We start from the raw sequence: 55,245 nt of genomic DNA, 5'->3' as shown, positions 1-55,245 counted from the left end.
GCTCCGGTTGCACCGGTTGTCCCTGCTGTACCTGTCGCTCCGGTTGCACCGGTTGTCCCTGCTGTACCTGTCGCTCCGGTTGCACCGGTGACTCCATTGATACTTGGGGTTTCACCCAGCAATTCGGAAGAAACCAAACGATGGGCTAGTTACCAAAGCGCCTGTGCTGCTCTTACCCCATACGGATACTTGCACAGGATCATTAACCGTCGCTGTTGTTGTAAAAGTAAACTCGAAGGCATCAAGATTCGCGTAATAGTTGTTGGTTACTACTTGATTGGGTGCGACGTCAAAAAACTCACTGACATACAGAACCCTCATTCCACCACTCATGTAATACCCTTGAATTTGTATGGTTGAGGTAGTCACATCACTGCGGTTATCAATTTTGACTGTAACTGTCTGAGTCGGCCTTACACCGCTAACAGCATTATTTTCTATTGGCCCTGTTGATAAAAAGCTCATCGCTACATCTCCTTTTTGAGTAGATTTTATCTTTTAGCTGTTATTAACTGTTTGTTCGTGCTCCACCACCCGGTGTGCATCAACCAATTGTCCAGAGGCTTGTTTGCCCCACACTGAAATCTCTACTTCCTCCACGCCTTCCACATCTGTTCCAAAAACAAACTCAAAAGCATCTAAATCTGCAAAATAATTTCTGGTCACTGCTTCATTAGGGGCAATACCGATTACTTCACTCACATACAGCGTTCTTGTTGTGCTTAGCACATAACCCTGAATGGATACTGTTACAGAATCCACATCAGCCCGACTTGCCAATCTAATCGTTACCTGTTGGGTCGGTCTAACCCCGGAAACCGGATTGTTTTCTATCGGCCCAGTTGATAAAATAGACATTTTCCCATCCCACCTTTATGAACCTCTGACTCTAGCAGTATTTGGCATAAGCTCACTCGATATTAATATTCAAACACTCAATCAACGGTGTGGACAAAACACAGGGGGCAATCCACCAATATCAATAAACAACAACCTTCTGCGCTCTTTAGCTATACAAAAACTGGAATATGTACAACAAAGAGAAGAAATTATGCAATGTCAAAGTTGGTCAGCAAGTAAGAGCAGATTTTGTTATATAACCAGGATCGATTCCAGAAAAAAACGAAATGACCGTCCCCCGGTAGATTCCAGGGAAACGGTCACAGCTTAAGACATCTTTTTCTCGTATCTAATTCATGGGGCGGGTAAAGCTGCTTGAAAGTGTAGTTATATAGAATATGAGATCGTATTTTACCATAAAGTCCGATGTTAAACACATGGAATAATTACGATCTTCTTCATCCTCTACTAAAAAATAGAAAAAGATTGTATTATCTTAAAATTGTGATATGATATCGTCAAGATAATAAACATTTAAAAGAAAATATGAAAAATAATTACATTTAAATGTGACCAATCCTCTTTCTTCGCCAAATTTCAGTGTTCTAACACATTTTATTGAAAGCGATTACAAAAAGAAACCTGACAGATTATAGCTTTTCTAATCGTACACACAGATGCAGGCTTACTTCGGGTTATAGCCACTCCCCTTGCTGCCGTGACCACGTACCCGGTGCACAGGTCGTCTGGCTTAAACCATATATGACAACATGAAGACTTAACCTAACAGCCAACCTAACCATTATTTCAAGAAGGGGGTGACATGAGGGAAATCTCTTCGTTTTTTCGGCATTTCATCATCACTGCTATTCTGAATTTCAGCTCACCAACTAATCCAATCTCATGGAGGCGAAACGTATGATTCGTAAACCGCTAGTTTTGTTGTTGTCTTGTCTGCTAATCTTTGTCACCCTGCCCGTTGAATCGAGCCATGCAGCCAATGCAGCCGTTGCCAAACTTCCTGGAAATTCCAATCCCCTCATCGATCATAAACTGGGAGCCGACCCTTATGTGCTCGTCCATAACAATCGGGTCTATGTCTACATGACAGGTGATGCATATCTGTATAACAGTGACGGCTCTGTCAAAGAGAACCAGTACAGCACGATCGGGAAAATTAACGTCATCTCTTCAGCTGACATGGTGAACTGGACAGACCATGGCTCCATCCCGGTAGCAGGTGCGAATAATGCCAATAATGGACAAGGAATTGCCAAATGGGCTACCCAGTCCTGGGCTCCTGCCATGGCGAAGAAAACCATTGCTGGCAAAGAAAAGTTCTTCCTGTATTTTGCCAACTCAGGTGGAGGTATTGGCGTGCTCACGGCGGATTCCCCCATTGGACCGTGGTCCGACCCGCTCGGACGTGCCCTCCTGACACACGGAACACCAGGTATGTCCGGTGTAACCTGGCTCTTTGATCCGGCTGTACTTGTCGATGATGATGGCTCTGCTTACTTGTATGCTGGCGGCGGCATTCCGAACGATACCAACGCTGCTTCCATTGCCAATCCCAAAACAGCTCGAGTCATTCGTCTCGGTGCCGACATGACCAGTGTGGTGGGCAGTGCTGTGACTATTGATTCTCCTTATATGTTCGAAGATTCTGGCATCCACAAGTATAACGGCAAATATTATTACTCCTACTGTATCAACTTCGCGGGAACACATCCCACTGCATATCCAAAAGGTGAGATCGGATACATGGTTAGTGACAGCCCGATGGGGCCTTTCACGTATAAAGGACACTTCCTGAAAAATCCCGGCACGTTCTTCGGCGTAGGCGGCAATAACCACCATGCCGTGTTCCAGTTCAACAACGAATGGTATGTGGCGTACCATGCACAAACGGTAAGCAAGGCATTCCTCGGTGATGGCAAAGGGTACCGTTCCACACATATCAATAAGCTGACCCACAACGCGGATGGCTCCATCCAGGAAGTGCAGGGTAACATGACTGGTGTATCCCAAACGTCCAACCTCAACCCGTATGTCCGGGTGGAAGCGGAAACCATTGGCTGGCAAGCAGGAATTAACACTGAACCAAGTCAAGCGAGCGGTGGCCCTGTAGCCAATCAGAATGTCACTAACATTCATAATGGGGATTGGATCGCGGTCGGTAATGTTGATTTTGGCTCAGCTGGAGCTTCCAAATTCAAGGCCAATGTCGCTTCTACCGGAAATGGCAACATCGAGATTCGACTTGACAGTCCGACAGGTCCTCTGGCTGGAACACTTAACGTAAGCTCAACCGGCGGTTCGCAAACTTGGCGCGAGATGGAGACCAATGTTACCAACGCAACAGGTGTACATCGTTTATATCTGGTGTTTACAGGCTCGGGCAATGGAAACCTGTTCAAACTGGACTACTGGCAATTTACATCCGGTTCGGGCGGTAACCCTAACCCAAATCCTAATCCCAATCCAAACGTTACCCGTTACGAAGCCGAGAATATGACGCTTGGCGGCCAATACGCTGGCGTAATCAGTTCCCCTTTTAATGGAGTCGCTCTTTACGGGAACAATGATTATGCAGCCTATAATCAATATTTTGGATTCCCAACCCATCAGTTCTCTGTCCGCGGCGCTTCCAACAACAATAATACAGCCCGTGTTGATCTGGTCATCGGGGGTGTAACCGCTGGTTCTTTCTACTTCACGGGAACGGAGCCGACCGTTCAAACCCTCACCGGCATCACTCACACTACAGGCAATCAGGAAATCAAGCTGGTCGTAACAACGGATAATGGCACTTGGGATGCTTACATTGATTATCTGGAGTACTCGCTTTAATTCATAGGACATGATCGATTGGGAGGATAGAATATGTGGAAAAAAATCAGTACTCTTCTACTCGCTCTTCCTTTGCTTATAACATCATTCCCGTTGACAAGTCCCGCTGCTTCAGCCGCAACGTTCAGCAATCCGGTTATTTACGCGGATGTTCCTGACAGTGACGTCATTCGGGTGGGCAATGCATTTTATATGACAAGTACAACGATGCATATGAATCCGGGAGTTCCCGTCATGAAGTCTTATGATTTGGTTAACTGGAGCATCGTAAACTATGTATACGATACGCTTGGAAACGGGGATATACAGAATCTGAACAATGGACAAAACGAGTATGGACGTGGTTCCTGGGCGAGCAGCTTGCGGTACAACAACGGTATATATTATGTAGCCTTTGGTTCGCTTTCCACGGGCAAAACGTATATTTACCAAACCAGCAATATTGAAACAGGGCCATGGACACCTTACACATTGAACAGCTATTACCATGACCCCTCCCTTTTGTTTGACGGGAATCGGACCTTTCTTGTTCACGGCAGTGATAACATCAGTATCGTTGAGCTAACACCTGATGCCAAGGCCGTGAAGTCCGGCGGTCTCAATCAGGTCCTGATTCCAAACGCGAGCAGTGTAGCCGGCTCCAACATGATTGTAAAGGCAGAAGGAGCACACATTCAGAAGATCAATGGTATGTACTATGTATTCCTGATTGCCTGGCCTTCTGGTGATGGTCGCATTCAGCTTGCCTATCGTGCAAACACATTGACAGGTCCATACACAGGTAAAGTTGTACTAAGAGACTCGGGAATCGCCCAAGGAGGCATCGTGGATACCGCATCCGGCGCTTGGTACGGCTTGCTGTTTCGTGATAGCGGGGCCATTGGGCGCATCCCCTATCTCGTTCCGGTAACGTGGTCGGATAACTGGCCTGTGTTTGGGGTGAACGGCAAGGTTCCCCTTAACATGAATATGCCTGTTGAAGGTCAGCCCGCTGCCAAAATCTACGGGTCCGATGAGTTCAACGCAACCACATCTGGCACCCCCTCAGTAACGCAACTGTTAGTGAACGGCAGCTTTGAGGAAAGTACCATTCAGCCGTGGACCAGCAACAATACGGCGACCATCACCGTAACAAATGCCGAAGCGTTCAGCGGTACAAAAAGCCTGCTCGTCAGCGGCAGACAGCAGACAGCAGGCGGAGCCAAACAGATGGTTACAGGCAAGCTGGTAACGGGAGGAACGTACTCTTTTTCGGCAAAGATCAAATACACTACTGGTCCTGCAACCAAAACGTTCAATCTTAGCATCCAGAACGGTGCAAGTTATACCGGAATTACTATTATGGGCAGTGCGACGTTAACCCGCGGACAGTGGGGTACCATTCAAGGTACGTATACCGTTCCGTCGAATGCAGACCTGTCCCAAAGCTTTATTTTTGTGGAAACACCGTATAACTCGAATCCGGACCCGACCAATGATCTGATGGCATTTTATGTGGATGACGTCTCCCTGACGAGCAATTCATCTTCTGGTACATCCAGTCTCGCTACTTTCTGGCAGTGGAATCATAACCCCGATGCTGCCAACTGGTCCCTGCTCCAGCGGCCCGGTTTCATGCGGTTAACTGCAGGCAAAATCAGCAAAAACCTGTTAGAATCCCGCAACACGCTGACACAACGAACCTTTGGTCCAAAAAGCACAGGGATGACCGCTTTGGATACAGCAGGTATGAAGGATGGTGATTATGCTGGACTTGCCGCTTTTCAGGCCAAATATGGTTTTGTCGGCGTAAAAATGACGGGCAGCACCAAATCCATCGTTATGGCTAATGCCAGTTCCGGCACCATGACCGAAGTAGCAACTGTGCCTTTAAACCAGAACAGAATATATCTACGCGTCATCTGTGATTTTACGAACCAGACCGACAAAGCCTACTTTGCTTATAGCCTGAATGGCAGCAACTGGACAACCATTGGTAATACACTTCAAATGTCTTACACACTGCCACACTTTATGGGATACCGGTTTGCACTATTCAATTATGCAACGAAGTCTACCGGAGGATATGCAGATTTCGATTATTTCCGCGTAGAATAAATGTGGTTTTATTCGCTTATTGATCAGGACCTGGAACTCCACCATGTGTGGAGCCAGGTCCTTTTCAGTACATTTCTTATGAAGAGATTCACCTTTTAACTTCAAAAATCCCGAATCTTGATAAGGATGAAGTATACCTCATGTAAACTTCATGTTCCATATATCACCTCTATAGTAAGATATAGATTAATGTAAATTTTATTAATTTCTAATTGATAAGGAGGGCTTTATTTGAAAAATATAATTGTCTTTGGTGCAAGCAAGGGATTAGGCGATGCCTTTGTCAGAGGCGTGCCGCAATCCGGTGATAAGGTCTGGGTAGTCTCCCGCAGCAAGCCGGAAAGTCTGTCCGTGGAGGATGGCGTCCAGCGAATATGGATTCAGGCTGATCTTTCCGAGCTTCAGGCCGCGGAGCAAGTTGCCAGCCAACTTCAAGGCGAGACGTTGGATGTGCTTATTTATAACGTGGGGATCTGGGAAAAGGAAGGATTTGAAGAGCACTACACGTTTGATCGGGATGAACCCGCAGATATCAGCCAGCTGATTCATGTGAATGTGACTTCTACAATTGTATGTATACAGGCTTTACTGCCTCAGCTCCGCCAGTCTGAAGCAGGGAAGATCATCCTGATCGGTTCAACAGCCGGCTTGAGCAATGCGGGCAGCAGCCAGGTTTCTTTTGTCGCGTCCAAATTTGCCATACGGGGTATTACGGAAGCTCTAAGAGAGCATACGAGAAATGACCGCATCGCGGTGACATGCATCAACCCGGGAGAACTGGCGGCAGAAATCCCGTATGAAGACGGGATGGAACGTGCACTGGCCGAGTATGATGGGACCCGCATTCCCTTGCAGGATATGGTCGCCATCGTTCGATGTATTATTAGCTTGTCCAAAGCGGCCTGCGTGAAAGAGATCAACATGCCCGCCTTAACGGATACGAACACTTAGATAGCAATGACATTTGCCCACCTCACTCGGTCCGTTCACCGGAGTGCGCTCTGTATACACACGCTGGACAGAAGCCCGTTTACATTATTACATGCGACAAGTGCGCAATACCTATAGAATTCAGGCGTTCATGCTCAGGGATATTTTCATATAACAAATGGGATTTTCCGGCCTTGGCCAGGTGATCACGCATAGCTGCAATCCGTCCTTTGTTAACATCAATAAAACGAAAATCGATTTGGCGCAAGTGCTCCAGCCCGGTCAGTTCAGCAAACGAATCCGCCTTGAGCGCCGTATTAATCTCTTTCAGTTCAATGGACTCCAAAGCACGGGCTGTCCATAGATGTTTGGTATCCCGTAACGATTTCATATAGTCCAGTTCGAGCTGTCTGAGAGAGGTCAGATGGGAAAAGTCGCATAAATGCTCCAGCTTGGGCAAGGACAGATGCAGATATTCCAGCCCGCGCATCTGTTCGAGTCCCTGAATACTCGTCAGTTTGCGAACAGAGCTGAGCTTCAACATCGAGATGGTCGACTGTGTCAATACATCCAGTCCCCCTTTTAACTCACAGTGATCCAGGGACAGATACTGAAGCATAGGCAATTCCGCTAACACATCAACACTTTCGACCGTGCAGTTCAGAATGAGCGTATGCAGTTGGAGACATGCCGCAATGGAAGCAAATCCGTTGAATCTGCCACGCAGTTCAAGAAAGGTCAATCGTTTGTAGTGTTTAATAAAATCGAGCCCGGTCGCCTTTGCAGGTGAATTCAATCTTAGAAACTGTATCTGCTCCATCGCACCCAGAATCGTCAAATCCTGTGCCTGCGAAAGATCAAGCTGCAAGGCAGACACATGTTTTAACTGTGCCAGTCTCCCCAAAAATCCGGATGAATATACCCCTTTAGGGTCCATATGTGATATGTGTAGGATCAGATCCGGCCGGGCAAAGAACACTTTGGCATCGAGCTCGGCAAGGTCCTCGTATGTATCCGCGTCAACGCGAAAATGAACCGTTGCTCTGCGGCGCAACAGATGCACCGCCTGGTGCATCTTTTCGGCATTCCATGGACCCCCCTGTATTGAAGCATGCCATAACTCACTCACAGATAACCCCCCGTTTCCATCCATAGTTCCAATTCATTCCATTATAAAACAACATCGCCTGAATGAACCACCACCGATCCCCGTTTTTTCATTCCTTTTCTCTTTTTTCATCCCTCCCCTTTCATCCTCCTCATACTCATGCCTTTCCTTTCCATTGCTTTCAGGATTATTCGACAAAAATCTACATAAAACTATAGATCATGCCGACATATAACTTAGGCGTTTTGAGCTTTTTATTAATCATCTGGGGAGATGGAATATGTCGAACATGTTGAACAAGTGGGGGAAACCAGGAACACGGACATCCAGTATGGCAAATACGTTGTCCATTGTGCTGCTGATCATTATCGTAGTTGTCTTTGCCGTGCTGGGAACATTTATGTTTGCAAGCACACGAAACATTCTGGTGAAACAGCAGGAATCCATGCTCCAGACCAAGACACAAGCCATTGTTAGTGAATTTGATGCATTATTCAAAGAAAAGGGCGCACTGGTCAAGCAAATGTCCACTAATACATTATTTCAGCAATACATAGAAACAACAGCATCTGCTGCGGATGCGGCAAGTTCTACCTACGCTGCGCAAACACAGGCGACACTGGCCGCTATCGTTAAGGCAGAGCCTTCCTTTGCAGATGCCTGGGTCGCGGGTCTGGATGGAAAAGGCTTTTGGATTCAAAATGATGGTGTCGTATCTGCACCGGACTTTGATATCCAGTCGCGTCCATACTACAAGCCGGTTACTGACGCAGACGGACTTTATTTCTCCGATCCGTACATTGATATTGCAGCAGGCGATGTACTCATGGGTATCTTTTATCCGATCAAAGACAAAAACAACAACACGATCGGCTTTGCCGCAGCGGATATTGCATTCAAGGATATCCCGGCGATTATGGAGAGTTATTCCCTTGGAAGCACGGGCTATTCCATGTTGCTGTCCAAGAGCGGGGAAATTCTGTACCATCCAGATCAAGAAAAGGTATTGAAGGAGAACATCCTGAACAGTACGGGGGACATGGGGGACATCGGCAAGAAAATGCTTGCGGGTGAAAACGGCGTACAACTTATGAACGACAATGGGGAACGTCGATATATCGGCTACGCTACCAGCAAAGATACGGGATGGTCCGTTGGTCTGACCATATCCGAAGAAGAAGTTCTCGCGGAATTAAAAACGTTCACGTGGATTACGCTTGGCGGTTTTGCTGCAGCCACCCTTCTGCTTGTGATTATCTGTTACATTACCCTTCGCCGTCTGTTACGCTCCATACCACAGCTGCTGGCCAAGATTAAACAGATTGAACAAGGTGACCTGACTGTCAAACTGGATATCAAATCTAATAATGAAATTGGACAGATCGCCACAGGTTTGAATTCCATGGTGCAGAAAATTCAGGGCATGCTGCAAATGGTCGGCAGCTCGGCGCAAATCCTGAACCAGTCGTCGAATGATCTGCAAGCCATCTCAACACGAACAGCTGTGACCATGAATGATACATCAACAGCTATTAACGAGATTGCCAATGCAACGAATTATCAGTCCATTGAAACGGAAAATATTTTACGTAAAACAGGCTCGTTATCCAGCCAAATCGATGAAATTGCTACCGATGCGCAGGCTATGGGAACGGTCGTGCAGACATCTGTCGATCAAAGCAGCCAAGGACTCGCGGTTGTGGAACAATTATCGAAATGGTCCGAGGAAAACCATCAATCCACCCAAGCAGTGTCCTCTATTATCCATGAGATTGACCTGAGTCGGAATGAAATATCCAGTTTTGTGGATACGGTCAAACAGATTGCCTCTCAGACGAACCTGCTCGCCCTGAATGCCTCCATTGAGGCTGCACGTGCTGGCGAACATGGACGAGGATTTGCCGTCGTTGCCGAAGAGGTCCGCAAACTTGCAGAACAGACGGCTCAGGCAACAGAGGAAATCAACAAAAAGGTGAATGTTATTGAAGAAAAAACAACCCTATCGGTTGAACATACCATGCGCGGTATGAAGATTGCGGAGGAAAATGCCAAATCTGTAGAAGATACCAAACATGTATTCTTCAGCATTAACAAAGACCTGAAAGATCTGCAGCAGCGTATGATGCAGATTACGAGCAATACCGCCAATGTACACAAACACAAAGATGAGATATTCCAGGCACTGGAGATTATCTCTTCCACCACAGAGGAGAACTCGGCATCGACGGAAGAAGTAAGCGCCAGCACGCAGGAGCAGTTGGATAGTATCGAACAGGTAGCGGATCTGTCGAAACAGTTGAACCAGCTATCTGGCAAACTGCAAGACGAACTAAGCCAGTTTAAAGTAAAGTCATGATCCGCAAGCTTCCCCCTGCTCTTCTCTTTTAGTCGCTGTCCATTTATTATTAATGAATATGTGTACGAAGAGGATTGGAGGCTGAATCATCATCATGAACTTTGCCAAACGAATGGATCATTTCAACGAAGGAATTTTCACCCGGCTGCTGGAGATCAAGCGCCGCAGACTGGAGAACGGGCAGCCCGTTATTGATCTCAGTGTGGGTACGCCGAATATCCCACCTGCGCAGCATATTATAACTGCACTGTGCGAGGCCGCAGCTGATCCGGCTAATTATATATATGCTGTGAATGATCAGAGTGAGTTGCTGCAAGCTACAAGCGATTGGTACAAGCAACGCTATCAGGTCGAGTTAGACCCGGCAACACAAATCTGTTCCTTGCTCGGTTCACAGGAAGGGCTGGCACATATATCCCTCTCCATTGTCGATGAAGGTGATCTGGTGCTGGTCCCTGACCCCTGCTATCCCGTCTTCGCTGATGGACCTTTATTAGCCGGAGCAGAGCTGTATTATATGCCGCAAAAAGAAAAAAACGGGTATGTTATTCAACTTCAGGATATACCGGAAGATATCGCTCATCGAGCAAAATTCATGCTGGTCTCCTATCCTAACAATCCAACAACTGCGATGGCACCGGATCAGTTCTATCTCGACCTGATTGCCTTTGCCAAGAAGTATGATATTATCGTGCTTCACGATAATGCGTACAGCGAGCTCGTGTTTGACGGAAAGTCATGTGGAAGCTTCCTCGCTTTCCCTGGCGCCATGGACGTCGGTGTGGAATTCAATTCCCTGTCAAAAACGTACGGACTGGCAGGAGCTCGAATCGGCTTCTGTGTGGGCAATACAACCATGGTCTCCATGCTGAAAAAGCTAAAATCCAATATGGATTACGGGATGTTCCTACCGATCCAAAAAGCAGCAATTGCCGCCATTACCGGTGATCAATCTGAGGTTGAACGGGTCAGAGCTATTTATGAACAGCGCAGAGACATCCTCTGTGAAGGCTTCAGCAGTCTGGGTTGGCCGATTGCCAAACCTGAAGCAACGATGTTCGTCTGGAGCCGGATTCCGGCGCACTACGACAGCTCGGAGCAATTTGCCATGGATCTGGTTACACATGCAGGAGTCATCGCAACCCCAGGCAGTGCCTTTGGTCCTTCAGGTGAAGGGTATGTGCGCTTCGCCCTCGTTCAGGATAATGAAATATTGCAACAAGCGGTACAATCCGTCGATGACAGCGGGATTCTGAAATCCAGCTAACGGGAGTACGATTCGAATGTGCTCAAGCCAAAATCCCCTCAAGGTCCACAGGGAGTAAGAGTTTCACGTTTGATATCGTGAACTCTACTTCTTGTAGACGTGAGGGGATTTTGTCATTTCGTGCGGGAGTAGACATTCATCGGGTGAGGTTATCTGTGGGTACCACACGTCAGGTCCAATGATCCAATATCTATGCAACCGGGTTAAACAGGAACATAAGATCATGGCTGGAGGGCATACCGTGACAGCAAAAAGCCTGCTCGGGGAGCAGGCTTCAGGTTTGAACTTTTTATACAGACTTGCGCCAGTTGGAACGATACATCAGATACAGGAAGTACGGTGTTCCGATGATCGCAATGAGTATGCCTGATGGAATCTCTGTCGGTGCCATGACGGTTCTGCCGATTGTATCGGCGAGTACCAGCATGACTGCACCCGCTAATGCGGATAGGAACATGGATCTTCTTAACTTATTCCCCGTCAATAGCCGTACCATATGGGGTACAATCAGACCGATAAAACCGACGGTTCCTACACAAGCAACCGCACCTGCTGCAAGTAATACACCCACTGTCATGGCCAATAATCGTGTACGACGTACTCCGAGACCAAGCCCGGATGCACTATTGTCGTCGAATACCAGCAGTTCGAATCTGCGTGCCAGCCACCAAGCCACCGGTACCAGAATAACTAAAAATAATCCGATAACCCTCACCTGTTCCCAGGTACGAGCATAGGTGCTTCCTGTCAGCCAGATATATCCGCTGCTACCGTATACCGCACCACGGACAATCAGAATCTGAATACCTGCTCCAGCAATAGCAGACATCGCGATCCCCAGCAACACAACCGCAGATGGATTCAGCCCTTTCTTCCAAGAGAGGGAGAACACAACCACTGCGGCAATGGCGGCACCAACGATTGCTGCGATCGGCAGCAAGTATATCGGAAGACCCGGCCATAAAATAATGACCATCATCGCTCCGAGCCCTGCACCAGAGGACACACCAACAATAGAAGCATCCGCCAACGGGTTACGTACCGCCATCTGAATGAGCACACCACTGATTGCCAGTGCTGCCCCCGCACCTGCGGCAACAAGGGTACGCGGAATCCGAAGCTGAACCAACGCGGAGAACAGTCCATCGGATTGGAACAGACTTGGTAACCAATCGGCCAGCGGAATTCGCATACCGCCAAACATCGTACTGAGCAAGATAAGCACAACCGTTATGACTGAGAATAATACAGCCATCGGGCCAAATGCAAAGCGACGCGCAGCTCCTCCTGTGCTCATTGAAGTGGACATGCCTGATCCGTTTGCAGCCTTCATGCGTGTAAGAACAAGCCAGATGAGCCACGGTGCACCAATGATTGCCATAACAGCACCCGTTGGCAGTTCCATGCTGGAGTTATGCACCATCTTGGCGAGGACATCTGCTCCAACCAGGAGCGCTGCGCCCCATATGAACACACCGGGTAAAAGTAATCGGTTAGAACGTACACCACTCAATCGAACCAGATGTGGTGCGACCAGTCCCACGAAGCCAATCGGCCCAATTACACTTACAATCACGGCAGCCAGCAATACAGCGAGAATTAACCCTCCTGCACGAGCCAATGCAACCTTTTGTCCCAAGGAAGAAGCCGTTGATTCATCCAACTCCAGCATATCCCATTGTCTGGACAAGATTAACGCGAGAATAGTAATGCCAATCACCCAAGGCCAAGCATAGGACACACCACTCCAGTCATTCTGGACAAGTGTTCCGGAGCCCCAAAGGAACAACCCTTGTGTCTCCATGGAGAAAAAAATATGTAATGCGCTTGTGAATGAACCAAGCACCATTGATACAATCATACCGGACAACGCAAGCCGAACCGGGCTTGATGTTCGTCCGCCGCCCATGAAATAAGCCGCAAATGCTGCCAGCAGACCACCAAGAGCTGCGAAGAGAAAAGGCGACTGACTTAACAGGCCTGGAAAAGCAATAACTCCCAGCACCACCACAAAGTACGCTCCTGCATTAATGCCCAGCGTATCTGAAGCAGCCAGTGGATTACGAGTAATCGTTTGCAGCAAAGCGCCCGCAACAGCCAGTGCGCCACCCGCAAGAATACCGATCACTGTACGCGGCATGCGCAAATCCCAGACCATATTGTGCTCTAATGTATCCTGTCTGCCTGTAAGTGCGTCCCAAACGACACGCAAAGGAATGGATGCCTCTCCATAACACAGACTTACAAAAAAAAGCACGATGAGAGCGGTTAGACCGCCCCCATATATGCTTATTGTGCGCCAATTCATCGTTGGCTTAGATCCTTGAACGGAACTCATTTGGTAATCGCCTCTACTACGCCATCAACCAATACTTTGGAGGAGATCGGTCCACCAAATGTCCATGTTGTGCTATCCAGTTGATAGGTGCGTTTGTCCTTCACGAAGTTCAGTCCATTCCATACCGAGTTATCCTTCATAGCTGTGCCAAAGACATCATCGTCTGGTTGTGTAATATAAATGAAGTTACTGTCCTTTACAGCGGTCAACGACTCAATTCCTACTGTCGAGAAGCCGTAGTTTTCCAATTTATCCGGCTGCCAATCGTTCACCAGTCCGATTTTGTCCAATGTACCAATCACAACCGAGTTATCGGTAAACATGCGCAGGCTGACTGCATTCTGATATGTGAACGCTTGTGTCAGTGCAAAGTTGAAGTTTTCTTTACCCGCAGCAGCCAGTTTTTCTTTGGCCTCTACATAGTGCTGATCGAGATCACTAAGAACTTGTTTTGCTTTGTCTTCTTTGCCCAGAGCTGTTGCAATCGAGTTGAAAATTTCTGTCATTTTATCATAGTTATAACCGTCTCCATCGTACGGATCGAATTCGATTGTTGGTGCAATTGCATTCAGTTGATCATAGACCGCCGTATTATTATCTGCATTAGCAATGATGAGATCTGGCTTCAATGCAGCAATAGCTTCCAGATTCGGTTCACTGCGTGTTCCGATATCCGTTACACTGTCATCCAGTGCTGCTTCGGATGTTACCCACACTTTATAGTTAGCGTTATCTGCGTTACCTACTGGTTGAACACCCAAGGCAACTACATCTTCCGTATATGTCCATTCAAGTGTAACAACACGTTCTGCCGGCTTGTCCAGCTTAAGCTCTCCACGTTTATGCTTCACAGTAACAGGACCTGCGGTCTCCTCAGCCGGAGCACTACCCGAATCAGTACCTTGACTTGGTTCTGTTGTAGTCGTGGTTTTACCACAACCCGCCAAAACCAGCACAAAGGCCAGCATGATCAACAATCCGTTTAACCCTTTTTTCATATCTTTATCTCCCCTGTTTATATGTATTTATATGATAACAATTATCATTATCACTATTGGATTATGCCGTAGGAATGGATTTTTGTCAATGCAAAGTACCTTATTCCTATTCTTTTATAAAATAAAAAAGGAAAGGGATAGCTCAAAGCCCCCCCTCCCCTTGCTTGCCTGTTTGCATTAACTCAACTGCATCGTAGTGATGCATGTATTATCATTTTCGTATGTAGACAATTGCGTTTCTGCAACCTTCCCATCTCGAACAATACGAATCAGATAGGTTCTGTCTCTTGGCACCCAAAAATCCATAAATCCGTTCGCACCAGACTTAATCACTTCATCTTTCATAAAAGTGTTGCCTTGAGAATCGTGAATAGTAACACTGAATTCCTTATTGCTCATTTCCCCCTGACAACCGGTCAAGCTATGAATTGCACAGGGATGGGTCTGGTCCACATAGGGTGCAATGGAAAGGAAAAATTCATTCTCAGGCAAATCATATGTAGTCGTATGTTTATCTTGATCTGTGACGATTAACTGTTTGGCATTAATGGAGGCAGATTCAGGTGTCTCTTTACCTGTGCTGATATCTTCCACCAATTTTCTGATGTTGGGCGCATTGGCTGTACCCGCCTCTTCCTTGCCCATATTGCTTGCAAACAGGTAGGTTCCGATCACAATTACAATTGCAACACTTGCAATGATCCACATTTGTTTTTTCATCTGGAGTCCATCTCCTCGTCCGTTTTCATTAAGTATAATGGAGAACAAACCATCATGGACTCATACAGCAAGAAATTCACCAGATATTCACATATATGGTTGGCTCAATTCAGGATATGCATATATGGAATATCTAGTTGATAAGTCTTACTGCTCATTGCGTGAGCGACAATTAATATGCCATAATCCGGTCTGCCATTTCCTCGGCTTGCAGCACCGCAGACAACGGGTCGGAGAGGAAATATCTATTCCAGTCAAGGCTAATAACACGGCAGTGATCCGTCTCGATGGACTTCTGCCATGGTTTGCCTGAAGATTGGTCAAGTCCATGTACTGGACCATTATCCAACACCAACAGGTAGTCCTCCAGGTACCCACCTACCGCACTCCGCGCAATATCCAGGTATTCCAGGCCCGGCTCCAGCAGTTCCTGGCGAACCTTGCCTGCTGGCTTCAAGTTCAGTAACCCGTAGGCTGCCTTACCTCCACGAGTTCCCGTATTTCCCACAAGGGTAATATGTTCTCCCCAATTCGGATCAATGATGGTAAATGTCTTCTCTGAGGAAACCTTGCCCGTGATGGTTTGCTGTATAGTATGTACTCTCCGCCCGTATTCCTTAATCCATGTTTCGGCTTCTGTCTGGCGATTCAGAATACGTCCCATCTCTCGAATCTCCTCCGCGACAGAGCCGTACCCACTCCCTCCATAGACCACCGTAGGCGCAATCCGGGCATAGGAAGCGTAGGCAGCAGGATTCCAGGTGATAATTAGATCCGGTTCCAGTTCAAGCACTTTTTCAAGTGAGATAAAATTATGATTGCCGATATCCTGTACTTGGTCATAGATATAAGGCTCCAGCATTTGGTTGCTTTCAATGAGTGAATGCGGCGTTCCAAGAGGATTCATCCCCAATGCCAGTACTTCTCCCAAATTCCAGTCCACGACAACACGGCTAGGTTTGTCCGGTATTGTAATCTCTCCCATGCTTGTGGCAAGTATCCGAGTTCTGGCTCTTGGCACCGCGGGCGCTGGGGGTTTCCTCACTTGGACTCCTTGTAGATCTATAATCTTCTGTTTTGGCTGGTTTTTGTCAGCTTCAACTATAGGTACCGTTCGTTCGCTCCATCCCGAATAATGACTTTCCAGAACGGCATGTGGTGGGGATGTTTGCAGGGCTACATCTGGAGCACTGCACTCTCGACGCTTTCTGTAAAACTCAGGAGATACACCATAATGTTTCTTGAAATAACGACTTAGCGTGTAGCCGTTCTCATAGCCTACTCTCTCCGCGATTTCCTGTAAGGTCCCATTCGTGCTCACCATTAGTTTTAATGCCTGTTCCATCCGAATCTGTGACAGCACACGACTGGGACTCATATTTAATTGAAGCTGAAACAATTGGTTCAGATACCTTGGACTACAATTCAGCATTTCAGCTACCTGTTCCATCTTGAGTGGTTCCCCGTAGTGACATTTCATATAATGCACCGCCTGATCTACCCGATCCAGCTTAGCATCGTTAAACTTCTGCTCCTGCATTTGTTTCAGCATCTCGGCGAGCCATTGGTAGAAAAACGCCTTGGTTTGAATCCGGCCTGCTGACTGTAGTTCATTCCATTGTCTGTATATCAACTGCATGATTTCAATTAATGGCAATGGACACGCTGGTTCAAAACCAAAACTTACTTGCAAAGACTCCACCCCAGTATATGTTTGGGATCTTTCAGTATTTGGCTTCTCTGACTCTGGTGACGAATAAGACAACATATGTATTTCCATCGGCTTCTTAGCCAGACAATCCAGGCGCGTTCCTTTGGAGGCGTGCAGAATATATGTCCCTTTGATGTGATGCATTGCCTGACCGAGCCAAATCTTTCCCTTGCCATTCGTAATTAATAAAAAAGCATTCGAGGGAAGCGTCCACGTATTAGGATCTTCAGTGATGTTAACGGTAATGATTCGAATATCCAGTAATCGGATCGTTATATGCTCCCATAATGCCCCGTATTCTTCTATGTTCATCGTCATGGACCTTTCTTTATTTCTCGTTACCACATCCAAAGCTTCGCCTCATCATATATGATAATCATTCTCAGTTCAACCTGTCGATTGAGTTCTGAAATGGTTATGCTTCCGCTTCCGAATCGGTTATTGTGCAATCGCAAGATTGCCTCTAGAGTTATATTAAATGAAAATCATTATCAATTAGAAAGAGGGTTTGTCATGTTGTTTAAGAAAGCTTGGTATCGTATAGCCCTGCCTGTTTTGCTGATCATGGCCATATTCATTAGTGGTTGCACCCAGAAAGAGACGGTGGAACCCGTCACAACAGAAACAGGAAACACCGCACCGCAAACAAGAACACTCTCCACGATGATGGGAGACGTTACAGTCCCCCTCAACCCGGAGCGGGTAGTTGTTGATTGGAATATAGGACATGTTCTGGCTGTCGGCGTAGCACCTGTTGGTGTGCCGAGCAGCCTGCTGGATTATGGAATGTTCCTGCGTGACAAACTTGTGGATAGCGCGGATTTGGGTAACCATAGTGAGGTTTCACTTGAGAAAATGGTAGAGTTGGAACCGGATCTGATTATCACATGGGACCAGGAGAAATTCCAGACCTATTCCAAAATCGCTCCGACTGTCGTATTCGTACCCGATCAGTATGATTCCATGGAAGCCGAGGTGACCGCCATGGGCGATATTCTGAATCGCCAAGCAGAAGCCATAGCGTGGAACAAATCGTTTAAACAGCGGATCGCAGCTGCTCAGGCCAAAATCAAAGATGTGATTCCAGACAGTGCCACCTTTACCGTTGCCGATTTTAACTTTTTGAAGAATCCAGCCATTATAGGTAACAGTGCCAATCGTGGTGGAAGAGCTGCCTATGAATTGCTAGGGCTGACTCCGGCACCCAAGGTGAAGTCAGATCTTCTGGACCCAGGCAAAGAAAACCTGGAAGCTAGCGCGGAAGTATTCGGAGAGTACGTGGGTGATTACCTGCTGATGATGGTTACAGAAGGCTCGAAAGATCACACTCTGTTGCCTAACGTCTGGGGCAATCTGCCTGCGGTGCAGAACAATCATATCTTCAAACTGGATATCCATAAATATTTCACCGCTGATCCCTATACCTCCATTCTACAGGCCGAAGAGATCGCAGATCGACTCGCAAGTGGACAGACTGAGCTGAATTAGAGCAAGTCTTCAAATTTAAGAAAAGTTAGCGAACCTGAACGTGTCCGGAACAGGCAAGCGCACTGAATCCTGAATGTATGAGAACGTGCCCTTCAAGTGCGAGCAAGCGATCAAGACGTCGTAAAAGCAGATTTCTCCCTTATAATGAAAAGCTTCGCTTCGGGCGGGATTCAGGGTCGTCCTCTAGGCTCGCTGCCGGTTAGATCATAGCATGGAGCGAGCGCTAACGAATCTGAGGCGTCTTATTCAACGATTTGAAGCACCTGCAGAAATCTAAGGAACCTGAGACACTCTATATCCGATTAAAAAGCCGTTTTCAGTGTTTTTATTAGGGAATTTTGGTAGATAACGTGTCTGATGTTCCTTAGAATTTAAAAAGAGGACCTGAAGGCCAATTAAGATGTCCTGAGTTCCTTAGAAAATCCTCTTTCCATTCGCCAAGATCGGCAGTCTGGGATTCAAGACTTTTTATCCAGCTCAAAAAAGATTACACAAACAGCGCCCACCAGAACGATTTAGGTGGCGCTGTTTTATTTGGTTTGAATATGTCGCTATTATCAATAAGCATACGCCGAAGCCCGACACAATTTTGAGGAAATCTCAAACTTGTGTCGGGCTTCTTCACCATGCTAACCTGCTACGTGTTGGAAATGGCCTTGTTTTTCTCAAAAAAACGGGCATTGTGAGAGGATACACCCGCCATATCGGAAGCAGCAGGTTCCAGATACGTCTTGGCACTGTTGACTGCGAGCACCGCATCGTTAAAAGCACCTGCGATCAGCCTGACTTTGCTTCCATAAGTGATGAAATCACCTGCTCCGAATATGCCTGGAATGTTGGTACGCATGCGCTGATCAACGGACACGCCGTAATCTTCCTTCTCTAGTCCCCATTGCACAAGGTTACCGAAATCACGATCATACCCATGGCTTACGACAACTTCATCCACTTCAACATGTGTGATCTCACCAGTTTCTACATGGGCTAGCTCGACACGATCGATTTTGTCTCCTGTACCGTATAAGCGTGAGATGCTAAATGGCGTCATGACGTTGGCTTGAGCTTTCATCTGAGCAACTGGCGACTCGTGTCCGGTAAATTCATGACGTCTGTGTGCCACCGTAACTTCACTTGCGATCTTGCCCATTTCATTCGCCCAGTCGACTGCGGAATCGCCGCCACCCGAGATCAGAACACGCTTCCCGGCAAATCGGGACAGGTCGGTTATCGTATAGTGCAGATTTGTCAGCTCATACCGATTGGCACCCTCGACATCCAGCTTTTGCACCTGAGTCATGCCTCTACCCGCACATAACAGAATAGTACGTGTGTAATGACGCTCGCCTGTTTTGGAAATGAGTACAAATACACCATCCTCACGTCGTTCAAGCTCGGCTATTTCCTGCCCAAACACAATCGTTGGATCGAACGTTCTCGCTTGTCTCTCCAGCGATTCAATCAGCTTCTCACAGCGAATTGGATCAATCCCGCCCACATCCCAGATCAACTTCTCCGGGTACGTACGCATGAATCCACCCAGTTCCTGCTTGGCTTCGATGATCTTGGTACGCATGGCTCTCATACCACTATAAAATGAAGCATACATGCCAGCAGGCCCACCACCAATAATCGAAATATCGTAGATATCCAATTGTGTCTCCGTTGTCATTTAAGGCACCAACTTTTCAACAACATAGTCCATCAATTTTACAGATCCAATCGGACCCACACCCGATACGAATTGGCTTGTCTTCAACGGGAAGACATGATCATTCTTCACAGCCTCCAGATTCGACCACACTTGGCTTGCTTTTAGATCTTCCATAGATTTCTTCGTGTCATAACCTACGAGGGTTCTGTCTTCCAGGAAAATATAATCCGGATTCATCTCAGGCAAGAATTCCAGGGAGAACTGGCTAAACCAATCTGTAGAGTCTTTAATAGCTTCAGGACTATTCAGGCCCAGGATATCATAGAAGAAAACACTGCTGCTTCCTCCTTTGGGACCCATGAAACGGTAACGATTGTGCTCAACCCGGAGAACCAATACGGTCTTTTCTCCCAAGGCTGCCGCGATTTTCTCTTTCGCTTGTGAGGCTTTCTCATCGAATTCAGCCAGTACTTTGGCAGATTCTTCGGTCTTATCGAATATGGCAGCCAGCTTTGGCATAGCACGCTTCATTTCACTGTTGGCATCCAGTGCCACCGTAGGAGCGATTTTGGACAATTCATCATATACGCCCTGTTCCATACCTTCGCCAGCGGTAAGAATCATATCCGGTGACAACGCAAGCAACTGCTCATAATTATATTGATATTGCTCGACTTCAATGATCTGGACCCCGTGTTCTTTCAAATAATCAGGACGGTATTCCGCTTCAACTTCTGGAGTTAACAAAACGATTTGGGGTGTAACACCCATCTCAATCAGGTACTCGGCATAGATCGAATCAAACACAACCAGATTTTGAGGATGAGTTGGAATCGTTACTTCTCCAAACTGATCCTTCACCACCTTAGTCCCACTTTCAGTCGCTGTTTCTTCTGCAGTACTCGCTGCTCCTTCAGTTGAAGCCCCTGCTGTTCCAGCTGTAGCATTCTCTTCCTTGGTTCCACCGGAACATGCCGCCAACATCATACTGATCACCAACAGCATGATGCCCAACCCTTTAAATCTTCGTGACATGATATACTTCGCCCCTTATGTATATTATATTGATAATGATAATTATTATCAAATAGTATCAAATAAGAAGTGTTGCTTCCATAGCATATCGTGCGTATTCAGTTGGATTATTGTGCTCTTTCATGAAGAGGTTCCGTAAAATGGCGAATGATCTGATTAAGAATCAGAGTGTGTCCCGTTATTCCGTGACCGTCTACCCACAGGTGAGTATCTACGTAAAATACCCGATTATTTTTCACAGCCTTCAGCTCGTTCCATTGCGGACTCTCCCATAGTTTCCTCATATTCTCTTCAGCACTGAAGTGCTGCATGATCCGCTTCTCCACAAACAGATAATCGGGATTGGCTTGTGTGAGTAGTTCAAGCGAACAAGGGTTAAACCATGCTGTACCTGAATTCAGTGCTTGCGGCAGTGTTAATCCAAGCTGTTCATATAACAAGTGTGATACCCCGTGTGAATGCCCACCCAGATATCGATAACCAAACGCTTCTACCCTTAGCAACATGACTGTGGCCTCGGATTGGATGATGGGTTGCAACTGTCGCTTAGCTAAACTGACTTCGTGTTTCATCTGCTGATGCAGTCTATAAGCCTCATCTTCTTTAAGAAACCAGGCTGCCAATTGATCGAGCATTGGTTCTACATCTTGATGAAGTCCAGTCAGAATCGGTGCGATTGTGCGCAGCTCCCTTTTGAGCTCTTCCGTTAATACGTTTCCAATCAACATCTCCGGTTGAACTTGTCGAACAAGTTCTATCTCCACCTCATACTGTGTTACCTCCAGCATCTGCACTCCATGCGCTATAAATTGTTCATGGTGATGTGGGGACAGCAGGATTGGGGTGACCACTACGGCATGGGGGATGACACCCAGATGAATCATAATTTCTGCACAGATTGGAGAAAGTGACACCATCTTGCGCTGCGTCATCGTCTGCCTATATATCTTAGGTGATACGCCAGTCAACTGTTTGAATCGTCGGCTAAAATAATGAGCATCTTCAAATCCAGTCTTTTTGGCAATATCCTGTGAGGTTGCAGCGGTTAATATCAGTTCTTCCTGCGCGCGATAGATCCGGTAGTGGGCCAGATAATCCAGAGGTGGCTTACCATATCGCTCGCTAAATTTGCGGGAGTAATGCCATGGACTAATACCGGCAATCTGAGCTAACTGTGTACGTGTAATGACCTGATCATAATGCTGCTGCATGTAGTCAATGGAGCGAAGTATACCGTGTTCTGGCTTCAACTCGTTATCCGGCTGTTTCCGATATAGATTACTTAACAACTCATATAACAAATGCTGATTGCCAACCCTTTCTGCACTCTGATCCGGTGTATGCACTTCACTCCAATGCTGAATGATACTTGCCAGACTTCCACCGGACAGTTGCACTTTCTGATAAGCCTCTCCGGACGGTAACCGCCATTCGAACTTCTCAGCTTCCCGTCTATCATGCAGCACCGAATATGTATCGAACTGAACATGACAGCCTGCCAGATCCAGGTTGCCACCTTCAATGACCTCCATTACGGAGTTCTCTTCAAGCGCAATTAATTCTCCATAGGAGACGTGAACTCGATGTCCATTTATATTCCAGATCGCTTTTCCATCAATGATAAATATCAAGGTGTGACTGGGAAAGTGATGCAGCTCGCCTTTCGTTATCCATGCGTTGCTTAGTGCATTCGTTGACTTCCATTGAGCAATCCATTCCATGTTGTCAGACATAGGTTATCCTTTCAAAGGGATTAATAATCCAGATTTATAGGTTTCACTATATCAAAATACATGACAACTCCATAACCAACAAGCTATGGTTTGAATAAAATGGTGGACAACTACTGAGCATTTCATACTTGTATTTTTCAGATACAAAAACAACAAAAGGCCCGTACCATCAGGTACAGGCTCTTTCTTACAACTTTAATACTACTTCTCAATTAGTACGTTTTACGATTTACGTTTTACTCAATGCTGAGTTTCGGTGACCCCTGTCCCCGTTTCTGTCCTTTTCCTGCCATCCAATACGTTAGTCCACCTGAGACACCGAAAGCAATAACCACACCAATGCATGTGTGTAACAGATTCAGGCCACCCTCTTCGATGAAGAGCGGGAGACTGACCAAGCTCGGATTCCCCACCATAGCAAATGCCTTGACAGATAACAATCCAAAATACAGTCCACCCGCTGCTCCACCCAGCAATGCCGCATAGAAAGAGGATCTTTTTCTCATGTTGACCGCATACAATGCAGGCTCTACCACTCCAAGGAAGGCTGTTCCAGTAGCCCAGAAAGCCAGTCTTCTGGATGTTGGCTCTTTCGAGCGGATTCCGTTTGCAAGCGCGGCCCCCGCTTGTCCAACAATCGCCACTAACATGGCAGCAATCACCATAGAACCACCATTCATAACCATTTCATTAATGATGATGGCAATCAGCCAGTAGTGTAATCCTATAATTAACATCAGTGAGAAGACAGCTCCCAGTAACATCACCGACAACACTGGAGCATTAGCTACTAGTGAATTCAATGCCTCCGGCAGATATTCATCAATCCAGGTGCCGACTGGACCAAGTATCATCAATACTAGTGGAACAAGAATCAGTAACGTCAGGAATGGAGCACCCATCCCTTTGGAGAATTTTGGACTCCATCGTTCAATGACTCTTTCCAGGTAGGCCGCTGCACAGATCGTGAGAATGACCCAGATGGGCGTAGAGTAAAAAGCAGGCTGAGACACAAGTGGCAAACCCAGGAAATGCACCTCTTTTTCCCCTGACATCAGCATGGTCATCTCCGGATAAAACATGAGTCCGCCAATAGATGCTGCAACATAGATATTACTCTTCAACCGATACGCTGTGCTGATTGCTACCAATATAGGCAGTACATAAAATACACTGTCTTCAATGATCCTGAAGATCGTAAAGGTCTGGCTGTCCATCAATGCTGAAGAGTCCGCAGAACTGTACGTATCCATTAACGCAATAATGGCGACTATAATTTTAATAACAGCGGCTCCGAGAATTGCAGGCATCAAGGGCCTGAATACATCGGATACAAAATGTAAGATCGAGAATCCGTTTTTCTTCGCGTGTCCCGCTTCCTGCAACGCTGTCCCTGTCGAATCCCAAGCGTCCATACCCAGTAACATATTGTAGATAAGTAAAGATTCATCTCTTATTACCAGATGACACTGCTCACCTGTTACCCGAATATTTGCTACAACATCTGCGGAGGTAAGAGCCGACATGTTCAATTGTGTACTTTCCTTCAGTACCAGCGTTGTTGTGCCCTTATCGTGTTCTACGAGCTTGATGTTCTCCTTGCCACCTGCGAGTTTCAACCAATCTTCAATCTGTGTGTCATGCATTATGTACGATCTCCTCATATTACGGTAAACCCGTGTTTTGTGATGTGCTAAGTTCTAATCTGCTCTATCTATATACACATTTCCACGAAAAAACTTCAATAGGATAAAAAAACTAATTTCCCTGACATTTCATGTTCATTTATACAAGGTATATGGACCTATGAAAGTCGAAAAGGCCTACTTTTATGTAGGCTCTTATCCATCTGTACTTATGAGTCATACTCTTCATACTCACAACCGACATTCGCAGTCATCAGATGATGTTGCACGTAAATATACATCCTCATCCTATGACAGTGCCAACATCGCGTTCATATCTTCTTCTGCCGTTGTAATTAACTTTAGACCAAACATATCTACGAGTACATCCAAGACACCTTCCGATATAAACTTAGGCGGTTTTGGTCCAATACGAATGTCCTGAATGCCGAGGCTGAACAGGCCAAGCAGGATCGCAACTGCTTTTTGCTCAAACCAGGACAGCACAATGCTGACAGGTAACTCGTTCACGGTACAGCCAAAAGCATCCGCCAAAGCCATTGCAATTTTCACCGTAGAACCGGAATTGTTGCATTGACCCAGATCGATATAACGCGGTATACCCGTGTCTCCTACCGTACCATATTCCACATCATTGAAGCGGAACTTACCACAGGATGTCGTCAGAATTACGGTATCATTCGGTAAGGAGGTCGCGAGTTCACGATAGTAGTTGCCACCTTTGCCTGGCGCATCACAACCTGCAATAACGAAGAATCGACGGATATGACCGTCTTTCACCGCTTGAATAATCTCGGGCGCAAGCCCAATCACGGTCTCATGATGATATCCTGTCGTTAAGACTTGCTCCGACTGTACATTAGCCGCAGGCAGAGACAATGCACGTTCAATCAGCGGTGAGAAGTCATCATCCATAATCTTGGCCACACCCTCCAGCCCCGCCACTTCGTAGGAGAAAAAGCGGTCTGCATATGTGCCTTTGATCGGCATGACACAGTTGGTTGTTGCAAGAATAGCACCCGGGAATTGTTCGAACAGTCTGCGCTGATCGTACCATGCTTTGCCGATATTACCCTTGAGATGGGCGTATTTCTTCAACGCCGGATAACCATGCGCAGGCAACATTTCCGAGTGGGTATAGATGTTGATTCCTTTACCTTCAGTTTGACGAAGCAGCTCCTCCAATGCATACAGATTATGTCCCGTCACCACGATGCACTGTCCTTCAATCTGGTTCTGGCTAACCGTAATCGGTTGAGGTATACCAAAGCGGTCCGTGTGCGCACGATCCAGCACGTCCATAATGCGGATTGCTGCATTGCCGACTTTCATCGCCATCTCCAGGTGTTCCTGTACATTAAAATTCGAGTTCGTTAATGTCATATATAATGCCTCATGTGTAATCCGATCCACCTCAGGATCATGATATCCCAACTGGCGTGCATGTGTCGCATAAGCAGCGATTCCTTTTAACGCAAAAATCATCGTATCCTGCAAACTTGCGATTGTTTCGTTTTTACCACATACCCCTACCACGGTGCACCCGCCACTCGGCGTCTGTTCGCACTGATAACAAAACATATGCTTTCCCCTCCAAACTTAGATTAAACGCGGTTCGTTATGTAATAGCGTAACAGACCCTGATATGAGCTAGTGTGATGGTGCACACAGTTTCTGATCCAACATCTATATATTTTTCTCCAGACTTTCATCCAAACTGGAAATAATAACATTCAAAAAAAGGCATATCTCGGATCATTATGAAAAATACTGTGTACAGCTAAAAACGTATAAATCCATAATCTTAAAAAAATACGAAAATGAAACGATTCTAGATTTTGCTCGTAAGGGTAATACACAGAGAAATCTAATATTCAAGGAGCTGGTCAATTGCAACATTACAGACACAGTGCGGAGGAAACCCTTCAGGATGTACAGAGTTCCTCCAAGGGACTCACGACCTCCGAAGCTGCCAAGAGAATTGAAACGGAAGGATATAACGAGTTAAAAGGTAAAGATGCAACACCCGTCTGGAAACTGTTCCTCGAAAATTTCAAAGATCCGATGGTCATCGTGCTGCTGATTGCAGCCGCTGTACAGGTTGTACTTGGACATCTGATTGAATCGTTGATCATATTCCTGGTTATTCTGCTCAATGCGGTGATTAGTGTTGTGCAGACCAAAAAAGCCGAGAGCTCGCTCGACGCGTTGAAACAAATGTCTGCACCCGAAGCCAAGGTCATTCGTGACGGCCAGAAACAGACCATTCCAGCGAGGGAACTCGTTCCCGGTGATATTGTTATGCTGGATGCAGGTGATTATGTCCCGGCAGACGGGCGTATTCTGGAATCAAGCAGTCTGAAAATCAACGAAGGCATGCTGACCGGAGAATCGGAAGCAGCGGAGAAACACGCCGATACCATCCCGGATGAAGCTCCAATCGGAGATCGTCGCAATATGGCCTTCAGTGGCTCACTGGTCGTATATGGACGGGGCATGCTTGTCATTACAGGTACGGCTCTCAAAACCGAAATCGGCAAAATTGCTGAACTGATTGAAAATGCCGAAGCCAAAAACACGCCATTACAGCGCAAGTTGGAATCATTCAGCAAAAAACTGGGCTTTTTCATCCTTGGCTTGTCGATTCTCATCTTTGGCATTGAAGCCGGTCGTGTATGGTTGACCGAAGGTACGGAGAATATCGGGCCGTCCATCGTAAATGCACTGATGTTTGCTGTAGCTGTTGCGGTTGCTGCCATTCCTGAGGCGCTATCCTCCATTGTGACTATCGTATTGTCACTCGGAACAAATAAGATGGCCAAACAACATGCGATCATTCGCAGACTACCTGCCGTAGAAGCACTCGGTTCTGCAAGCATCATCTGTACCGATAAAACAGGAACACTAACTCAGAACAAGATGACTGTCGTTGATTATTACATTCCCCATGGCACCAAGGACGAATTCCCCGATGATCCCGATCAGTGGTCGGAAGAGGAACGACGTCTGTTACATATTGCAGTGCTCTGCAATGATTCGAATATCAACCAGGAAGGCAAGGAACTGGGTGATCCCACCGAAGTGGCCCTCATTGCCTTCAGCAACCGGGTGAACAAGGATTACAATGAAATCCGTGACCAGTTCCCGCGTGAAGCCGAGCTTCCTTTTGACTCGGATCGAAAGCTCATGAGTACGGTGCATACGTTTGAGGGACAGACGGCTTTGCTGACCAAAGGTGGACCGGATGTGCTGTTCAGCCGCTGTAGTCATGTGTTTATCAACGGTGAAGTTCAGCCCCTCACACCCGAGATTCGCACACAGTTTGAAGAGAAAAATGAGGCCTTCTCGAAACGTGCCTTCCGTGTGCTGGCCTATGCGTACAAAAAATTCGATGATAAAAACCAGGTCACCATTGATGACGAGCATGATCTGACACTTGTTGGTCTGACAGCGATGATTGACCCACCGCGTGAAGCGGTATACGGTTCTATTGAAGAGTCCAAAAAAGCGGGCATTCGCACCATCATGATCACCGGAGATCACAAAACGACGGCTCAGGCGATCGGTGTGGATATCGGCCTTGCCGAACCGGATGATCTCGCCATTACCGGTGCTGAACTGGACAAAATGTCTGATGAAGAGCTGGATCAACAACTCGAACACATCTCGGTATACGCCAGAGTATCACCTGAGAACAAAATCCGGATTGTGCGTGCATGGCAGCGTAAAGGCAAAGTGGCAGCCATGACCGGAGATGGAGTTAATGACGCACCTGCGCTGAAACAAGCCGACATCGGTGTAGCGATGGGTAGCGGAACCGATGTCGCCAAGGATGCGGCTGCCATGATTCTGACGGATGATAACTTTGTCTCCATCGTGAATGCGGTCAGTGTTGGACGGATGGTATTTGATAACATCAAAAAAGCCATCGCATACCTGTTCGCCGGTAACCTCGGCGCCATTATCGCCATTTTGTTTGCCCTGATCGTCGGCTGGGTTAATCCATTTACGGCCCTTCAGCTGCTGTTCATCAATCTGGTAAACGACTCCCTGCCTGCCATTGCTTTGGGTACAGAGAAACCCGAGCCGGATGTCATGCGACGCAAACCGCGCGATATTAACGAAGGTATCTTCGCAGGTGGAACCCTGCAAGCTGTAATTACGCGTGGTGTCCTGATTGGTGCGGCTGTTATCGTGTCCCAATATATCGGACTTGGCATCTCGGAGGAAATCAGTGTGGCTATGGCCTTCACAACCCTGATTCTGGCACGCAGTCTGCAAACTTTTGCAGCACGTTCCAACACACAGACCATCTTCCAGGTGGGCTTTATGACCAATAAATTCGTGCTTGGCTCCATCCTCGTGTGTCTCTGTCTCTATGCAATCACACTGATTCCAGGTGTTCGCGGCGTCTTCGCCATCCCGGATACATTCGGCTGGAATGAGTTCCTGATTGCAGGCGGACTTGCTCTTGTCGCCGTCATTCTGATGGATGTCATCAAGTGGATTCGCAATCGCGGCAAACAAGTTACTGCGGCGTAAGATCTGCAGTTATAACATGCACAAACAGGCGCCCGTTATCGGAGCGCCTGTTTCTGTATCTAATTATCCCTGTTTGATGCCAAAAGCGATCCAGCGTCCATCGATATCCTCGATTACAAACTCCTTGTTATTGTAGTCTGTATGATTTAGGACACGTACGATTTTCACATCTGAGTTGATCAATTCCTGTTGAAGCTCTTCCTGGTTCTTGGTAATAAAATATGCATCATATCCATAGCCATATAATTCTCTGTTGGGTATAACTTTCTGTCCATTGCTTTGGGTCAAAATAATCTCGGTCAGATCACGATACAGGCAGATGTGAGGTTCCATGGCATCAAGATATTCAACTACCCGAAAGCCCATCTTTTCTTCATAAAACTGCGCGGTTCGATTCATATCAAGTGTCGGAAATACGCTATGGGACATTAATAATAAGTGAGTCATGGGTATAATCTCCTTCATTTTCAACATGCTAATTACTTACATATCTAGTTACCTAACCGCTGATCCATCTGCTTATGTATGTTCAATGATCATTTTAGTTAAATTCAGGAAATCCGTCTATTGTTTATTATTAATATCTTTCTATGCTCATCACATCCGAATGAATTAGTATGACATTATTGCCATATGATGAAATGGGGTGTAAAATGATATATTGGTTTTCATCAAATATCTATTAAAGATTCTATCCGAATTCATATTCATACCCAAGACAGGAATGGTACCGTGAAAGATAAAATTGTCATGCCACTCTGGACGTGCTGCTTGTTCATCGTTGTGATGAACACCACCATGTTCAATGTTTCTTTGCCAGTCATTATTCAAGATCTACAGATCACCTCAGACTTGGGGTCTTGGGTCATCTCAAGTTATTCGATTGGTTACGCCCTGTCGACAGTGATCTACAGTCGATTGTCAGACCGTATCCCGGTACGCAAACTGTTAACAGTAGGGCTTCTGATCCTGGGGTTATCTTCATTGCTGGGGTTGTTCGCACATAACTTCGCGATCCTGTTGCTCACACGCATACTGCAATCTGCAGGTGCAGGAGTTATGGCCGGTCTGGGCCTCGTCATTGCAAGTCGTTACATCCCGGTGGAACGACGCGGAGCTGCCATCGCGCTGATCTCATCAGGTAGCGCCATGGCTTTTGGACTTGGCCCCATTGTCGGCGGACTCATTAGCGAGTACTGGGGCTGGAACGGACTTTTTGCCATAACCGTGCTTGTCCTGCTCGCCCTGCCTGTATTGCTCTATTTTCTCCCCCGTGAATCCGTAAAAACAGACCAGCCGTTCGATGTTATTGGCGCCATACTAACCGTCATTAACGCCACTACACTTCTGGTCGCGATCACCCAGCAGTCCTGGTTGTGGTTTGCCATTGGCGTTATTTCACTTGTTGTACACCTCCTGTATATTCGGAAAGCGAGTCTTCCGTTTGTGAATCCACAAGTATTCCGAACGCCAGGATACACCCGGTTAATCCTTATCGGATTCTGCGTGCTGGTGGTGAATCTGGGCAATCTGTTTTTGATGCCGCTTGTGCTGGCTGATTTATATGGACGCTCTTCGCTCGCCATTGGTTTGCTGATTGCTCCTGGGGCAATCGTTGCAGCATTCTGCACCCGTTTTGTTGGACGCTGGATCGACCGTTATGGCAATATGCGATTTATGATCATTGGACACATCCTGCTCGCAGCGGTACTTGCCTTATTTATGCTCGGACTTAATCAGTCCACCTTGATCATTACCAGTGGTTATCTCTTTTTCTCACCGGCACTGTCAGCCTCCATGGCTTCACTGAATAATGAAGCGTCACGTGTGCTGCCCAAAGCGCAAATCGGTTCAGGTATGGGCATGTTACAACTGATTCAATTCTTCGGTGGTTCGGTGTCTGTAGCCGTGTGTGGGCTGCTGCTGCACAGCATTCCGGGAGTCTCGGTCGAGCAAGCTTATCATGTGGTGTATGCTTGTCTGTTGCTCGTCTGCGTTGTTTCACTTGGGCTGACCATCTGGCATAGCAGAGCTTCACGCTCTGGCATTAAACCTGTTACATTGGACAATTGATAATTGATGTTTAAAGTGTAGAACAAACAGGCCCGCGCCAAGCGCGAGCCTGTTTTAGTTTGGAACAGAAATACCGTTTTTTTAAAAGTAGATCACTCAATGAACTTGAACTTACCGGTTACTTTCCTGATTTCATCCTACAGCAGCATGCCAACTATTTACCGTCCAGTGCGAACTTCCAGGCCTCCATTATGCTAATTGGGGCTTTACTGCTGCTCTCGCCGTCACCTTCCTGCGTCCAAAGTGGTGGGTAATACGCGAATACTTGACCTGTCTGGAGCTGAGACATATCCTCCTGCCAGCCTTTCCAACGAAAGGTCTGATAGAACTGCTCCAGATCACCATTCGCCAGCCAGTTGATGAAACCTGAATATGCCAGTTCTGTCGATTCCCATTCAAGTGTATCCGGTGCAAAATAATATATGTGTCCCGTGCGGCCATACTTGCCTGTATCCAGTCCGAAGAAACCGCCTGCCGCATCATATGCGACAACCATCATACCTTCCAGTACATCTACCCAAGGTTGCTCACTTACACCATTCCAACTGGTGAGACTCCCCGATGTACTATCACCACCCGCACCAAGCAGCGTGATCCAGCCATGGTCCAGTACAATACCTTCTGTCTCATAAGCAACAGCCCCCAAATAGGATTTGGTGCTTATTTGCAGACGATAGAGGGTATCCTCTCCAGCCTCTTGTTTTGCTGGAACATACACATATGTATTTTGCCCGCTGTCCAGGAGTTCCTTGAGTTCTTCCCATGCGTGATTCTCCCGATCTACTAATTCAGCTATCGTTAATGTATTCATGAGCAGTCTCCTCGCTGATTTTATAAGAGCATATCATGGGTTATTAACCCGTTCAAATCTGCTATAATCTATCTTCAAAGCTAAATTCAAGGGGGAAACGATTTGATTCGCGTAGTTATACTTATGATTCCGATTCTGATGGTGCTCGTATCCGGTTGTCAGAATCATACATCTTCCATGAAGGAACCCATTTCTGTTCAAAAGTCTGATGCCCAGGTCATCCATTACATATCACCCCAAGGAAACGACTCGAATAAAGGAACCATTCAATCTCCTTGGAAAACGTTGCAGCACGCAGCCGACCATGCTTCGCCAGGAAGCACGATCTATTTGCGTGAAGGTGTGTATCATCAGAAAGTCAAAATCACCAGGAGCGGTAATTCTTCCGCTAATCCAACCCTATTTTCAAGTTATCCTCAGGAGCAGGTTATCATTGATGGTAAAGGTTTATCTGTTCGGGGCATTGAAGGGTTAATTGAAATTGAAAATGCCAGTTATATCACGATTCAGAATCTCGAAATTCGTAACTTTACAACCACACTTGGGGGCCAAGTTCCAACCGGGATCTATGTCCACGGAGCAGGTGAGCATATTCAGCTGTTAGGCAACACCATACATGCGATTGCTAGTTATGCACCTCCTGAAGGTCCCGATTTGCGGGGCAGGGATGCCCATGGTATTGCCATTTATGGCACAGAACACCCTCAAGCATTACGCGATATCATCATCAAGGATAATGAATTGTATGATCTTACACTTGGTTCAAGCGAGTCACTCGCAGTCAACGGTAATGTCGATACCTTTGCCATACAGGACAATATCATCCATGATTCCGATAATATTGGTATTGATCTGATCGGGTACGAGGGTACGTCTGAGGATGATACATACGATCAAGCTCGGAACGGCATTGTACGAGGCAACGAAGTATACGATATTACGTCCAATAATAATCCCTCCTACGGTACAGACCTGCCCAATGATACCAACTCGGCCGGTGGCATCTATGTAGATGGCGGGAAAGATCATATCATCGACCAGAACCGGGTATATCGGAGCGATATCGGAATTGAGATTGCCTCAGAGCATGCCGGACGTTCAACCAGCAACATTACCGTGCGTGATAACCTGATTTATTCCAACAGATTGACGGGGATTGCCATGGGAGGTTATGACGAGGAACGAGGAGCTACCGAGGATAGCAAGATTATGTACAATACGCTTGTGGGGAATGATACCCTGAATGCAGGCAATGGACAGTTATTCATGCAGTCACGGACACAGAACAATACATTCATGCGTAACATTCTCGTATCGGGCAGCTCGGAAGTACTGATATACAACGAATATACTAGCAATACCGGCAATGTGTTTGACCATAATGTCTATTACTCACCAGGTGAGCAGGAAGATGCCCTGTGGGTTTGGAAAAATAAAGCCTACTCCGGCATCGCTGCCTACATCAAAGGATCTGGCAATGATGCACACTCCATATATGTAAACCCGGCATTTATGGATGAACCCAACGAAGATTTTCGTCCTCAGGCGAACTCTCCGGCTAAGGCGTATGGTTACCTTGCTCCGCGGTAAATCAACTTTGAGGACACCACGTGTCACCCGGTTTCTTCCAAAACAATATCAGCTTTCAACTATTTGAAGATGGAGAAAAATAATCCATTAATTATTCCTGTTAGTAAACTGGTGGAGACCACATCCTCAACCAGTTTGTTATAGTATAATGCTTATAGCCAAGAATCAAACGAATCGGCCTGTTATTATATCAATGTTATTAGGAGGACTCAGACATCATGCAACAACTGGATGCGGCCTTGAGCCGTTTGGTGGAACAGCAGGATTTATATAATGAAGCTTATGGACTTTTCAAAAATCATGATCTGCGTTCACGCGAACAACAGTACCAGCTGGAAGTGGATACACGAATACCTATTTCACCGGAACTTCAGTACCTGTACAGTCATTATGAAATGATGGATTCCGAAGCTGAAGGTACACTCAAAATGAAAAATGCCGGCGTTGAAATCGGTGATGCCGCACTGATCTCCTTTGTCGCACCTGAACATCTACTTCGTCAGCAACTGGGGTTCCGCTGGATTGGCATGAATGAACCTTATGAGGAGTCCTCCACTTGGCCAAAAAATCACGTCGTCATCGCAAACTTTAACGATGATCCGTTAATTGTAGATGTGGAAGCACCAAACTCTCCCGTATATGCCGCTTTTACAGGTGGAGAACCAAACCGTGTTGCTGATTCGCTGTCAGACTTTTTCAGTGCACTAGCCATCCTGATTGAAGCGGCGCGCACCTATGCCGGAGAAGTAAAAGATGAAGAAACCTATGAAACCAAGCCCGAGTATCTGGAGCATGTGGAACCTTTATTCCAAGATCTGTTGGGAGATGAGTATACTGCTCATCTTTTCGAATATCTGTCCTTTTGTTAAAAACGGTGAATTGAAGGAATTGGAGGGGCGCCCATATGATCTATGTGGCTTTGCTACGAGGCATTAATGTAGGCGGGAACAATAAAATCAATATGAAGCAGCTGAAAGAAACGTTTGAACAAGCAGGCATGCTCGATGTCGTTACCTATATCAACTCTGGCAATATTATTTTTGCCGATCATCAGGAACGTGCCAATGCGAATGTGGAGATATCCCATGTGTTAGAACAGGCCATCGCCGCCGATTTTGGCTTACAGATCAGGGTAATGGTGCGGAATATGGATGAAATCCAAAGCGTTATTCAGGCGCTGCCAGAAGAATGGGTTAATGATGACACAGCCAAAAGTGATGTGATGTTCCTTTGGGATGAGATCAATGAGCCCTCCGTGCTGGACCAACTGCCCATCAAACCGGGAATCGGCACACTAATCTATGTTCCCGGAGCGATTTTATATTCGGTCAGCAGAGAAGATGCGTCCAAAAGTGGCATGAACAAGCTTGTGGGTTCCAAAGTCTATGCTTATATGACCGTAAGAAATGTGAATACCACACGTAAGATATATGCCCTGATGCAAGCAGCAGCAGAGAAATAATACAGACAGGTGGAGATGATGCCACGCAGCTTGTGGCAATTGGAGGTAGTCTAATGAACAGAGCATGGACATTAAACGTCAGCGTCCGATCCGTAGAGCGGGAACCATTCTGGTATGCACCCCAGACTCCCTGGCAGATACAGGGACAAGGTTTTCGAGTGAAATTCCATACCAATAGGGCAATCGACTTGCTTGCTCAAGATCAACTGCTTGTTACCGTTGGTGAGGAAGGTACCGCGAACTGGGCTGCTTTTATCGGAACAGTCGTGGAATGCGAACCAGACTCTCTCCTGCTCTATACAAGTCCTCAGTACGAGGCACAGTTAATGGATATCCGGAGGTTGGAACGCGAATTTTCTCCCTTGGCTTCCATTCTCGGAGCGCAACATGTAATCGAAACTCTGGGCTATTTCCCTCCCTTCCATTATGACGAAATTACGGATGTGCAGCTGGAAACAGTCCAAAATATACAATCCCTCTCTCTTGTACTAACGCATAATGCTGATCAGGAATGGGAACAGCAGGTGCACTTCCATTTTGAACATATTCAGCAAGAGATGTTCTCCCCTGTGGAGGCATCTAACGTTTGTTTACAGCTAAGTTTCACTTATGCAGCCGATCAGATTCGTGTTAACTTGGATGCCGTATCCGGCTTCGCCGCTACATTCCTATGCAGCACAATTCATATTCACTTCCATTAACCCGGTTATGTAAAAAATCCCTTCATGGGAGAACATGGAAGAACATCTTTACAGATGTTCTTCCATGCCTATTACCATAAAGGGATAGCTCAATTTCTTCAGCTACATATTTTGCATCTGGTTTAGTCAATTTGAATGCGTCTGCGAGATTGATCATCACCAGGACGTTTCGGAATCTCGAGCTTCAGCACACCTTCTTCCAATTTGGCCTTAATGTGCTACCGAATATTTGTCTTCTTCCTCACGAATGTCGGTCCGAAATGGCTGGGAGCCAGTTCCAAAAGGGGAGAGGAATGAGTTCTCAACCATGTCATTGAAGGATTTCAGCATGTGTCCGAACGGGTCTTCATTTCGTTTACGAAACGGAATCAGATCAAACATGAAAATCAGCTCCTTTTGTGTGGTTGGTGAAAAAAAACGATTTTCTTTCATCATGGTTCACTATTTTAAAATAGATCCTTTTTTTCTTTCATTTTGACCTTATTTGATTTTCTGACTTTGTCTGACTATAACGAATGAATGGGGTCCGTTACAGTATTGGATTCATTCTTCCTCATTCCCAGCATCATGATTGCCAGCAAGACAACCAGAACAGCTACGAGCATAAATGGAACATGTTTGTCCACCTGATAGAGTGTCGTTGTAAGTAAAGGCGTAATGACGGCGGATATCCCCTGAATCGCTGCTACCAATCCCGCTGCACCTCCCTGCTGTTCTTTGCTAACTGCCAGCGAAGCACCTGCCATGAACCCCGGCATCATCAGACCCGAACCCATGCCAAACAGGAAAAACGAGAAATAATACATGGATAACACATTGAAGACTAAAAACAGGATCATGCTTGCGATCAGGAAAAGGGACCCGAGCAAAATCATTGGGCGTGGCTGCCATTTCAACCATTTCATCTGAATGACCTGCATGATCAACATCGCTGCTCCAGAGAACATGAGTCCAAACGAAACCATTCGAGCCGTCGCCGCTGAGGATAGGGCCAGTTGATCCTGAAAATAAAATCCCCCGACAACCTGTAGTGTCATGATACCCATCATCGTGACCAAGCCGGCAGCAAGGTACATTCGTAAACCGCGTTGGAACGGGTTGACTTTAGGCGGTTTTACCTGAATGACCGGTTTGGCTGCCGGGATTAACAGCAAGGCAATAATAAACGCAGCTATCGCTATAAAAATGCCAAAATAAAGCGGCCAGAGCAGACCGATAAGGGTAAATGCTCCTGCAATCGCAGGTCCAAATACTAGGCCAAGTCCATTCGCAGCACTGATTATCGCCATCCCGCTTCCCCGCTCTTCCCCTTCTGTCACATCCCCCATATAGGCTTGGGCAGAAGACAGCACCGCCGGAATGAACATGCCAATCAGACTGCGTGTCACAATCAGAAGAGTTAGCAACACGCCCCCTCCGATCCATGCATTTAATCCCCCATACAAGGCCATAGCAAATAATGCACAGCTAACAGACATGCCTATGAATCCAATCAATATGATCGGTTTTCTGCCCTTCAGATCACTGAATCTGCCCCATACCGGAGCCATGACAGCCATCATAATGGACCCCAGCGAGATAATAAGACCGGAATGGCTTTCTTTCATGCCCAACTCGCGAATAAGCGGCGGCATAATGGGTGCAATTAGCATCAGACCCAACATGGCTGCAAATACGCTAAAAAAAATACTTCCTCTGATTCGGTTCATGCTTATACACTCCTCTATATTTCAGTACAGTATCCACTGTACCTGGAGTATACAAGGCGGAATGAATCCCCACTGCCTCTATACGGAACAATTCACGGCAAGACGGATTATTAATAAATCTTTTTCATCTCGGAGGGCTTAACGCCGAATTTACGATAAAATTGCTGTGAAAAGGCACTGACATTGCTGTAACCGACCGCAATCGCGGCCTCGGTGACGTTATTATCCTGATTGCGTAGCAATTTCATGGCGTTGTCGAGACGAACCTGACGCAAATATTCGAAGACCGTGCTTCCGAAAAGTGCCTTGAATCCTTTTTTTAATTTAAAATCGTTAAGACCTACTTGTCTGGACAATGCTAGCAAAGATGGAGGATCTACCATACAGGCCTCCATAATCTCCCGTGCCGTATGTAACTTCCGGATGTCCTCTCTGGAGAATCCCGCGGGGATTGGCGCCAGATCAAACAATTGGATCATAAATCGATTCAAGATCTCCAAGGCTGTCGCTTCCATCATTAAGGATGATCGATAACTGTTGTTTAATTCTACAATCAAATTGTCGATCATCGTTCGTATCCGGTTATCCAATTGAAATACAATTGGCTTGAACACTTTTCGCCCTAACACCTGATTAAACGCAATCGACTTGAAACCGCCCAGTTGTGCCGCAGCATAATTGAACAGAGAAACCGGAATCCCCAGCGAAAAGGACGTATACAGCTCCCTTGCCGGAGGATGAAACCACGCTTCGAAATCATGCATAAAAATAAGGGCCCCTTGTCCTATCGATAATGAATAATCCTGACCGGATATATCCACATATCGCTCTCCTGACAAGGCAAATTGCAATTCCACAATCGACGTCTCGGACGCAAAATACGTAGGATAAGGCTGATGATATTCAACCTGGGAATACAAAATCTCAATGCCACTGTATGTTGTCACTCTTTTGACCTTACCGCTACCCGCCTTGGGAGAGAGCAGATATGTGTGTTCATCTTGCTGACTATAAGGTTCCTGGGTCAGGTAATGCTGATATACTACGCCTAATGCATCATCCGTGCGCATGGGTGTTCACCTCGCCTATATCTTGATCAGATTATCCTGTAAAGAAAGTCTGAATTAATTGATAATGATTCTCAATTATAATTCTAGCGTATTTTCTCCCGTTCGACCAGTCCTATATATATGAAGGTTCACGTCTGCTTTTTCTTCATGTGGCAACATCATTTTATACACTAACTTACATATCCATTTTGGAAAAATATCTCTTATCTAACCTTTTACACAAATCGCAGACTTCTCTTAACTTTCCTTAACATAAGCTCCCTATACTAAAACAATTGTACAACTCATTACACACGAAACGATAAAGGGGATCTGGAACATTGAAAAAGAGAAATCAATGGCTTGCCGTTCTGTCGATGACTGCCATTCTTACCGCAGGAGCATCCAGCTACACATCAATGATTCATGCCGCTGACGCAACTAAACCCGCCAACGATCATGTCGTACTGCGCACAGCCATCCAAAATATGCAGGGTACGGTCACATGGAACGGAAGCAGTCGCAGTGTTGATATCCAGATCGCAGATACTAAAGTACAACTTCCTGTAGGAACGTCATCAGCCACCATCAACGGTGTGAAAACTCCTTTGGACAGTAAAAGCTACATCACCAAAGGTACAACGTATGTATCTCCACAAACGCTAAAATTAATTACGGATCAACTGATCCTGAAACAAAATAAAACCGGTTTTGAACAGACCGCATCGTTTCAGATGCCTGGTGGCAAAGCAGAAATATCAGCCTCTACGCCAGATGGACAGCGCCTGCTCGTAACCGAAGCGGACAATGGTAGCATTGCCATACTGGATATTGCTGACCTGAAAAACATCAACGTACTGAAGACGGTCAGCTTCCATGACCTCTCCGCCAAAGCTGAAGTTACAAGCGTAACCGTGTCCAAAGATGGCAAATACGGTCTTGCTGTTATTCGTACAGGGGATACAGACAGCGAAGCAAACAACGGGTTGCTTGCCATTGTGGATCTGACAACCTACAAAACCGTCAAAACGTATGAACTGGGCATTGGTCCTGACTCGATTGCACTGTCACCTGACGGTCTGCATGCGGTGATCGCGATAGAGGATGAAGAACTGAATAAAGCTGCGGATGAAATTGACTATGCCAACACCAAACGTCCGGGTAGCATTATGGTTGTATCTTTTGCTGGCGGGAACGTATTGGAGGGTGCAATCACCAACTTGTCGGTCTCTCTGGACAATGTAGAAGGCGCCATCTATCCGCATGATCCACAACCGGAGTATGTTGCCATTAGTCCAGATAGTAAAACAGCAGCCATCACGTTACAGGAAAACAATGTCGTTGCTATCGTAGATCTGGAGACCAAAAAGATCAGCTCGATCTTCGCGCTTGGTACTACTTCACATCAAGCCGATCTGAAAGATGAAGGTATCGTTCAGTTTAAAGAGACATTGACAGCTCGTTATGAACCGGATGGGATTGCTTTCTCGGCAGATGGTAAATACCTGCTGACAGCCAATGAAGGGGACTTGGGCAAGAATGAATTTGAGGATGGTGTAAAAGCAGGCGGACGTAATATTGCTGTCTGGGATCTGCAAGGCCAGCGGATGTATGATAGCCAGAACCTCATTGACGAGGCAACTGCCATGGTTGGCTTGTATCCCGATGATCGCAGTCCCAACAAGGGCAGCGAAGTCGAGAACCTGACCGTTGCTACTGTAGACGGCACTACGTATGCAGCCGTAGCTTCTGAACGGGCAGATGCCATTTTGTTCTTCGATCTTGCTGATCCGGTCAATCCGGACTACCTGGGTCTTATTCCTACAGCCGGAGAATCACCAGAGGGAATTCATCGTGTTAACGGACGCAGCCTGTTTGTGAGTGCAGATGAAAGCACCGGAACGCTTAGTTTTTTTGCCAAGAAATAGATCGAGTATCCTTGGTATGCAAAGGATGAACTGAACGGTGTCACGTTGTATTGAGTAGGTAGGGGCGAAAAGCCCCTATCCTCTCATACTATTGTACGCGCTATTCCGCGTACCCACATATAATGCTGCAAAGGTTATCGACGCTTCATATTTTCCAATTCCCGCCTGTTCCGCTCTACTTCCTCTTGTAATACTCGCACTTCCATCCTTAATGCGGATACTTCCTCTTTGACGCCAGACCTCTTCATCACGAGATAGAAAACCAGATATAATACAAGACCAATCATAATAAAGAAAATTAATAGCGTTATAATACCTGCAATACCAAAATTACTAACTCCATCCATAATGTACGTTTTCCCCTTTCCCATATCTTATTAATTTATATTTACAACAATACCATATTTAAGTATAACGAACAGTACAAAAAAGCCAAGAGAACATGCTCCCTTGGCTTTCAATTTATCTATATATGCCTTCCTATCCGGCAATCCTTATTCCCAGAAGAAACGACCTGCGAACACTTTTTCCGTCAACAGTTTATACGTTTCTTCAGGCAATTCTTTTTTCATCTTTGCCATAACGGCTTCTTTGCCTTGATTATATTGTGTGGACATGCCAATCTCTGCCGTTGTATTGCTTGCATCCAGACGCATGATTGGGGCTTGAGCATCTTTCGTCCAAGGTGTCCATGCCGCTAGATCAGATGACCCACCCGTACCTGGATTGCCTGTATACAGGAACTGCTTCAGGTATGCTGCCATCGCGGCGGATAACTGATCACGTCCTGGTTTGTTCGTATCGCTAAAGTACCCCTCAGGAAAATAGGCAGCAATTCCGTCTGCGTGTCCTGTATAGAAGTCCATATCCGCACCATGCGGTGCGCCAAGTAACGTAAGCAAACGCTCAGAGATGACCCCAGGTTGTGTACCCCATGCAAAACGATACGCATATACCGGCGGTTGACCTGCTTCACTTGTCAATTGTTCCGCTACACGCTCTGCATTAAAGCCTGCATAAGCTTCGCTACCGTATTTCAACGCAGCAGCATATTGTTCCGCCTTGGTTTTATCGGTGAACAGGGTTCCATCCGTAATCGATGGAGAGAAGTTTGGATCACCGAAGGCAAAACCGGAGAACTCCGTTTCCAAGCTGCCCAGTAATACAGGTACTTTCTTATAATTGCCGTTATTGATGGCGTCAAATCCTTCTTTTGGAATCACTGTGCCATCACGGAACAGATGCGGGAATGGGTCCATACGGATTGCGGTTGCACCAAACGCTGTGACCAACTTGTCCGCAGGCAGTGCACGCAGGTAGCTCTCCAGCTGTGTCTGAGATTGCTTGCCAATCCATGCTTTTGCTTCTTCTGCATTAGCCGCTTTCCCCTCTTGCACGAGTAGCTTCACAAGTACATCCTCGGATTTTTGCTCACCTTCTTCCGGTGATGCTGTCGTCAATCCTCCGCTGAAAGCAACTGCTTTTTGATACAATCCTTTGCTAAGTGGAGAGATCAGAGTTGCCAGCACATCCCGTGCACCAGCAGATTGCCCGGCTAATGTAACATTGCCTGTATCTCCGCCAAAACCTTCGATATTATCCTGTACCCACTCCAATGCACGGAATGCGTCAAGCAGACCATAGTTACCGGAGTCATCCAGGGCATTGCCTGTTTTCAGTGCTGCATTCTCGAAGAATCCGAGGGCTCCCAAGCGGTAGTTCACGGAAATAATGATGCTGTTGGTGCTCCGTGCAAGCTGTTCACCTTGAAAATCTTTACCTGATCCGGTCATATTCCCGCCGCCGTGCAGGAACACCATAACCGGAAGTTTCGAACTGGTTGTGTCGGGACGCCAGATATTGAGATACAACGAATCCTCGCTGCCTACTGTATTCTTGCCGGAGATCTGCAAGCTGTTCGCTGCAAATTCCTTAGCCGATCTGGTTCCAGTCCATGATTCCGGTTCTTGCGGAGCTTTCCATCGCAGTTCACCTACCGGAGGTGCCGCGTAAGGAACACCGAGCCAGCCGAGCGTGCCATATTGCTCATAGGTTTTGCCATCAATTGCGCCATACTTGGTCTGTTGCACCGTTTGAGGTTTGAATGCTCCAGCTTCTTTATGTTTCAACCAGCTCTGCTCCAAAGTTCCGCTGCCATTCTTGAGCTGTGTCTGCAAAGCCTGTGCGGTCGCCTCTGCCATCAGGCGATTGGTAAGTTGACTCGCTCCCTTCCCTTGAAGCGCCTTGATTCCTTTCCCAGCCGCATAGGTGGAAGCTGCTCCTTGCTCATAATCCGTACCCGCTTCATATCCAAGCACCTTCAGCAGCATTTCGGCGTAACCTTCCGCTGTAAGCGGTGCATTAGGTTCAAACTTCTCCGTTCCTGTTACGATCTCAGCCACATACGGATGCTGCTTCAAATAGCCAACGACTGGTTGCAATACTTTGCCTGCCTGAGCCGCATCGTCATACGTTTCCGTTCCCTGATAGGCGAGTGCTTCTTTCTCCAATCCGGACAAACGCAAGTAAAGTACTGCGGCCTGAATGCGTGTAGCCTTTTTGTTCAGATACGCCGCATTAACACCTTGACCGCTGCCGCGAATAAGCTCCGATTGGATCAGCTTGTCCATCGCTGCTGAAGAAGTAGGTCCTGTGTTGCCTGCTGAATAAGCCGGTAAACTGGATACACATAACCCCAAAATTGTTGCTACGGCAATCGAACGTTTAATGGTTTTCATGTCATAAATCTCCTCGCTGTCGAATAGTGTGTGATGGGATAAGTTCATTGGAATGTCCATTTGAGATGCGTATCTAAGAATCAGTATTCCAATGTCTGGATGAGTCTATATCTCTATTTAGGAAAAATTAAATCTGCTGCGCTCCTTTCTGCTCGAAATATCTGCTACGGCGCTTGCGGTCATGCCATCAGGCATTTTTTTATATAAAAAAACCTGAACCGAAGGCAAACAGACATCGCTTTAGCGTGGTCTACTGCCCTCAATTCAGGTTTTGCCTGCAATCAGTAACAACCCTGAGGAATGAGGCTCATTCCATATGAAAATGTAAACGCAATCAATCGTTTGATGAACAAAGAACCAACGAATGAACTGACACAGGTATTGCCCTAAAACACGGTTACAATCCTGTTGTTATGATGATGTTAGCACATAATGAAAGCGTTCGCAATATCTTTTTTTACACAATTCAATATATAACATCATATCACTCCGAATGTTCCATGGGTTTTAAGCTTTAATTATATACAGAACTGAAGATATAACAAAACAGACCATAGGTGATTTCACCTATGACCTGCTCTGATATGACGTGATTCGCGTCAAACTTCTAGAATAAAATGTTCTTTATTCCTGTAGCTTGCTCACTTGCTCAATCAGGCTATCCAGCCCCTTGTCGACCAGATACGGTCCATAATTCCAATAGTTGCGAGAAACATTAATGATCCGATGATTTTTGATCGCAGGAATACTCTGATACACCGGTTCATTGAATAGTTCCATCATCTGCTCCATCTCTTCATCTTCCATCTGGGTGAAGAAGTAGTCTGCAGGTTTATCCGCCAGCTTCTCCAATGAGAGCACGGTTCCACCATCTGCATAGGCTTTGTACTGTTCAGGCATATCAAATCCGAAATCCTGGTATATCAGCTTGCCCAATGTGCCGCCTTCTCCCCCAAGTAATACCTCCTTGTTGTAGATGACAAAGGACATGGCCGTGGTTCCCGGTTCAATATTGATGTTCAGTTCATCCCGAATCCCCTTCAATTTATCTTCAAAGGTAGCAATCCATCGCTCTGCTTCCTCTTTCCGATCCATAATCTCACCCATCGTTCTCAGGGTGTTGATCACATCCGGGTCACCGCCCCAGGCTACCGTAATCGTGGGCGCAATTTTCTCATAGTTGCCGATCACTTCCGTGCTTGTATAATCCGGTACGATGATCAGATCTGGCTCCAGATCCGAGACCACTTCTACGTTCCCCGTTCCTGATCCGATATCCGGCACATTAGCCATCTCTTCCGGGTACAGATCCAGTGTTTCCTTGTTGGCACCCGCAGGCTTCATTCCGAGTGGCAGCAAATACCCACCATATGTGATCACAACCGGTTTGGCAGATTGGGCTGGAATCTCAACCGTTCTCCCCGATGCGTCGGTATACATTTTGGTTGCAGGCAGTGGAGCATCTTCCTTTGCTGTTGACTGTGGATCAGCTCCTCCCCCGCAAGCTGCTAATAGCAGGGATAAACTAAATAATAAACTGACCGCCAAAGTAGGCTTAAAACGAACATTCAAGTCATTCACGCTCCAAGTGTTGTATTGATAATGATTATCGTTATTATCAATATAGCGTTGTGTGAGTTCTCCAGCAATGAACGATTCCGACTTCTTATTGGTACGATTTGAACCTTTAAGCAGATGACTGTGCATTGTATATTGAGCGGGAGTTTCTCCCATCATTCGTTTGAAGATTCGGCTAAAGTAGTACAAATCTTTATATCCGACGCTCTCAGCCACATCACGAATCGGAGTATCTGTCTCTGTTAGCAATACTTTGGCTCGGTTCAACCGGGTTTGGATGACGTAATCCATCGGACTACATCCGAATTTGCGCTTGAATACCCGTGCCAGATAATGACTGCTGTAATGAAATTGGGCCGCCATCTCCTCCATGGACACGGGATGTGCGTAGTGCTCCTGAATGTATGCTGCAATCTGCTCGGCTAATTCTGGAGGATCAGCTACCTGATCACTCGCCTGCTTCCATTGACGAAACTGTTCGTATACAAACTGATACAACAGTCCTGTAACCTGCAACCTGTCCAATTCTTCGCCGCTTGCCCAGCATTCATGCATTCTCTCCATTATGGGAATTAGCGACAGCGGATATGTTGCTGCAAAATAATACTGATGCGGGGAAAATTCATACTCCTGTTGTACGTTTTCCACTCTCGACGGGTCGGTACCAGTGGAGCTTGGCCGGGGTTTATATAGAATCAGATAATATTCCAAGGGGACATCCAGACAATGGATATGTATAGTTGTGCCTTTGACACCATGCAGAACCTGCGTCTGGGTGGACCTGAGCTTTTCTTTGCCCATATTAACAATGGCTTCTCCTCTGACCATCAGCAAAAAAGCATGGGCTGGCAGGACATACGGCTTAAGTACCTGTCCCGGCTTCAAGACCAGATGACGAATGTCCATGAGCTTCACCTGATTTTTATTCCACCACTGAATGGCTTCTAACCATCCTTTCATTACAAACCACCTCAAAGCCGTTCATTAGACGAGGGTCATTCCCTGGTCCGATTTTCTCCTTAACATACAAGAGTGGTCCTCAGTTTGTCCAGTTTACCTGAATTCCAGGATCCATCACTAATCGTAAATTTTACATATAGTTAACCCATTTCATACGTTAGTTTAGCAATTGTTGTATACACTTGGTTTGGGATACCAAACTATACATATATTCTAGGAGGATGCATTCATGTTAAACCGGTTTAATGTCCGTGCAGCCAAAATGATGCTCGCGGTGACAACAATTGTTACGGCTACACTCGGAGGAAGCAGTGCAGCGTGGGCTGTGGAAGACACCACCTCAACGACATCTGCATCACCGATTAAAAATGTGATTATTCTGATTCCTGACGGTATGGCTAATGATGCTACCGCTCTGGCTCGTTGGTATAAGGGCTCGTCCCTGACACTGGACTCTATGGCAAGCGGCATGGTTCGGACTCACTCCGCCGATGCGCCGATTGCCGACTCAGCTCCTGCCGGAACCGCTTTTGCTACAGGTTATAAATCTCATACCGGATTTGTTGGTGTACTGCCGGACAAGGCTACCATGCCTGGGCAAAAGGCTATTGCGCCTGGAGACAAAAGAAAACCTGTTGCTTCTGTACTGAAAGCTTCCAAACTGGCGGGTAAAGCAACTGGCATTATCGCTACATCCGAGATTATGCACGCCACACCAGCGGACTTCTCCTCTCACTATCCGGACCGTAAAAACTACGATGCACTCAGCAAACAACAAGTCTACAATGGCATGGATGTTGTGTTGGGTGGAGGTAGCAAATATCTTGAGTCAGCCGGACGTAAAGACGGCGAGAATCTGATTTCGTCCATCAAGGCACTGGGTTACGATTACGTCACTACACCAGCTGCAATGAAAGCATCCGATTCGAACAAACTGTGGGGTATGTTTGCACCCGCAGGCATGGCTTATAATATGGACCATGATCCTGCGAAGCAGCCGAGCCGGGCAGTCTTAACTATGCAATCGGTCCAATGATCAGCAAACGTGCAGGGATCGGCTGGACAACTGGTGGTCATACAGGTGGAGATGTCGTGCTGTACACGTATGCCCCGAACAATGACCGTCCATTCGGTGTGATTGACAACACGGATGTCGCTAAATATATGGCTCGTGTACTGGATCTGGATCTCGACAGCGTGAGCAAACAATTGTTTGTACCTGCCAAACAGGCATTTACAGCCAAAGGCGCGACGTACAAACTGGACCTGACGGACGCCAAAAATCCGAAGATCCTCGTTACAAAAGGCAACACCAAGCTGGAACTGCAAGTCTACAAAAATATTGCACTGGTGAACGGCAAAAAGACAACTTTGGAGGGTGTCATTGTCTATAACGGTGTAGAGGCATTTGTACCACAGATGGCCGTTGATCTGATTCAATAATTCGTTAGAGCTACCGGAGATTACACCATTTGGCTGCCGAATATTTCGGCAGCTATTTTATTGTTTACTGATAAGGAGTAGGTTCCTGCTAACACCTATCGTATAATGAACGTAACCAAAATACATATCATGCAAGAAAAAGGAGAGATTCACCCATGTTGATTAAATTAAACTGGATCACGCTGAGGGTCAGTAATTTGGCAGCTTCGCTTGGTTTCTACCACGACATGCTTGGACTTCCAATTCAGCGCAGATTCGAAAGTCGTGGACGGCAAATTGCCATGCTGGGCATGGAGAATGAAGCCAAGCTGGAACTGATTGAGGGCAGTGAATCCACGCTTAAACCAGAGGCCGGCGTGTCGATCGGCTATGAGGTGAACTCGCTGGATGAAGCCATGGAACGACTGGCAGAGCTGAATATCCCCATTGTGCGCGGACCTATCCAGCCCAATCCGCATCTGCGGTTTATTTACATTACAGATCCAGATGGCTTCGAGGTGCAACTCGCAGAGCATGTCTAATTAGGCGACTGCGCACAAATGTGCTTATCACGATAACCAGTTGTGTGTGCATGTTTGCAGTCAAACCAGATGTAAGCTCACACCTGCATCGGGCAGCGCAAAAACGTTATTATGTTTGTTTACAGCTTCATACGGCGCATCAGCGGCACACCTATGCGATTCAGCAACCGATCAAGCAGCAGCCAGCACCAGCGTCTGCCCCATGGAAGGTGGCGCTCATACACGGCCGAATACTCAAAATCCGCCACAGCACCGCGATTGCGTTTGAACTGCGCAGCCCCGGCGCTCTCATGTAACAGATGGCCGTTCTCGCGAGCCTGTGCGATCAGACAAGCTGATAACATGCGGTATAGTCCGACGGATTGGGGCACCGCTGTGTCGTAACCAAACAGCGGTGTTGTCATGACTCCATTTCGGCAGAAATAACCCATCACCGCGTCCAGGCGCCCCTCCTTTTGCAATCCATAGAGTCTGAGTGTTCCTGATGCCATCGCAGTAGCAATGAACCGCTCGGTAAATTGCGGATTGTGATAGGAGTATTTTTCAAGGTATAACAGCTTGTACAGCTCAACGATTCGCGGAATATCTGCATCCGTCATATCTGATTCGGAAACGAATTCGTATCCATGCTTGCCCAATAATTCGTAATCCCGCTTCAACAGCCAGCGTGACTTCGAGTTGCCAAAATTCGGATCATGCGCTTGGTACAGATAGATTTGTCGGCTGGGAATTAGTCGACATCCCACTTCCGTTAGCCTGGCCGTCAGATCGGGATGAAGTCCAGGGCACAAGGAGCGAAACACAATGACATGCTCAGGGTATCGCTCTTGTACCGATGCAAGCAAACATTCCGCCTGTTCACCTGACATGGCTGGGTACAGATTGGTGGAGAACAGCCAGTTGTTCACATGCACAACTTTGTTGATCTGGGATTGCTTCATTCCCCAACCTATTAGACTGAGAAGCACAGAAAGACCTTTTTCCAACAAAGGTTTCTGCAACATGGTCAATTCCTGCTTGGCGTAACTCACATAATGCGTATATGGCGAACAAACGTAAGCATTATCATACTCTGTATCATTCACCGTCAGCGGAATAACGAGATCATCAATCCGGGCGAGCAGCAATGTCGTTTCCACGTTGGACATAAAGCTTTGGGTCCCGTCCAGCATCATAGGTTCCAGATAAGCCCTGGCATATCTGCCGTCCTCTGTATCGGGCCAGTCCATGTCTTTGAACGAATGCTGATCATAAAGACGCACGCGTTCAGCGCAATTATCATTCCTAACCTCATATGTACGGTCATCACAGTCCAATCTATCTTTCATTCCTTTATTCTTCAAGCTTTTACTCCCCCATGAGGTAACATCTTCTTTTAACTACCATTTACATTTTTAGTTCTACGCTCTTCATACTCTAAACAACACTGTATAGGAAAAAAATGCCGGTATCAAGCTGTACTCTAGACGAAAAAAAGCCCGTCCAGCACGATAAATACGCACCGACAGGCTCCCAACTATTAATTATTAATTTTTGTTCTCAACGGAAGAAGCCTGATGATCCGAGACTAGCTCATTCAGATCCACAATCAGTTGCTCCAGTTCTCTGAAGCTCTCCACCATCTTCTGTGTCAGGTTGCGCTGTTCTTCCATGCTCGCCAGAATCTCTTCTGTCGCTGCACTGGATTGCTCCGTTACACTCGAAATCTCGGAAACTTCATTCACAACTCTGGTGGAAGATTCCTTCATGGTAGCCGAACTCATCTCGATATCGGTCGCTTGATTCAATACATGCTGAGAGTTACTGTTAATCGTACGGAATACTTCCTCTGCCGTATGCACGCTATCTCTTCCTTGTTGTAACGAAAGACGAATGCGTTCGAATCGATCTGTCAGTGCCTGCGTCTGTCCTTTTAATCGAGACAGGATGGTTCCAATATCACTTGCGGACTGACCCGAGCTCTCTGCCAACTTGCGAACTTCCTCTGATACAACAGCAAACCCGCGTCCATGCTCACCCGCACGAGCGGCTTCAATGGCTGCATTGAGTGCGAGCAGGTTGGTCTGAGTTGCAATATCCGCTATGCTGTTCAGCATAAGCGTCATGGATTCACTTTCCTCGTTGAACTTTCGCATGTCATTTGCAGTTGTATTGATTGTCTCATATAGATCTTGCATTTGGATGTTCAGCTGGTCCATCTGTGTGCTTCCAGTTTGCGTGCTCGTTGCCATACTTGCGGACAAGTCTTTCATCTGCTGGGAATACGACGCAACGTCCTTGATATGCTGATCCGACACAGATAAGGATTCCGAAATCTCGGCTACACTGGTCGCCTGGAACTCAACACCTTTTGCAACCTCACTGAACCCAAGCGTCACCTCATTGGTAATGGAGCCAGTCGCATTCACTTTTTGCTTCAATTGATCCGTATAACGTGATAAACCTTCGACCGATTCCTTCACACGCTCCAGCATGGTTTCCACTCTTTGCTTGGAATGCTCCACCTCATTCTGGCGTACTTCACTTTCATGGAAGAGCCTTTGATTCAGTTGTGAGACCAGCATCAGAATGGCCCCCGTGAGAGCGAATAGTCCCACATTAACGATATTACCTATTAGCTCGACGGAGTCAACGGTATTCATAACAAATAACTGAAGAACACTATTGACTAGTAATATCGAAAATCCAACGACAAAAAATTTCTTGTTAGGAAATAACAGTAGAACTGCGGTTATGACCAAACTTAACGCAAAATTGACCGTTCCCCAACCGACATAGACTCCACATATTGTCAGTAATACGGTAATCAGCCATGGAATGAGATAAATATGTTTCTTTTTCGCATTAGCGTATGTAATCCAAACTACAAAGATCAGAGCTACTCCATTGGACACAAGTAACTTCGGCATCGTAAAGGCCAGCCCCATACCAACGGCGATAATAATCCACAAAATGATACCGATCAATTTGTTCCTTTTCCAAATAATTTCGTCCATACGATCCATGCATACCCCGTCCTTTTATGTAGGTTAAATGTAAGTTGTAGGGCCTTTCTGTACTACATCTAGTAGTCTTTGGTCCTGCTTATGTGCAAATCGCAAATACGCAGCGCCTTAGCATAGTACATATTAACTTCATAAGTATGAAACCAGCGCTACTTTATGTATATCGGTATTCAACATTTAAAATGAATATGAAATGTAAAATGATATGTAAGCATATCATTTTACAAACAAAAAAAGGCCTGTCTTATGCGTTATGGCGCACAAGACAGACCTTTTGGATCGTGAAAGGATGTGCAGCAACTCTTACTTTCCGAATACAAGTGTCGTATTGGAGGAGCCTGCATACTTGGTGACGAACTCACGCGCGTAGCTGGCACTCTCTACCTGATAACTGTAATTGGAGCTTGGTCTCCAGTTCGTTTTAGGAGAAGTCGGACTATTAAGCGCTGGTGTACTGCCCGTATCCGTAAACTCACCTTTTCCTTTGTCATCCAGGATGCCACCCTTTTCAGCGCCAGCACCAAAGTAGTTGTTTTCGGAATAAATCCGTGCTTTTTCACCAATTGTGATGGCCTGATTAAAGTTGTTTGCATAGTTGTTTTTGAGATGGAAGTAACCATATCTTAAAAGTCCAGGACCACGTACATATAAATTTTCGAAGTAATTATTGGACATCGTCACATGAGGTACTCCATTGTAACTGCTGTTACCATCATTCGGATGACCGAGGATGACGCCATACTTATGGTTCGCAAATTTGGAATTGCTAATCGTAATATAGTCGGCGCGATCTCCAATATACAGAAGTTTGTCCAGATCACTACCGCCAGAGCTGTAGCTGTGACCAGCAAACGTCACATGATCAATCCAGTAATTGGAGCCTGAAGTGATATACATCTGGATATCATCATTGGCATTAATATTGGAAGCGTGTTCAAAAGTCAGATTCTGAAAAATCACATTGCTTGAACTGCTTGTGGATCTGAAATGAATATTCGTTAATGTATGTTTGCCAAAAGAACCTACAAGTGTCTTGTTCGCTCCGAATTCAACCTTTTGCAGCGTGGAGGAAGAAATATTCTGTTCAACAACGACAATCTTGGCTGTAGAGCCTGCCATTTGTGTTCTCAAGTCATTGAGATTACTAACGTAAACCACCTGACCGTTCTTGCCCCCTGTCGTAGCTGACTTGGATACACCATTTTCATTCTTGGCACTGCCTGCAAAACCAGTCAACCCGTTCGTACCTGTGTTTGGATAACTGGCCGCACCATATGTAGACGGGGCTGTGGAGACAGTTAACAACAATAGAGTTACAGCGAGTAAAAGCATCGAAAATTTCTTCAAAATTTCACCATCCTTTATAATATTATCCTCAAAGACAACTCGATTATATCGTGTAACTTTGGCTGTGACAATACAAAAATTGCAAAAAGACAATAATTATCATTTTTATGCAACAGCAGATCAGATATAGTGAAAAAACGTAAAACTAGGCCATTCTTTCACACAAAATAGAGTCGCTAATTAGCGGCTCTATTAACGAGTACTATGTGATCCAACTAGGAACTGATCCGCCCTCGGATCAGTTCCTAAAGCCTCTGACGAAAAACCATCGCCAGTGGATAATAATATGTCACGACTTCTGATAGCTGCGGCGGAAGGCGCCAGGTGTGATTCGTTCCAGCTTCTTGAAGATGGCTCCATAATAGCTGGTCGATTCGAAGCCGACTTGACGAGCAATATCCTCCATCCCGCGCTGCACATTGTCGAGCAGCAGTTCCTTGCTCTTGTTGACTCTTACCTGATTAACATAGCTAATGGGACGAATACCTGTCGTTTTCTTAAACAAATGACAGAAATATTCTGGTGTGACACAGATCAATCCAGCGAGCGTTGGCAAAGTAATCTCTTCAGCATAATGTTGTTCAATATAGTCCAGAACCGGTTTTAATCGCTCATACTGCTGCCCGACCGTATCGCTGCCCTCAACAGATACGCGTTGAATAATCTCTGTCAATAAGGTATAGAGAATGGCGGAGCAGGCGTAATTGCTTAATGTCTGCTCTTGTGGTGTTAAGGGAGCTTGCAGCAGCTCCCGCATTCGGGATAGAAGGTATTCAGGTTGTGCAAGCGTGTATACGCATGTGTCGACAATGCCCACGGTTTCAAACAAGTTTGCTGACCCGTTGCCATCGAAAATGATCCAGTCGACTTCCCAACTGTCGGATAGTGCATAGTATTCGTGCTTCTGTCCAGGGAATAACAGCATACCCATACCTGGCTTGACGATATGTTCCGTTTCACTTAGCTTGAGCTTACCCACACCGCTGCGGCATTGTATCCACTGATAATCCTCAATGCCTTGGTCTCGGCGGATATGCTCCTGTTCATGATGCAGGCCGATGCCAAGTAAATAAAAAGGGAGCAACTTGTCTCGGGCAGATAACACCGGAAAATTACGATTGGGATGAGGCATACGACTAACTCTCCTGATCTTAATATTGTTATATCATATTAATTATTTAAGATATTCACTCGAATTAATATAACATATAATCGCAATATATTGATAAATAAAGGAGATCACAGGATGACAATTAAGATCGGAATTGATTATTATCCAGAGCAATGGACCCCGGAGTTATGGGAGAAAGATGCCATACTTATGCAACAGACGGGGGTTGCAGTTGTGCGAATGGCGGAGTTCGCCTGGAGCCGAATGGAACCGACTGAGGGTAATTATCAGTTTGAATGGCTGGATGCGGCTATAGAAGTATTCGCTTCGTGCGGTATGGAAATTGTGTTATGCACCCCCACCAATACCCCGCCAAACTGGATGACAACCCGTTATCCGGATGTGCTGCCCATGGATGAACAACGCCACATCATTCGGCCAGGTGTGCGTGGACATCGTTGCAACAACAGTCCTTCTTTGAGAATGCTGGGCTCCAAATTTGTGGAAGCGATATCACAGCGCTATGGTAAGCATCCCGCCGTTATTGGCTGGCAAATCGATAACGAGATGCACTACCAGGAATGCCATTGTGATACATGTAATCGTGCATTTGTCGCTTGGCTGCAAAAGCGTTATTCCAATCTGGAGGAGTTGAACCGGGAGTGGGGTACGGTCGTCTGGAGTGGTGAATACAGCAGCTGGGCTGAGGTAACAACACCGCTCGGTCCCAGCAAACCGATGAATCCTTCCTATCTTCTGGAGTACAAGCGATTTTGCTCTGACAGCGTAGGCTATCTGCTGGGATGGCAGCTTGAGATCTTACGCCGTAACTGTCCAGGCCAATTCGTGACGCATAACATGTGGCAATATCCAAATAGCCTGGACTATTATGATATGCACAACGAATTGGACTTCGTCTCTGTTGATTATTATCCGAATGAGCTGTATCGCGATTATGGAGATCGGTTTCCGAGGAATGGAGCGCTTACGCTGGACTTGGTTCGCGGCATCAAACGCCGGAATTTCTGGGTAATGGAACAGCTCAGCGGAGCACAGGGTGCCTGGATGCCGATTCAGCGCACCCCGTATCCTGGACTGATCCGAGCTCGCTCCTGGCAGACAATCGCCCGCGGTGCGGATATGGTCGTCCATTTCCGCTGGCGGAGTGCTACCGTCGGAGCCGAACAATTCTGGCATGGGCTGATCGACCACAGCAATGTTCCTGGACGCAGGTTCAGGGAGTTTGCCGAGCTTACTCGCGAGGTGAACCAGTTAGGAGAACTCTTGGCCGACTCAACCATTGTTACCCAGGTTGCTATTCTGCATTCGCATGATCAGCACACAGCGCTTTCCCTTCAGCCGCAGGCGGAAGGGGGAATGCACTATATAGACAACTTGTCCTCTATGCATAATGCATTTCTGAAAATGGGCGTCGGTACAGACGTTATCAACTGGACTGAGGAACTCGATGGGTACAAGCTGGTCATTGTCCCTTCCCTCTTCCTGTTAAGTGAAGAAGTAGCACAGCGGCTGGAGCGATTCGCAGCCAAGGGTGGTACGGTTGTCCTTACCAATCGGACTGGCGTGAAGAACATGAGGAATGTATGTGAGATGCTGCCTCTGCCGGGGCTACTGGGTGAAGCGGCGGGTGTTGTCGTAAGTGAATATGATGCCATCGGCAACAGTGAGCATCGGATACGGAACGCGGAGGGCAAGACATTCGCTGCGAAGCAATGGTGTGATCTACTGGAACTACGAGGGGCAGAGCCGATCGCCTGGTATGACAACGACTTTTACGAGGGTGTACCGGCGGTTACTGTCAATAAGTTTGGTGAAGGTGAAGTGTATTATGTTGGCACTTGGCCGGAGCCATCGTATTTCTATCAGTTGTTTGAAGGCATATTGA

40 protein-coding genes and 1 pseudogene (1 of these 41 running past the window's edge) are annotated in these 55,245 nt (G+C 46.5%); 16 read left to right on the top strand and 25 right to left on the bottom strand.

Annotated elements, in window-relative coordinates; all coding sequences use genetic code 11:
• Positions 1-111: 111 nt before the first annotated feature.
• A complete protein-coding gene (locus D829_RS30235; RefSeq protein ID WP_193748439.1) occupies positions 112-465 on the bottom strand; it encodes a hypothetical protein in 354 nt (117 codons plus the stop codon).
• Positions 466-498: 33 nt separating this feature from the next.
• Positions 499-858, bottom strand: coding sequence for a hypothetical protein (locus D829_RS0101705; RefSeq protein ID WP_017687105.1), 360 nt, complete (start codon positions 856-858; stop codon positions 499-501).
• Between the two features lie 900 nt (positions 859-1,758).
• Here D829_RS0101705 and D829_RS0101700 point away from each other — a divergent pair.
• From D829_RS0101700 to D829_RS0101690, 3 genes are all read left to right on the top strand, one after another.
• Positions 1,759-3,693: a carbohydrate-binding protein gene (locus D829_RS0101700; protein ID WP_017687104.1), complete on the top strand. Its 1,935-nt coding sequence runs from the start codon at positions 1,759-1,761 to the stop codon at positions 3,691-3,693.
• 33 nt (positions 3,694-3,726) lie between these two features.
• The gene (locus tag D829_RS0101695) at positions 3,727-5,790 is read left to right on the top strand and encodes a family 43 glycosylhydrolase (RefSeq protein ID WP_017687103.1); all 2,064 of its coding nucleotides are present in this window, start codon (positions 3,727-3,729) and stop codon (positions 5,788-5,790) included.
• 231 nt (positions 5,791-6,021) lie between these two features.
• Positions 6,022-6,741, top strand: a complete 720-nt coding sequence (locus D829_RS0101690) for an SDR family NAD(P)-dependent oxidoreductase (RefSeq protein ID WP_017687102.1) — start codon at positions 6,022-6,024, stop codon at positions 6,739-6,741.
• 79 nt (positions 6,742-6,820) lie between these two features.
• On the opposite strand, the gene D829_RS0101685 is transcribed toward D829_RS0101690, so the two are convergent.
• A complete protein-coding gene (locus D829_RS0101685) occupies positions 6,821-7,849 on the bottom strand; it encodes a hypothetical protein (RefSeq protein WP_017687101.1) in 1,029 nt (342 codons plus the stop codon).
• A gap of 259 nt (positions 7,850-8,108) precedes the next feature.
• Between D829_RS0101685 and D829_RS0101680 the strand changes: the two genes are divergently transcribed.
• Together D829_RS0101680 and D829_RS0101675 are read left to right on the top strand one after the other, a co-directional pair.
• The gene (locus D829_RS0101680; RefSeq protein ID WP_017687100.1) at positions 8,109-10,184 is read left to right on the top strand and encodes a methyl-accepting chemotaxis protein; all 2,076 of its coding nucleotides are present in this window, start codon (positions 8,109-8,111) and stop codon (positions 10,182-10,184) included.
• Between the two features lie 94 nt (positions 10,185-10,278).
• Positions 10,279-11,451 carry an aminotransferase class I/II-fold pyridoxal phosphate-dependent enzyme gene (locus D829_RS0101675; protein ID WP_017687099.1) on the top strand — a complete coding sequence of 391 codons (1,173 nt, stop codon included), beginning with the start codon at positions 10,279-10,281 and terminating at the stop codon, positions 11,449-11,451.
• A 289-nt stretch (positions 11,452-11,740) separates the two neighbouring features.
• Here the strand turns inward: D829_RS0101675 and D829_RS0101670 are convergent, their stop codons facing one another.
• The 4 genes from D829_RS0101670 to D829_RS0101655 all read right to left on the bottom strand — a co-directional run bounded on the left by D829_RS0101670 (position 11,741) and on the right by D829_RS0101655 (position 17,530).
• Entirely contained in the window at positions 11,741-13,789 is a 2,049-nt protein-coding gene (locus tag D829_RS0101670; protein ID WP_017687098.1) for an iron ABC transporter permease, read from the bottom strand.
• Complete coding sequence (locus tag D829_RS0101665; protein WP_017687097.1) at positions 13,786-14,787, bottom strand: iron-siderophore ABC transporter substrate-binding protein; 1,002 nt, start codon at positions 14,785-14,787, stop codon at positions 13,786-13,788. Before D829_RS0101665 ends, D829_RS0101670 begins: the two co-directional genes overlap by 4 nt.
• 177 nt (positions 14,788-14,964) lie before the next feature.
• Positions 14,965-15,507, bottom strand: a complete 543-nt coding sequence (locus D829_RS0101660) for a CueP family metal-binding protein (RefSeq protein WP_017687096.1) — start codon at positions 15,505-15,507, stop codon at positions 14,965-14,967.
• Between the two features lie 172 nt (positions 15,508-15,679).
• Positions 15,680-17,530, bottom strand: coding sequence for an AraC family transcriptional regulator (locus D829_RS0101655; RefSeq protein WP_193748438.1), 1,851 nt, complete (start codon positions 17,528-17,530; stop codon positions 15,680-15,682).
• 201 nt (positions 17,531-17,731) lie between these two features.
• Between D829_RS0101655 and D829_RS30230 the strand changes: the two genes are divergently transcribed.
• Positions 17,732-18,706: an ABC transporter substrate-binding protein gene (locus D829_RS30230; protein WP_017687094.1), complete on the top strand. Its 975-nt coding sequence runs from the start codon at positions 17,732-17,734 to the stop codon at positions 18,704-18,706.
• Positions 18,707-19,343: 637 nt separating this feature from the next.
• On the opposite strand, the gene D829_RS0101645 is transcribed toward D829_RS30230, so the two are convergent.
• The 5 genes from D829_RS0101645 to hcp form a co-directional block, all read right to left on the bottom strand.
• Complete coding sequence (locus D829_RS0101645) at positions 19,344-20,375, bottom strand: NAD(P)/FAD-dependent oxidoreductase (RefSeq protein ID WP_017687093.1); 1,032 nt, start codon at positions 20,373-20,375, stop codon at positions 19,344-19,346.
• Entirely contained in the window at positions 20,376-21,392 is a 1,017-nt protein-coding gene (locus tag D829_RS0101640; protein ID WP_017687092.1) for an ABC transporter substrate-binding protein, read from the bottom strand.
• Between the two features lie 107 nt (positions 21,393-21,499).
• Complete coding sequence (locus tag D829_RS0101635) at positions 21,500-23,125, bottom strand: helix-turn-helix domain-containing protein (protein ID WP_017687091.1); 1,626 nt, start codon at positions 23,123-23,125, stop codon at positions 21,500-21,502.
• Positions 23,126-23,361: 236 nt separating this feature from the next.
• Complete coding sequence (locus D829_RS0101630; RefSeq protein ID WP_017687090.1) at positions 23,362-24,771, bottom strand: PTS transporter subunit EIIC; 1,410 nt, start codon at positions 24,769-24,771, stop codon at positions 23,362-23,364.
• Between the two features lie 288 nt (positions 24,772-25,059).
• The gene (gene hcp, locus D829_RS0101625) at positions 25,060-26,352 is read right to left on the bottom strand and encodes a hydroxylamine reductase (protein WP_017687089.1); all 1,293 of its coding nucleotides are present in this window, start codon (positions 26,350-26,352) and stop codon (positions 25,060-25,062) included.
• Positions 26,353-26,661: 309 nt separating this feature from the next.
• Here hcp and D829_RS0101620 point away from each other — a divergent pair, with 309 nt between their 5' ends.
• Positions 26,662-29,313 carry a cation-translocating P-type ATPase gene (locus D829_RS0101620; protein WP_017687088.1) on the top strand — a complete coding sequence of 884 codons (2,652 nt, stop codon included), beginning with the start codon at positions 26,662-26,664 and terminating at the stop codon, positions 29,311-29,313.
• Positions 29,314-29,376: 63 nt separating this feature from the next.
• On the opposite strand, the gene D829_RS0101615 is transcribed toward D829_RS0101620, so the two are convergent.
• The gene (locus D829_RS0101615) at positions 29,377-29,760 is read right to left on the bottom strand and encodes a VOC family protein (RefSeq protein ID WP_017687087.1); all 384 of its coding nucleotides are present in this window, start codon (positions 29,758-29,760) and stop codon (positions 29,377-29,379) included.
• A gap of 285 nt (positions 29,761-30,045) precedes the next feature.
• On the opposite strand from D829_RS0101615, the gene D829_RS0101610 reads away from it, so the two are divergent.
• On the top strand, positions 30,046-31,386 hold the full coding sequence (locus tag D829_RS0101610; protein WP_017687086.1) for an MFS transporter: 1,341 nt from the start codon (positions 30,046-30,048) through the stop codon (positions 31,384-31,386).
• A 154-nt stretch (positions 31,387-31,540) separates the two neighbouring features.
• Here D829_RS0101610 and D829_RS0101605 read toward each other — a convergent pair whose 3' ends face one another.
• Entirely contained in the window at positions 31,541-32,197 is a 657-nt protein-coding gene (locus D829_RS0101605) for a DUF2625 domain-containing protein (protein WP_017687085.1), read from the bottom strand.
• Positions 32,198-32,299: 102 nt separating this feature from the next.
• Here D829_RS0101605 and D829_RS0101600 point away from each other — a divergent pair, with 102 nt between their 5' ends.
• The 4 genes from D829_RS0101600 to D829_RS0101585 all read left to right on the top strand — a co-directional run bounded on the left by D829_RS0101600 (position 32,300) and on the right by D829_RS0101585 (position 35,950).
• Entirely contained in the window at positions 32,300-33,787 is a 1,488-nt protein-coding gene (locus D829_RS0101600) for a DUF1565 domain-containing protein (RefSeq protein ID WP_017687084.1), read from the top strand.
• A 218-nt stretch (positions 33,788-34,005) separates the two neighbouring features.
• A complete protein-coding gene (locus D829_RS0101595; RefSeq protein ID WP_017687083.1) occupies positions 34,006-34,656 on the top strand; it encodes a hypothetical protein in 651 nt (216 codons plus the stop codon).
• Between the two features lie 35 nt (positions 34,657-34,691).
• Positions 34,692-35,249, top strand: a complete 558-nt coding sequence (locus D829_RS0101590) for a DUF1697 domain-containing protein (protein WP_017687082.1) — start codon at positions 34,692-34,694, stop codon at positions 35,247-35,249.
• Between the two features lie 53 nt (positions 35,250-35,302).
• Entirely contained in the window at positions 35,303-35,950 is a 648-nt protein-coding gene (locus D829_RS0101585) for an Imm50 family immunity protein (RefSeq protein WP_017687081.1), read from the top strand.
• Between the two features lie 122 nt (positions 35,951-36,072).
• Here the strand turns inward: D829_RS0101585 and D829_RS34355 are convergent, their stop codons facing one another.
• The 4 genes from D829_RS34355 to D829_RS0101565 all read right to left on the bottom strand — a co-directional run bounded on the left by D829_RS34355 (position 36,073) and on the right by D829_RS0101565 (position 38,729).
• Positions 36,073-36,141, bottom strand: coding sequence for a hypothetical protein (locus D829_RS34355; RefSeq protein ID WP_342357460.1), 69 nt, complete (start codon positions 36,139-36,141; stop codon positions 36,073-36,075).
• 19 nt (positions 36,142-36,160) lie between these two features.
• Positions 36,161-36,331, bottom strand: coding sequence for a hypothetical protein (locus D829_RS32750; protein WP_017687080.1), 171 nt, complete (start codon positions 36,329-36,331; stop codon positions 36,161-36,163).
• A gap of 125 nt (positions 36,332-36,456) precedes the next feature.
• Positions 36,457-37,659, bottom strand: coding sequence for an MFS transporter (locus D829_RS0101570; protein ID WP_017687079.1), 1,203 nt, complete (start codon positions 37,657-37,659; stop codon positions 36,457-36,459).
• Positions 37,660-37,769: 110 nt separating this feature from the next.
• Positions 37,770-38,729 (bottom strand): AraC family transcriptional regulator, encoded by a 960-nt coding sequence (locus tag D829_RS0101565; protein WP_017687078.1) that lies wholly within the window; start codon positions 38,727-38,729, stop codon positions 37,770-37,772.
• A gap of 320 nt (positions 38,730-39,049) precedes the next feature.
• Here D829_RS0101565 and D829_RS0101560 point away from each other — a divergent pair, with 320 nt between their 5' ends.
• A complete protein-coding gene (locus D829_RS0101560; RefSeq protein ID WP_017687077.1) occupies positions 39,050-40,636 on the top strand; it encodes a stalk domain-containing protein in 1,587 nt (528 codons plus the stop codon).
• A gap of 134 nt (positions 40,637-40,770) precedes the next feature.
• Here the strand turns inward: D829_RS0101560 and D829_RS0101555 are convergent, their stop codons facing one another.
• The 3 genes from D829_RS0101555 to D829_RS0101545 form a co-directional block, all read right to left on the bottom strand.
• On the bottom strand, positions 40,771-40,983 hold the full coding sequence (locus D829_RS0101555) for a hypothetical protein (protein WP_017687076.1): 213 nt from the start codon (positions 40,981-40,983) through the stop codon (positions 40,771-40,773).
• Positions 40,984-41,130: 147 nt separating this feature from the next.
• Positions 41,131-43,374: a carboxylesterase family protein gene (locus tag D829_RS0101550; protein WP_017687075.1), complete on the bottom strand. Its 2,244-nt coding sequence runs from the start codon at positions 43,372-43,374 to the stop codon at positions 41,131-41,133.
• 624 nt (positions 43,375-43,998) lie between these two features.
• A complete protein-coding gene (locus D829_RS0101545) occupies positions 43,999-45,912 on the bottom strand; it encodes a helix-turn-helix domain-containing protein (protein WP_017687074.1) in 1,914 nt (637 codons plus the stop codon).
• Positions 45,913-46,273: 361 nt separating this feature from the next.
• On the opposite strand from D829_RS0101545, the pseudogene D829_RS34350 reads away from it, so the two are divergent.
• A pseudogene (locus D829_RS34350) lies at positions 46,274-47,355 on the top strand (alkaline phosphatase); the annotation flags it as partial.
• Positions 47,356-47,510: 155 nt separating this feature from the next.
• On the top strand, positions 47,511-47,876 hold the full coding sequence (locus tag D829_RS0101535; RefSeq protein ID WP_017687073.1) for a VOC family protein: 366 nt from the start codon (positions 47,511-47,513) through the stop codon (positions 47,874-47,876).
• 119 nt (positions 47,877-47,995) lie between these two features.
• Here D829_RS0101535 and D829_RS0101530 read toward each other — a convergent pair whose 3' ends face one another.
• The 4 genes from D829_RS0101530 to D829_RS0101515 all read right to left on the bottom strand — a co-directional run bounded on the left by D829_RS0101530 (position 47,996) and on the right by D829_RS0101515 (position 53,360).
• Complete coding sequence (locus D829_RS0101530; RefSeq protein ID WP_017687072.1) at positions 47,996-49,219, bottom strand: GNAT family N-acetyltransferase; 1,224 nt, start codon at positions 49,217-49,219, stop codon at positions 47,996-47,998.
• A gap of 183 nt (positions 49,220-49,402) precedes the next feature.
• Complete coding sequence (locus D829_RS0101525; RefSeq protein ID WP_017687071.1) at positions 49,403-50,881, bottom strand: methyl-accepting chemotaxis protein; 1,479 nt, start codon at positions 50,879-50,881, stop codon at positions 49,403-49,405.
• 303 nt (positions 50,882-51,184) lie between these two features.
• Positions 51,185-52,213, bottom strand: a complete 1,029-nt coding sequence (locus D829_RS0101520) for a pectate lyase (RefSeq protein WP_085981432.1) — start codon at positions 52,211-52,213, stop codon at positions 51,185-51,187.
• Positions 52,214-52,517: 304 nt separating this feature from the next.
• Positions 52,518-53,360, bottom strand: a complete 843-nt coding sequence (locus D829_RS0101515) for an AraC family transcriptional regulator (protein ID WP_017687069.1) — start codon at positions 53,358-53,360, stop codon at positions 52,518-52,520.
• Between the two features lie 114 nt (positions 53,361-53,474).
• On the opposite strand from D829_RS0101515, the gene D829_RS0101510 reads away from it, so the two are divergent.
• Positions 53,475-55,245: the 5' portion of a beta-galactosidase gene (locus D829_RS0101510; RefSeq protein WP_017687068.1), read on the top strand. It continues 215 nt past the right edge of the window; the window shows 1,771 of its 1,986 coding nt (coding positions 1-1,771); it begins with the start codon at positions 53,475-53,477; the stop codon falls past the right edge of the window.

Source organism: Paenibacillus sp. PAMC 26794 (genome assembly GCF_000316035.1).
Lineage (GTDB): Bacteria > Bacillota > Bacilli > Paenibacillales > Paenibacillaceae > Paenibacillus.
Note: the sequence above shows the minus strand (reverse complement) of the source record. Positions and strands in the feature narration are given on the sequence as shown.

Bases quoted from the DNA above. Each gene is read 5' to 3' on its own strand.
- hcp (WP_017687089.1), bottom strand. From the start codon at position 26,352: ATGTTTTGTTATCAGTGCGAACAGACGCCGAGTGGCGGGTGCACCGTG.
- D829_RS30230 (WP_017687094.1), top strand. From the start codon at position 17,732: ATGTTGTTTAAGAAAGCTTGGTATCGTATAGCCCTGCCTGTTTTGCTG.
- D829_RS0101680 (WP_017687100.1), top strand. From the start codon at position 8,109: ATGTCGAACATGTTGAACAAGTGGGGGAAACCAGGAACACGGACATCC.
- D829_RS32750 (WP_017687080.1), bottom strand. From the start codon at position 36,331: ATGTTTGATCTGATTCCGTTTCGTAAACGAAATGAAGACCCGTTCGGA.
- D829_RS0101645 (WP_017687093.1), bottom strand. From the start codon at position 20,375: ATGACAACGGAGACACAATTGGATATCTACGATATTTCGATTATTGGT.
- D829_RS0101605 (WP_017687085.1), bottom strand. From the start codon at position 32,197: ATGAATACATTAACGATAGCTGAATTAGTAGATCGGGAGAATCACGCA.
- D829_RS0101660 (WP_017687096.1), bottom strand. From the start codon at position 15,507: ATGAAAAAACAAATGTGGATCATTGCAAGTGTTGCAATTGTAATTGTG.
- D829_RS0101570 (WP_017687079.1), bottom strand. From the start codon at position 37,659: ATGAACCGAATCAGAGGAAGTATTTTTTTTAGCGTATTTGCAGCCATG.
- D829_RS0101655 (WP_193748438.1), bottom strand. From the start codon at position 17,530: ATGAACATAGAAGAATACGGGGCATTATGGGAGCATATAACGATCCGA.
- D829_RS0101550 (WP_017687075.1), bottom strand. From the start codon at position 43,374: ATGAAAACCATTAAACGTTCGATTGCCGTAGCAACAATTTTGGGGTTA.
- D829_RS0101595 (WP_017687083.1), top strand. From the start codon at position 34,006: ATGCAACAACTGGATGCGGCCTTGAGCCGTTTGGTGGAACAGCAGGAT.
- D829_RS0101555 (WP_017687076.1), bottom strand. From the start codon at position 40,983: ATGGATGGAGTTAGTAATTTTGGTATTGCAGGTATTATAACGCTATTA.
- D829_RS0101700 (WP_017687104.1), top strand. From the start codon at position 1,759: ATGATTCGTAAACCGCTAGTTTTGTTGTTGTCTTGTCTGCTAATCTTT.
- D829_RS0101525 (WP_017687071.1), bottom strand. From the start codon at position 50,881: ATGGATCGTATGGACGAAATTATTTGGAAAAGGAACAAATTGATCGGT.
- D829_RS0101630 (WP_017687090.1), bottom strand. From the start codon at position 24,771: ATGCATGACACACAGATTGAAGATTGGTTGAAACTCGCAGGTGGCAAG.
- D829_RS0101520 (WP_085981432.1), bottom strand. From the start codon at position 52,213: ATGCTTTTACTCGCTGTAACTCTATTGTTGTTAACTGTCTCCACAGCC.
- D829_RS0101670 (WP_017687098.1), bottom strand. From the start codon at position 13,789: ATGAGTTCCGTTCAAGGATCTAAGCCAACGATGAATTGGCGCACAATA.
- D829_RS0101565 (WP_017687078.1), bottom strand. From the start codon at position 38,729: ATGCGCACGGATGATGCATTAGGCGTAGTATATCAGCATTACCTGACC.
- D829_RS0101615 (WP_017687087.1), bottom strand. From the start codon at position 29,760: ATGACTCACTTATTATTAATGTCCCATAGCGTATTTCCGACACTTGAT.
- D829_RS30235 (WP_193748439.1), bottom strand. From the start codon at position 465: ATGAGCTTTTTATCAACAGGGCCAATAGAAAATAATGCTGTTAGCGGT.
- D829_RS0101545 (WP_017687074.1), bottom strand. From the start codon at position 45,912: ATGAAAGGATGGTTAGAAGCCATTCAGTGGTGGAATAAAAATCAGGTG.
- D829_RS0101695 (WP_017687103.1), top strand. From the start codon at position 3,727: ATGTGGAAAAAAATCAGTACTCTTCTACTCGCTCTTCCTTTGCTTATA.
- D829_RS0101590 (WP_017687082.1), top strand. From the start codon at position 34,692: ATGATCTATGTGGCTTTGCTACGAGGCATTAATGTAGGCGGGAACAAT.
- D829_RS0101640 (WP_017687092.1), bottom strand. From the start codon at position 21,392: ATGTCACGAAGATTTAAAGGGTTGGGCATCATGCTGTTGGTGATCAGT.
- D829_RS0101675 (WP_017687099.1), top strand. From the start codon at position 10,279: ATGAACTTTGCCAAACGAATGGATCATTTCAACGAAGGAATTTTCACC.
- D829_RS0101515 (WP_017687069.1), bottom strand. From the start codon at position 53,360: ATGCCTCATCCCAATCGTAATTTTCCGGTGTTATCTGCCCGAGACAAG.
- D829_RS0101585 (WP_017687081.1), top strand. From the start codon at position 35,303: ATGAACAGAGCATGGACATTAAACGTCAGCGTCCGATCCGTAGAGCGG.
- D829_RS0101705 (WP_017687105.1), bottom strand. From the start codon at position 858: ATGTCTATTTTATCAACTGGGCCGATAGAAAACAATCCGGTTTCCGGG.
- D829_RS0101665 (WP_017687097.1), bottom strand. From the start codon at position 14,787: ATGAAAAAAGGGTTAAACGGATTGTTGATCATGCTGGCCTTTGTGCTG.
- D829_RS0101535 (WP_017687073.1), top strand. From the start codon at position 47,511: ATGTTGATTAAATTAAACTGGATCACGCTGAGGGTCAGTAATTTGGCA.
- D829_RS0101635 (WP_017687091.1), bottom strand. From the start codon at position 23,125: ATGTCTGACAACATGGAATGGATTGCTCAATGGAAGTCAACGAATGCA.